Below are 57,671 nucleotides of genomic sequence, written 5' to 3'. Positions count from 1 at the left end.
CTCGGCCGTGGGCGGCGCGGGCAACCTCGTCCAGCTTGTCAACGCCGAGAAGGGCCGCGGCTACGGCTTCGAGCTGGACACCGCCTTCCAGCCCTTCGACGCGCTGACCCTCACCGCAGGGCTCAGCTACAACAACACGCGTATCCAGGATCCGAACCTGCTCGTCGGGGTGTGCGCGCAGTGCAGCGTCACCGATCCGCTCGTTACCGTGGCCGGAACTCCGCGCGCCCGGGTCGACGGCAACCCGTTTCCCAATGCGCCCGAATGGATTGCAGACTTCACTGCCCGCTATGCGGTGCCGATGGGACCGGACGGCGAACTGTTTGCCTACACCGACTGGACCTATCAGGGGGCGACCAACTTCTTCCTCTACGAAAGCCGCGAATTCAACGCGAACAACCAGTGGGAAGGCGGCTTGCGGATCGGGTACGCGCGGACCGACGGCCAGTGGGAAGTGGCGGCGTTCGTGCGCAACATCACCGACGCCGACAACGTCAAGGGCGGCATCGACTTCAACAACAACACCGCGTTCGTCAACGATCCGCGCGTGTTCGGCGTGTCGGCACGGTTCAGCTACTGAGCTGAAGCGATGTCCGGGGCGGCGGTCGGAAGAACCAGCACTTCCACCGCCGCATCCGGCGCCAGATAGGTGGCCGCGACCCGCTGGATATCCGCGGGCGTGATAGCGGTCAGCAGGTCCTTGAAGCGCTGGAAGCGGTCGATGCGGTATGATTCGCCCTGCGCCCGGGCGACCAGCTGCATCCAGCCGCCATTGGTCTTGAGCTGGTTGTCGTATGCCTCCAGCATCGGACGCCGGGCGCGGTCGATCAGGTCGGCCGATACCGGTTCGGCCGCCAGGCGTTCGATTACTGCGCGGATCGCGCCGCGGGTCGCCTCCACATCGCCTACATCGACCGAAGCGGCGAGTGCAAAGGTGCCATAGCCGCGCCAGGTGCTCGAGGCATCGCTCGAGGCACCGGGGGAATAGGCCTTGCCCAGCCGCTCGCGGATTTCCTCGGTCAGTTCGAGGCGGACCACCCGCTCGAGCAATTCGAGCTGCAGCACGAGCGCCTGGTCGCGGTCGTCGGCGGTTGGCCAGGTCATGCGGATGACGGCCTGGTCCGCCTCGCCCGTATGGTTGACCGTGCGCTGCGATCGATCGGTGGTGAACGGGCGGATGCGGGCCGCTTCGCGCGGCAGGAATTCCGCTTCACGTTGCGGAAGTGCGCCCAGCGTCCTGCCGACCAGCGCGATCGCGTCCGCTTCGTCGATATCGCCGACCAGAGCCAGTTCGATGGCCCCGTTGGCAAGCCGATCGGAGATCGCGTCGCGAAGGACGGCGAACGAGAGCTTCTGGTAATCGCCTTCGGGTTGCAGGCTGAAGCGCGGGTCGTCGTCCGACAGGATCGCGCCGATCCTTGACGAATAGGCCCCGCCGGGGGTGGCGTCCTTCTGCTTGAAGAAGTTCGCGATGCCGCGCTTGTAGGCCGCCTCGCCGTCGCGGCGGAAGCCCGGATCGGTCAGCGCGGCGGCGAGCAGCTGAAGCTGGAGTTCGAGGTCTCGCGGGGTGGTCGTCCCCGCGCTCACGAACTCGTCGCCCCTCGCGGAGATCGTGAGGCCGACCGACCGGCCGGCAAGGATCGAGGTCAGTTCGTCCGCCGAATGCTTGCCGAGCCCGCCTGCAGGCATGGAGCCGAGCATCGCAAGCGCGAGTGGATTGTCCTTCGTGGTGACGAGGTCGCCGCCGTCGAGCGCCATCTGGAAGCGAATCCGGTCGTCTTCGAGTTCGGTCTTCCTGAGGTTCAGCTTGACGCCGTTGGCGAAGACGACTTCGCGAACCTCGAGGCGCGGATCCACCGTGTCGCTGACGACCCTGCCAGGCGCGCCGAAATCGGTGTAGGCGAACTCGACTGACTGCGCTTTGTCGGGAGCGGAAATCGCTTCGGCCACGACTGCACCCCAGGCACTCCGCAGGGCGTTTTGTCCGCCCTCGGGCGCAGTGCGGCCCTGGAACCGGATGAGCGGTTCGTCGAGAGGGGCGGCGTCCGCGCGGAGCGCCGCGAGTACCGCTTCGGGGGTGATCGAGGGCGCGAAGGCATTGAACCGTTCGAGCACGTTGGCAGGGGTGGCGGCCACCGCTTCCTCGTCGATCATCTCCTCGATCGCGCGAACGAGTGCTGCATTGCTGCGCGTCGCCGCGGCGGCGGCCGCGTTTTCCGCCGACTGGCGGTTGCGTGCGACCTGTTCGGCGATCTCGCCGGGCGAGAATCCGTAGGCGAGCGCGCGGCGCCACTCGCGCGTTGCGGCCTCCAATCCGCGCTTCCAGCCGCCGTCGACGACGTCGACCACGAGATTTGTCGCGCGGCCGGATTCGAAGATGTCGCCGGTTCCGAACCCTGCCCCGCGGAACGGTGCGTCCTCGGCGCGTGCGAGGGTTTCGAGGCGGCGGTTGACCGCGCGATAGCCGATCGATCGCAGGAGGTCGCGCTGGCGCTTCGCAACGCTGTCTGCTTCGTCGACCCACGGAGCCAGGCGCGTGACGGTGACCCGTTCGGACAACGCCGGGTCGAGGTAGATGTCGGTCTCGCCTTTTCGCTCCAGGTCGACCGGACCGGTCTCGGGTTTCGGCGGAGCGGCAGCGGGCTCCCAGTCGCCGAAGCGTGCCCGGATGTCCTTCTCGATCGCTGGGACGTCGATCGCGCCGACCACGATGAGGACCGCGTTGGCGGGCACGTAGGCGCGCTCGTAGAACCCGCGCAGGCGAGCGGCGTCGGCGGCGCGGAGCGTCTCGTCGGTGCCGATCGGAAAGCGTTCGGGATAGCGTGCGCCGGGGGTGGTAAAGGCCCACTCGTCGAGCGTTTCCTTGACCGAATAGTTCATCCGGTCGCGCTTTTCCGCGAGGATCACCCCGCGCTCGCGCTCGACCGCTTCCTGCGAGATCGTCAGTTCGCTCGCAGTCTCGCGCATCAGCATCAGCGCGGTATCGATCAGCTTCGCGTCGTTGCGCGGAAGGTCGAGCTTGTACGAGGTCACCTCGAAACCGGTCGAGGCGTTGGTGTCGGCGCCGAACGCCAGTCCCTCGCGCTCGAGCAGCTTGATCATCTCGCCCTCGGGCACCTTCCTCGACCCGTTGAAGGCCATATGCTCGAGGTAGTGCGCAAGGCCGCGTTCCTCGTCACGCTCCTCGAGCGAGCCCGAGCCGATCCGCAACCGGATCATCACCGTGCCTTCGGGCTGGTGGTTCTCGCGCAAGACGTAGCGCATGCCGTTCGGCAGGACGCCGAAATGGAACGCTGGGTCGACCGGCACGTCGGACCTGCCGAAATCCCAGCTCGCGACGGCCGGCTCGGCAGGAGTGCCGGCAAGGACCGGGGCGGCGGTGGCGAGGAGAAACGGCAGCAGGATCAGATGCTTCATGCGCGCCTCCTTGCCCGCGGAAGCTGAACGGGGCAACAACGCCGCGCGATGAACCTCGATCTCGTCTACAACCCCGTGGCGGGATCCTTCCGCCAGGCGCGGCTCGATGCGCTGGTGGCGGCGTTCGAGCGGCATGGATGCACGGTCCGCCCGGTGGCTTCGGCCCGGGCCTGGCGGCCTGCGGAGGACCCACCGGACCTCGCCTGCATCCACGGGGGCGACGGCACCCTGCGCGATGCCGTGCAGGCGCTGGGGGCGCTGGCGGACTGCGTGCCGCTGTGCATCGCGCCGTCCGGCACCATCAACCTCGTCGCGCGCGAGATCGGCTATGTCCGCGAGCCCGAGGCGCTGGCGGCGCAGGTCATGGCGGCATGGCGGCAGGGACCCGAACGCTGGGTGCGCGCACCGCTCTACCGGCTGGGCGAGCTGCCGGTGGTCTCATGCCTGTCGATCGGGCCCGACAGTCACGCGGTCGCGCACGTTTCGGGCGCGCTCAAGAAGCGGATCGGGCGGCTCGCCTACGTCGTCGCGATGCTTCGGCTCCTGCGCCGCTGGCCGCGCCAGACGATGCACGTCTCGGGCGAACTGGCCGACGGCACGCCTTTCGCCTGCGAGGCGGGGGCGGTGATCGTGAGCCACGGGGCGCTGTTCGCGGGGCCGTTCCGCCTGTCGCCAAACGCCGCGCTCGCCGCCGATTCGGTCGAACTGATCGTGCTCGAACGGACCTCGCGTGCCGGGATCGCGGCGTTCACCGCTGCTGCCTTGGCCGGCATCCCGCTCGACCGGCTCGGCCTTGCCACCTTCCGCAGCGCGCGCCGCGTCGTGTTCGATCGCTGCGCGAGCCCGGTGCAGGTAGACGGGGACCATGTGCCCGATTTCGGCCCGGACCGCGCGTTCGCGATCGAGCCGACGGGCATTACGCTGCGCTACGTGATCTAGCGCCTTCGCGCGGACTTACTTCTTCGGCTTCGTCGGCGTGCGCAGGCGCCCGCGGTGGGCCGAGAGGTCGAACACTTCGCCCGGGCCGTTGTCGTCCTGCAGCAGGCCGAGGCGGCGGGCGACTTCCTGGTAGGCTTCGCTCTCGCCGCCGAGGTCGCGGCGGAAGCGGTCCTTGTCGAGTTTTTCGCCGGTCGCCATGTCCCAAAGGCGGCAGCCGTCCGGGCTGATCTCGTCGGCGAGGATCGTGCGGCTGAAATCCTGGTCCCAGATGCGTCCGAATTCCAGCTTGAAGTCGATCAACCGGATGCCGATGGCGGCGAACATGCCGCACATGAAATCGTTGATGCGGATCGCCATGCTGGCGATGTCCTGCATCTCCTCGTGGCTCGCCCAGTTGAAGCAGGCGATCTCTTCCTCCGAAACGAAGGGATCGCCGAGCGCGTCGTCCTTATAGCAGTACTCGATCAGCGTGTGCGGGAGCGGCTCGCCTTCCTCGATGCCCAGGCGCTTGGTGAGCGATCCGGCGGCCACGTTGCGGACGATCACCTCGATCGGGATGATCTCGACCTGCCGCACCAGCTGTTCGCGCATGTTCAGGCGGCGGATGAAGTGCGTCGGGATGCCGATGTGGGCGAGGCGGGTGAAGACGTACTCGCTGATGCGATTGTTGATCACGCCCTTGCCGTTGATCGTGCCCTTCTTCTGGGCGTTGAAGGCGGTGGCGTCGTCCTTGAAATACTGGATCAGCGTGCCCGGCTCGGGACCTTCGTAGAGGATCTTGGCCTTGCCTTCGTAGACCTGGCGGCGGCGGGACATGGGCGGTGGTCCTTCATTGGAAACGATGCGCCCCGGCGGGCGGGTCGGCGGTGACTCGCGCGGCCGGGGCGATTTCCGCGCGCCATAGGTGAAAGGCGCCCCGAGTGCAATCTAGTGCACGGTCGGGCCCGAGGGCTGGGGCTCGACTTCGGGGAGGTTCTTCGCCTGCAGGCTCTCGATCAGCTTGCCAAGCGTCGCACGCTGGACGAGCACCGAGAACAGAACCGCGGCGAAGGTCCCTGCAAGCAAGAGGTCGCGCGTGGTGCCGGGCGGCAGCGACAGGGCCAGAGCGATCGAGATGCCGCCGCGCAGGCCACCCCACCACAGGACGCGCGTGGCGCCGGGGGAATCGAGGCGGGCCGCAGGAATGACCCTGGTCATGGTGCCGACCGAGATCGCCCGCGCGACGAGCGTGATGGGAATTGCGGCGAGACCCAGCAGCAGGTGTCCGGTGCCTCCCGCAAGCACGATCATCTCGAGCCCGATGAGCAGGAACAGCACCGAGTTGAGGACTTCGTCGACGAGCTCCCAGAACTTGTGGACGTAGTCGCGGGTCGTATCGCTCATTGCCAGGGCGACGCCCTGATTGCCGATCAGCAGCCCTGCCACCGCCATGGCCAGGGGCCCGGAGAGGTGCAGCGCCGAGCACAGCGCATAACCCCCCATGACCACCGCCAGCGTGATCAGCACTTCGAGCGTGTATTCGTCCATGCTTGCAAGCGCGCGAAAGCCGAGCCAGCCGATGAACAGCCCGACGAGCACCCCGCCGCCGGCCTCGACCGCGAAGAGCCGCGCGCCTTCCGACAGGCTGAAGTCCGCGCCCGTTACCGCCGCGCCGAGGAGGATCGTGAAGACGACGATGCCCACACCGTCGTTGAACAGGCTTTCCCCCGCAACCGCCGCCTGGAGCGAAGCGGGCACGTTCTCTTCCTTGAGGACGCCGAGCACGGAGACGGGGTCGGTCGGGCTGATCAGGGCCCCGAAGACGAAGTACCAGATCGGCGCGATCGGGAGCGCCAGCAGCGCACCGACGCCCCACGCGCCGAGACCGACGATGACGGTGGATATGATCACTCCGACGGTCGAAAGCAGGAGGACCGGCAGCCAGTCCTTCTTGAGCCGCTCGAGATCGACGTGCAGGGCGCCGGCGAACAGCAGGAAGCTGAGCATCCCGTCGAGCAGCGTGTCGGTGAAGTTCATCCGCTCGAGCAATTGCGCGACCGAGTCGTCGAGCGTGACGCCCGGGATGAGTGCGTTCGCCAGCATGAGCGCGAGGCTCGCCACCGCGCCCATCACCGTCAGCCCGATCACATGGGGCAGGCGGAGGAAGTGGTGGTTGAGGTAGCCGAGCACTGCCGATGCCACGACCAGCATGGCGGCGATGTCGAAGGCGTTGATGACAAGGCCAGCGTGTTCCATGCCGCAGGCCATAGCCCGGCTGACGGGGGTGTCAAAACCGAAGGAACGAAGGGCCGGGAAGTGGTGCCTCGGGGCGGATTCGAACCACCGACACTGCGATTTTCAGTCGCATGCTCTACCAACTGAGCTACCGAGGCAGGCACTGCTCGCCGGGCTCGCGGAGCGGGCCGGGCGGTTGGCGAGGCGGCGCTATGGCGGCGCGTGGCCCGCTTGGCAAGGGGTCAATCGGACTCTTGTCGCGCGATTTCGTCCGGGTCGACTGCCGGACCCGGAACGGCGTATCCATCCGAAAACCACTGGACGAGGTCGCGGTCCTTGCAGCGGGTGGAGCAGAACGGCGCATGCGTTTCGCTTCGGGGCTTGCGGCAGATCGGGCACGGGCGGGGATTCGCGGTCATCGCGGCACGATCTGGGCATGCGATGCCTCGAACGCAAGCGCGTGGTCGGCCTGGAGCCGCACCTCGCGCCCGGTCCGATGGGCCAGATCCGCCAGCCAGCCGGGCTCCAGCGCGCCGAGCACCGCCGAGTGAGCGGTGAGCTCGATCGCGCCCGCGCCCTCGAGGCCTTCCGCACGGCGCAGCAGCATCCGCGCGGCGGCGGCGGTTCGGTGATGAGTCAACCGATGAAGCAGCGACGGGCCGGTGCTACGCGCGACGATCTGGACGAAGCCGAAGCCGTTCATCGCGGTGCGCTCGTGCGGCCAGTCCATCAGCGTGGCGGCCAGCGCGGCGTCGACGGCCGCGCGATCGGCCTTGGCCTGCAACGTGGGGAAATCGATCCCGATCGAGCCGCCAAGCTCGAACAGGCGCAGCGACGAAGTGACCGCCGGCACCGCGGCGAGTGCGAGCTCGCGCGGGGGGAGGTCGCCGTCGATGTCGATCACCGTCATGCCGGGCGTCACGGCGAACAGCAGCGCTCCGCCCGCGAAGGCGACCTCGCGGTCCCACGCGGCGCTCCAGATGTCTTCCCACAGTCCCGCGGGAAAGCGCCTGACCGGTGAGGCTGTATCGAAGGTGTCGGGGGCGGGGGCCTCGCCCGGACCGTCGCTCCAGCGACCCTGCGCGCGCTTGAGCCGGCCGCGCTCGGCCATCGCTGCGCGCGTGACGGCAACGTGGACCTCGGCGCCTTCGCTGGCTCCCTTCGGAATCCGGTCGACGAGGATTGCCTGTCCCGCTGCGGTCATTGCCATGCCGCGAGAGGCACCCGCGCTGCGCTGGACCAGGGTGGCCGCGACCGTCTGCCCGGGCCGCAGTTCGCCGGGCCATCGCACCCTCGCGGCGAGCGCGCGTCCGTTTTCCACCAGTAGTGCGCGGTCCTCGCCGATCCCGCGTTCGACGAGCCAGGTCATTCCGGCCCCTCAGCCAATGGCAAATCCCGCCGCCCTGAGCAGTGCGCGCGTCTCGAACAGCGGCAGTCCGACGACGCCCGAATGGCTGCCCGCGATCCATGCGATCAGCCCTTCCGCGCTGCCCTGGATGGCGTAGCCTCCTGCCTTGCCATGCCATTCCCCGCCCGCGAGGTACGCGGCGATCTCGTCGTCGGACAGTCGCTTAAAACGCACCTGCGTCTCGCTCAGCCGCTCGCGGAGGCTCCCGTCGGGAGACCGCAGGGCGATGGCGGACAGGACACGGTGGCGGCGCCCGGACAGCAGCTCGAGGCACTGGCGCGCCGTGGCTTCGTCGTCGGCCTTGGGCAGGATCCGCCGCCCTGCGGCCACAACGGTGTCGCCCGCGAGGACGAAAGCAGAATTGTCTGCGGCGGCGACCGCCTTCTCCCGTGCCATACGCATGGCATAGTCACGCGGAAGTTCGGCCTTTGCAGGCGTCTCGTCGATGTCGGAGGGTGCCACGCGCGCAGGCTTAATGCCGAGCCGTGCTAGCAGTTCGCGGCGCCGTGGACTGGCCGAAGCGAGGATCAGGTCGGGCACGTCAGCCCCCCATTGCCGCGACGTGCAGCGTTACTGCGGCCCCGGGCCGCCGCGTCCCGGCATGAAGCGATAGGTGATGCGCCCCTTGGTCAGGTCGTAGGGGGTCAGCTCGACGAGGACTTCGTCGCCTGTCAGCACGCGAATGCGGTTTTTGCGCATCTTGCCGGCGGTGTGCCCGAGGATCTCGTGGCCGTTCTCGAGCTCCACCCGGAACATCGCGTTCGGCAGCAGCTCCACCACCCGCCCGCGCATTTCGAGGAGTTCTTCCTTGGCCATGTAGCTCGTCGGTTCCTTAGCGTTGGTTGGTTGAATTGGCCGCCGCCCTTAGACGGCGCCGCGGGAAAAGGGAAGCGCAGCGTCGATTCACGGGAAACGATTGCGCGACAAAAAGTTACTTTGCGAAGGCTTGCTCTCGGTCCGGGACCTGCGCATTGCGCCCGCAGGAGGGGTGGAACTGGAAATTATCGAGGACCGTTAGCACCTTGCGCTCATTCACTTCCGTATCGCTGCTGGCGTTGGCGCTGGCCGGAACCGCTTCCGCCCAGGATGCCCTCCCGTCGTCTCAAAGCGCGCAAGCGCCCGAATCCGATGCCCGCCCGCAGCCGGGCGATCAGATCGTCGTCACCGCCGAACGGCTGCCGGGGCAGGTCCAGACCGACGTTCCGCCGGTGCTCGAGCTCGACGCGCGCGACGTCGCCGCCTACGGCGCGAGCTCGATCGCCGACCTCGTCGCCCAGTTGGCACCGCAGGTCGGCTCGGGCAGCGGACGCGGCGGTCGGCCGGTTTTTCTCGTCAACGGCCAGCGCATCTCCAACTTCCGCGAGATGGGGCGCTACCCGCCCGAAGCGATTCGCAAGGTCGAGGTCCTGCCCGAGGAAGTCGCGCTCAAGTTCGGCTTCCCGCCCGATGCGCGGGTGATCAACTTCATCCTGCAGCCCAACTTCGCCAGCCGCGATGTCGAGGTCGAGTACGGCCAGCCCGCCGACGGCGGCTATAGCGCCCAGGAGGTCGAGGCCGGAATCCTTACGATCAACGGATCGCGACGGGTCAATGCCAGCGTCGATTACAACCGGCGCAGCCCGCTGACCGAGGCCGAGCGCGGCGTGATCCAGACCGTGCCCACCGAACCCGCGGTCGCGGCGGCGGGTCTCGACCCTGCCGACTTCCGCACGCTCGTCTCGCGCGAAGAGAACATAGAGGCGAATGCGACGCTGACTCAGGGGCTCGGCGAAATGGGCGCGGGCGGGCAACTGACCCTCAATGGACAGGTGAGTCGCGCCGTCCGGACTTCGCTCTCGGGCATCGACGCGATCACGCTCGACGCCATCGAGCGGCGGACCGAGACCGACAGCTACTCGCTCGGCAGCGCCTACAACCGCGATCTCGGCGCCTGGCGGTTCTCGACGACGCTCGATGCCAACCGCTCCGATACCGACAGCCGCATCGACCGGCGCGGCGGCGGCGGGACCGACCGCGCGCTGAGCCGCACCTATACCGCCGACCTCAAGAGCACGCTTGCCGGATCGCCCTTCACGCTCCCTGGTGGCGAAGCCAGCCTGACGCTCGACGCGGGCTACAGGTGGAACCGCATCGCTTCGAGCGACACCCGCAGCATGGCGGGCGAGTTCGCGCTCGAGCGCAGCCGCACGCGGGGTGGCGCGAGCCTGAGCGTACCGATCACGAGCACGCGCGAGGGCTTCTTGGACGCGATCGGCGACCTGTCGATCAATCTCGGCGGCGGTGTCGACCGGCTGTCCGACTTCGGCACTCTGACCGACTGGAACACCGGTGCGACCTGGCGGCCGACCGAGCGTCTGACCTTGCAGGGCAGCCTCGTCAACAGGAAGGTCGCGCCCAGCCTGACCCAGCTCGGCGCCCCGCAGATCGTCGACGTCAACGTGCCGGTCTACGACTTCTCGACCGGGTCCACGGTCTTCGCGACGGTAACCACCGGCGGCAATCCCGCGCTCCGGGCGGAAACCCAGCGCGACCTCAAGCTGTCGGCGGCCTACGACTTCGACCTGTTCGACCGCGCGAACCTGCTGGTCGAGTACTTCCGCAACAATTCGTCGGACACGACCGAAAGCTTCCCGCTCCTCACTCCGGCGATCGAGGCGGCGTTCCCCGGCCGGGTCACCCGCGCGACCGACGGAACGCTGCTCGCGGTCGATCGGAGGCCGGTGACCTTCAGCGAGCGCAAGTCTTCGCGCATCCGCTACGGGTTCAACCTGTTCGGGCGGGTCGGCAAGGCGCCGCCGCAAGGCGAGCGCGGTGGACGCGGCGGACCCCCGAGCGCCCCCGCTGCTGCCGCTGAAGCGCCTGCTCAGCCCGCTCAGCAGCGGGGTCCCGGTGGCCCCGGCGGCCAGTTCGATCCGGCGCGTTTTGCCGAGATGCGCGCGAGATTCTGCGCGACCCCCGACGGGCAGTTACCCGACCTGACCGGCATACCCGAACGCATGCTCGAGCGGCTGAAGGGCGAGGACGGACAGATCGATCCTGCCAAGGTTGCCGCGCTCAAGACCCGCTTCTGCGCCGAAGGTGCCGGTCCGGGAGGTCCTCAGGGCGAGGGCGGCGGGATGCGCCGTTTCGATCCCGAGCGGTTCGCCGCGCTGCGCACGGCGCTCGCCTGCGGCGTCGAAGGCAAGGAGCCCGACATTGCCGCGCTTCCCCCCGAGATCGTCGAGCGGCTCAAGGGCCCCGATGGCGCGATCGATCCCACGCGCCTCGCCGAACTCAGGACGCGGATCTGCGCGATCGAAGCGCCCCCTCAGGGCGGTCGCGGGCCGGGTGCAGGCGGCGAGGCGTCCGGTGACGCGCGGCCCGGGGGTCCGGGCGGGGGCGGCGGTGGCGGTTCGCGCGGCGGAGCGCCCTCGGCTGGGGCGATGTTCGGTGGACGGGGCGAAGGGCAAGGCCGCTGGAACCTGTCGCTCTATCATTCGATCGAACTCGACAGCACAGCGCTGGTCGCCCCCGGCGGACCTTCGCTCGACCTGCTGCGGGGCGACGCGCTCGGGGAAGGCGGCGTTTCGCGCCACCGGATCGAGCTCGAGGGCGGCGTGTTCAAGAACGGCATCGGCACTCGAATTTCCGGCCGCTATGCGAGCCCCTCGACCGTGCGGGGCAGCGGGCTTCCCGGGTCGAGCGACCTGCGCTTCGGCGCGCTCACGACCTTCGACTTGCGCATGTTCGTCAACCTCGAGCAGCAGAAGTGGCTCGTCGGGGAAGGCGATCCGGGGTTCTGGAAGGGGACGCGCTTCGGCCTGCGGGTGCAGAACGTCTTCGACACGCGCCAGCGGGTGACCGACGACACCGGTACGGTGCCGCTACGCTACCAGCCGGGCCTGATCGACCCGGTCGGCCGCTTCATCGAGGTGGAGTTCCGCAAGCTGTTCTGAGCGCCGGACTCAGCGGCCGACCCCGGCCTGCTCCTCGGCCCAGGCCTTCTGTTCGGCGAGCCACGCGTCGCGCGCGGCATACCAGTCGGCGCGGCGCTTGGCCCAGTCGGCGGCGGCCATCGGCGCCTTCTCCGCCAACCACTGGACGCGTTGGTCGGCTATGGTCGCCTTGTCGAAACCGAATGCGGACGCCCAGCCGGCCAGGTCCTTTTCGAGCGCCGCCCGGATGCTCGCGCCATCGCCGGGCAGCGGGCTTCCCGCTTTCGCGGTCTCGGCCATCGATATCGCATCGAGGCGCCGCGAATCCGATTTGCCGACATAGCGGTCGATCGCTGCACGGTAGGCCAGCGCCTGCCGCACTTCCTTGCTCTGCCCTTTGGAGGCGATGTCGGTCCGAACCGTCCCGCCTCGCGCGAGGGCGTTCTCGGCCGCGGTGCGCGGGTCGGAGCTTTGCTGCTGGATGTCGTTGATGCTTCCATGCCGCGATTGTCGGTGGGCAATTGCGACGGCACCCCGCTGCCGCCGCCCCCTTGCGGAGGTGCGCCGGGCTGGGTCTGAGCTTGCAGGGGCGCGGCCAAAAGGGCGGCGCCGCAAATGAGCCAGCGTTTCGAAAGGGGCATCACAGGGTTCCTCGCGTTGTCGCGAGAACGTTATCATCCCTTGTCTTCCGGGAAAACCCGGTGTGGCGCCCTAGTGCAGTCGGCCCCTAGGAAACGCCAGCGAAGCGATCCCGCGCGCCGCGAACGGTGACCATTCGCCTTCGGGCTGGGCGAGCCGGTCGGCGATCGCGAGCATGACCGCGGGGTTCACGCCAAGGCCGATGTGGCTGGCGAACACCTCGATGTTTTCGGTTTGCGGATTGGTGTCGGGATGCTGGATCGAGCCGCGCCAGTGGACCACGCCGTCGGCCTTGGTCAGGATCGAGGTCGTCGGCACGGGCGGCGCTTCGGCCAGCTTGCGGAAATTGCCCTGGCGCATCGGTTCGGGCTCGCGGCCGTTGAGCATCTCGAACAGCCGGCGCGCGTTCGAATGGTCGCGGTTGTCGCTGATCGGGCTGCCCAGCGTGATGACTTGCCGCACCCGGTCGGGATCGAGCTTGGCGAGCTCGCGGGCGAAGACTCCGCCCAGGCTCCAACCGACGATCGAGATCTTGCGCCCGGTCCGGTCGTTGAGCTCGACCACGCAGCGCGCCATTTCCTGCACGCGGACGTTGTCGACGCGCACGTTCCTTCCGAGCTTCCATCCGGCCACGTCGTAGCCGAGTTGTCCCAACAGCCGCCGCATCGGGCCGGTCGAGCTGTCGCTGGCCAGGAAGCCGGGAAGGACGAGCACCCCGTGCCCGTCGCCGCGCGGCAGGAAGGACATCGCCGGTCGCAGGAACGCGAACGCGGCGATCTCGGCCATGGCCCGGGTCGGCTCGGTGAGAGCCAGCAGGCGGCTCGGCGGGTGAGCCCGGAAGCCGGGGTCGGCGGCGGTGGTTGCGGTCACTTGGTTTTCCCCCTGGGAGCCTTTGCGGCTGGTTTCTTTGCTGGCGGAGTCGAACGCTTCGCCTTGGGTTTTGTGCCGGCCGGGCCGGCCTTGGCCGGCGTCCTCGTCGCCGCCTTGGCCGCTACCTTGCGCGGTGCGGAGGTCTTCTGCGCGGCCTTCGCCGCGGGCTTGGCGGCCTTTGCGGGCTTGGCGGCGGGTGGATTCTTCGCCGCGTCGCGCAGCTCGTGGAACGATTCCTCGATGCATTGCGCGTAGAAGTCGGGATCGGGCAGCAGCTCGCGGCAGGCGGTGAAGCTGATCGTGGCTTCCGTGGTATAGGACTGGACGACGTGGCCGAGGCCGAGGCCGTCGGTCAGGCAGAGGAGGCCCATCATGCTCTCGAGCCGCGCGCCGGTCGAATAGATAGGCACCGGCGGGCCGGGCACGTTGGTGACCACGGTCGTGAACATCGGGCCGACCCCGCGATTGGCGAGGCCGAGCCGGGTGTAGAGCTGCGCACCGAGGCTCATCCACAATGCGGGCGAAACCTTGCTCGCCTCGGTCATGTTGCGCGCGCCGACCGCCTCGGTCATCGCCTTCGAGTTCGTCGTCTTGGACTGCACGTACTGCAGCCGCTCGACCGGGTCCTCGATATGCGTGCCGAGCGGGGCGACCATCGCGGCAACCTGGTTGCCCATGTCGCCCTTTTCCTGCTTCGAGCGGACCGAGATCGGCGCCATCGCCGTCAATGTCTTGTCGGGCAGGTCGTCCTTCGCCTTGAGGTACTTGCGCATCGCCCCGCCGACGATGGCGAGGAACACGTCGTTGACCTTGGCGTCGGGCACCAGCGCGCGGATCGCCTTGATGTCGGCAAGCGGAACGCTGCGTCCTTCGACGACGCGGTGGGGCGAGATGACCTTGTTGAACCGCGTTTTCGGCGCGATCATCTCGCGGCTGACGCTGAAGTCCTTGGCGACGAGGCCCTTGATCGCCTTGGCGATTCCAGGCGCGGCCTTGGCGGCAACCTCGATCTGCTTGAGCGGGTTGGTCACTGCGTTGAAATAGCTCTTGCCGAGAAGCTCCGCGGGATTGGGCACCCTCTCGGGCTTCCACTCGTCGGGTCCGGGCGGAGGCGGCTCGTTGGGGTCGAGCGTGTGCATAGCCTCCATCAGGTCGATGCCGCTCATCCCGTCGATCGCCGCATGGTGGACCTTGGTCACCATCGCGAAGCAGCCCTTGGGAATGCCCTCGATCCCATCGAGCCCTTCGACCACGGTGAATTCCCACGGCGGGCGGTTGAGGTCGAGCGGCCGGGCAAAGATGCGTGCGGCCTGGATGCAGAGCTGGCGCCAGTCGCCCGGCGCAGGGAGCGCGACGTGGCGCACGTGGTACTCGAGGTCGAAGTCCGGGTCCTCGATCCAATAGGGGTAGTCGAGGTCGAACGGCACCCGCACGAGCCGCTGGCGGATCGTACGCGAGAGCTGCATGCGGCTCTCGAAGAACTTGAGGATGTCCTTGAAGCGGACGAACCCGCCCGGCGCGGTCGCAGGGTTGTAGATCAGGATCGAGCCGATGTGCATCGGCGAGTTGCGCGTTTCGAGCGCGACGAAGCTCGCATCCATGCCCTGCAGTTGCCGCAAACGCGTTCCCCTCCGGATATGCCCGCCGTTACGGGTCGAGGGCGGGGAGACTATCACGCCGGTGGCACTTGGCAACCGATTGCTAGAGCGCGTCCCCCGCCGCCACTCCGCTCGCCCAGGCCCACTGGAAATTATACCCGCCCAGCCAACCGGTTACGTCGACCGCCTCACCGATCGCATAGAGGCCGGGGACGGTTTTCGCTTCCATGGTTTTCGATGAGAGTTCGCTCGTGGCGATGCCGCCGACGGTGACTTCGGCCTTGGCGAACCCCTCGCTGCCGTTGGGACGGAAGGTCCAGCGGGCGAGCCGCGCCTCGGCTGCGCGAAGGGCGGCATCGGGCTGGTTGCCGAGCTCGCGGTGCAGCGCCAGGCGCTCTGCCAGCGTGTCCGCGAGCCGCTCGGGCAGGGCGTCGCGCAGCAGGGTGCGCAGGGTCGTGCGCGGTGCGGTGCGCTTGGCCTCCGGCAGCCAGCCGGGCGCGCGGTCCGGCAGGAAATTCACCGCGACCTCCTCGCCTGGCCGCCAGTAGCTCGACGCCTGCAGGATCGCCGGTCCGGAGAGGCCGCGATGGGTGAACAGCGCCGCCTCGCGGAACGCGGGCCCGCTCGCCTGTGCGGTCACGTCTGCCGAGACGCCCGAGAGCTCGCGGAACAGGACGTCCTCGCCGCCCAGCGTCAGCGGCACGAGCGCGGGGCGCGGCTCGACCACCTTGAGCCCGAACCGGCGTGCAAGGTCGTATGCGAAACCCGTCGCGCCCATCTTGGGGATGCTCGGCCCGCCCGTGGCGATCACCAGCGCGGGCGCGGTGTCTTCGCCGACGCGGAACAGACCGTCCGAATGATCGACCGCGCCGACCTCGACCCCGCAACGCACCTCGACGTCGCCTTTCGCGCACTCCGCCAGCAGCATCTCCACGATCTGCCTTGCCGAGCCGTCGCAGAACAGCTGCCCCAGCGTCTTTTCGTGCCAGGCGATACCGTAGCTTTCGACGAGGTCTAGGAAATCGCGCGGGGTGTACCGCGCCAGCGCGCTCTTGGCGAAGTGCGGGTTGGCGCTGAGGTAGTTTGCGGGACCCGCGCCGATGTTGGTGAAATTGCACCGCCCGCCGCCGGAGATGAGGATCTTCTTCCCCACCTTCTCCGCGCGCTCGAGGACCAGCACCCGCCGCCCGCGTTGCCCGGCGCGCGCGGCGCACATCAGGCCCGACGCCCCGCCGCCCAGGATGATCGCATCGTATTGCACCGGAGGCCCCCTATCCCTAGCTGCAGGGAATGTCGCGCACCGAAGCAGGAAGTCCCCACGATCCGCGCGGCAAGGAGCGCTTCAACGAGGAGCGCGCGACCTACACCGTCAAGGGCGAGGGCGGCGCCAAGCCCGACATCGAGGCCGGCGTCGCCGCGATCCGCGAGACCGTCCGCACGCTCAAGCCGCGCCCCGGGGTCTACCGCATGCTCGATGCGCGCGGCGACGTGCTCTACGTCGGCAAGGCGCGCAGCCTCAAGGCGCGGGTGGCGAACTACACGCAGGTCAAGGCGCTTTCGAACCGCCTCAAGCGCATGGTCAGCCAGACGCGGCGGATGGAGATCGTCGTCACGAACTCCGAGGCCGAGGCGCTGCTGCTCGAGGCGCAGCTCATCAAGCGCTTCCGCCCGCCGTACAACGTGCTGCTGCGCGACGACAAAAGCTTCCCCTTCATCCTCCTGCGAGCCGAGCACGATTTTCCGCGGATCAGCAAGCACCGCGGCGCGCGGCGCGCGAAGGGCAACTATTACGGCCCGTTCGCCAGCGCGGGCGCGGTCAACGTCACCATCAATGCGCTGCAGAAGCTGTTCCTGCTGCGGTCCTGCACCGACAGCTTCTTCGCCCGCCGCGACCGGCCGTGTCTGCTCTACCAGATCAAGCGCTGCTCGGCCCCGTGCGTCGGGCGGATCGACAAGGCCGGTTATGCCGAGCTCGTCGCCGAGACCAAGGAGTTCCTCAGCGGCAAATCGGGCGCGGTGCAGAAGAAGATCGAGGTGCAGATGGCCGAAGCGGCCGAGGCGCTCGACTTCGAGCGCGCCGCGATGCTGCGCGACCGCTTGCGCGCGGCGACCGCGATCCAGGGCAGCCAGGCGATCAACGCCAGCGGGGTGGGCGATGCAGACGTCTTCGCGCTCGCGGCCAAGGGCGGGCAGATCGGGGTCCAGGCCTTTTTCATCCGCGGCGGCCAGAACTGGGGCCACCGCGCGTTCTTCCCCAGCCACACCGCCGAGATCGCCGAGGACGAGGTGCTCGCCGACGTCCTCCTGCAGTTCTACGAGGAAGTGCCGCCGCCGCGCACGATCCTGGTCGACCGGACCTTGCCCGAGGAGGAACTGATCGCCGAGGCGCTGGCCGAGAAGGCCGGCCACCTGGTCGAAATCTCGATCCCCCAACGCGGCACCCGGCGCAAGCTCATGGCGCAGGCCCAGCGCAACGCGGTCGAGGCGCTCGAGCGGCGGCAGGCCGAGACCGGCACCAAGGCGAAGATCATGCGCGAACTCGCCGAGTTCCTCGAACTGCCCGAGCCGCCGACCCGCATCGAGGTCTACGACAATAGCCACATCCAGGGCGACAAGGCGCTGGGCGCGATGGTCGTCGCCGCGCCGGACGGCTTCGTGAAGGGCCAGTACCGCAAGTTCAACATCAGGACCGCGCAGACCAACGACGACTTCGGGATGATGCGCGAGGTCATGCAGCGCCGCTTTCGCAACCTGGCCGAGAACCCCGATGGCGGGGAAGCGCGCAAGAACAGCCACGAGACGACCTGGCCCGACCTCGTCCTGATCGACGGCGGCAAGGGCCAGATGAGCGCGGTGCGCGACACGCTGGAGGAGATGGGCATCGAGGACGTGCCGCTGATCGCCATCGCCAAGGGCCCGCACCACGGCAGAGAAGGCCGCGAAGTGTTCCACTTCCCCGACGGGCGGGAAAAGACCCTGCCGGTGAACAGCCCGCTGCTGTTCTACCTCCAGACCCTGCGCGACGAGGTCCACCGCTACGCCATCGGCGCCCACCGCGCCAAGCGCAGCCGCGCGATCACCGCCTCACCGCTCGACGAGATCCCCGGCATCGGCCCCGGCCGCAAACGCGCGCTGCTGCTGCACTTCGGCACCGCCGGCAAGGTCCGCGCCGCCGCCCTCGACGACCTCAAGCGCACCCCCGGCATCAGCGAAGGCGTGGCGCAGAAGATATGGGATTTCTACCACCCGGAGGGGTGAGGGGGGGTGAGGGAGTCTTGCCTCGAAGCGAGCCTAATCAATGTGTCCTGCAGCCCGAAGCATTGCCGCTTCGGCATCGTCTCTGGGCCTGTACGAGAGAAACTCCCGCGAACCGAATCGCAGCCCTAGCCGCGCCATCAGATCCCTGTCGACTTCCGAATAAAGGATTGCGATCCCCTTCGGCGCAAGAATGTCGCGCGCGCCACCGTTCCTCCGGATGCGCTTCATGAAATCGTCCTGTGCCGCGATACTGGCTATGAGCACCCGCGACACTGGGATCTCGAGGCAGTTTTCAAACAGCGTCGCAAGTCGCGCGGTGCCGCCGCGCGGCGCCATTATCGCCTCGCGCAATTCTGCATCGATCAGCGTCCAGAAGTTCGGCGTGTAGGGAAAATCGAGCGCAAGCCACCAAATGTTGCGACGGCCATCTGCGGAAATGCTCGTCTTTGCGTCACGGTTCACCCCGGACCGGAGATACTCGGTTCGCGCCCGGATGAGCCCGACCGCGCACGTCGCATCGACTTCGTTCACGCGCAGCAGAACACAGAGCTGGTTGATCGCTTCGGGCGGTATCATCCAGCCAGATTTTCCGCCGGTAGTAGATTTCACGTCGACCTCCTTCCCGCCGATCAGGAGGTCGAGCAGCACACCGCGCGGGACTTGCAGCCAGTCGCGCAGGAGGATTTCGAACTTCGTACCGAGGTAGGTTTTCTCGGTCTTTTCGAGGTCGGACAGGAAATAGCGGCCCGTCCGCGCTGTATCGATCACTTCGTCTATCGCTGAGCGGAAGAACGACCTAAGCTTCTCCGCGAAAATCTCCATGCCGCCTGCCGCCTCAAGCAGATCGGTTTCGAGTTTTGCGAGTTCAGCGAAATCGACGTGATGGGCGGGCAGCGCCTCGCGGCCCGACCGGGTCAGCAAGTTCACGCAGTCGCCCGCATCGGAAAATGGCGCTGTACCGAAAGCGCCACCCGCAGGTTCTGCGCGACCGCCCGGGCGACCGGCGGCGGAAAGGCATTGCCGACCTGCCGGTAAGCAGTCGTCTTCCTGCCATAGAATTGCCAGTTGTCGGGAAATCCCTGCAACCGTGCCACCATCCGAATGGTCAGGCGTGGCATTCCGACAAAGTCGCTGGCTGGGGCCTCGTCAGCGAGGCTGCGCCCTTCCACGCCGAGTGCGGCCCATGCTTTGCGCGCGCGGGTCGGGCCGAGATCGGGGCCGCCGTGCTTCTTCGAGCCGCCGACGATGGTCGGCGCGATATCGTTGGCACTTCGCGCCCAACGCTCGGTTCCTATCCATCCGCCCTGCGCCATCAAATCCCTCAGCACTTCTCCCACCATCGGCGGGTTGTGCGGATTGACGTCTGGCCAGTCGAAGGCCTCGACCAAATCGGTGCGCAGCGCGACGATGACGACGCGGGGGCGAAGCTGCGGCACGCCGAAATCGGACGAATTCAGCAGCCGCCAGTCGAGACGATAGCCGAGCTTCCGGAACTCGGTGCGAAGCTTCAAGCGGTAATCCTCGAACATTGGGGAAAGGAAGCCCTTCACGTTCTCGATCATAACCGCGCGGGGTCGGATTTCGTCGACCAGCCGTATTGCCGCGGGAAACAGGTTGCGCTCATCCCGGTCACCAAGCTGCTTGCCGGCCACTGAGAATGGTGGGCATGGTAAGCCACCGGCCATCAACTCGAGGCCTTCGAAGGGTTTTCCGTCAAAAGCGTTCATATCTTCGGTTCGAACGTCCCAATGGGGACGGTTGAGGCGCAGAGTTTTGCAGCAATCCTGATCTATTTCTACCAGCGCAGAGTGACGGAAGCCTGCCTGTTCAAGGCCGAGCGCTTGTCCGCCCGCACCGGCGCAGAATTCGATAGAAAACATCGTCACTCTCCCACGAAAGCGAATAAGCTGTTCCTCTTATGTTCAGAAGTCATGGTGTCAATAGAACGGAGCGAGAAGTCCCCCGCATTCGCGAGATGGTCAAGAAATCGCGCCGGAATCGGCTCGCAAGAAACCATTTTCCTACAAGGGTCTCGGCGCGCTAGCCTCGCGTCGGCTCTTTCATACCGTCGATCCCCCGCGCACCGGGCTGCCCGGTTCGGCCAGCCGGTTCAGGTGTCGCTTTCGTGTCGCCTTTCGGCTGCGGCGTGCCCTCCGCATGGGCGATATTCGCGACACTCCGCGCGCCTCGGAGACGCAAGAAGGGCGCCGGATCGCTCCGGCGCCCTCCCTGGTGATCTCTGGCGTGATCCTGCGATCGAGCCGCTTCAGCCCTGGCGGGTGCCCGACATCGGCATGCTGCCGAACGCGCCGGCGTTGACCGACCCGGTCAGCGTGTCGCCGTCGACCGTGGCGCTGCCTTCGAGCTTCATCGGCATCGGCACGGTCATGTTCATAGTCCAGGTGAGCTGTTTGCCGTCGATCTTGCCGTTCTCGACGTCCATGCTGCCCATCGCGCCGGCGTTCTTGCCGGTGAAGGTGCCGTCGCCGTTGTCCTCGACGGTGAACACGCTCTTCTGGTCCCCCATCGGGGTCTTGGTGATGCAATCGTAGCTTCCGGCAACGCCCATCGTAGTCTCTCCTGTTCGTCTGTGCGGCGACTTCAATCGCCGCTGCTTACACCTCTGTCAATTCCCTCGCGATGCGCGTCCGCTTACTGCGGGTCGCGATACTCGATCGGCAGGCCCAGCCCGGTGAGCTGGCCCTCGATCGCCTTGCGGTCGCCGACGACGATGACGACCATGTCGTCGGGCTGCAGGTACTGCGCTGCCGCCGCGTTGATCGCCGCGGCATCGACCCCGCGCCAGATGTCGGCCAGGCGCGACTGGTAGTCGTCGGGCCGGCCGAAGCGGCGGTTGGTCAGCATCGCGGAGAGCACCGAGGCGTTGGTCTGGTAGCGCGTCGGCAGGTTGGCGATGTTGCCCTCGGTCACCCGCTGGAGCTCGACCGCGTCGACCCCCTTGGCCTTCGGGAAGGCGCGCATCTGCTCGAAGATCGCCTTGATCGAATCGCCGGTGCGGTCGGCCTGGACGAGCGTCTGCACCACCGCGGCGCGGGGCCCTACGACCCCGGTCAGGCCGGTGCCGATGCCGTAGGTCCAGCCCTTCGTCTCGCGCAGGTCCATGTTGAGCCGCGACAGGAAGCCGCTGCCGATGACCTCGTTGGCCAGGTCGAGCGCTTCGGTGTCCTGTGTCGTTCCGGTGAGCGGAAGGACACGGCCGAACAGCAGCATCGAGCTCGGCGAACTGGGCCGGTCGATCAGGACGATCCGCGGCTGCGGAGCGGGCACTGCTACCGTCAGGTCCTTCATCGGAAGGTAGGCGCTGTCTCCCTTCCAGTTGCCGAACGCGGCCTCGAGCTTGGGCAGGAGGTCGCCCATCGTCACGTCGCCGACGACGGTGATCGCCGCGCCTTCGGGCCGGATCCAGTTCGCGTGCTCCGAGCGCAGGGCGGCCGGCGTGATTGCCTGGACCACCTGCTCCGAACCCAGCGCGCCGACCGACCCATAGGGGTGGGCCGAGCCGTAGATGATCGGGTCGAGCGCCCGCGTGGCGATGCCCTGCGGCGAGGCCATGGCCTGCTTGATGCTCGCGAGCCGCTGGTTGCGCACGCGCACCACGTCCTCGTCGGCGAAGGCCGGGTTGCGGACGATGTCGGCCATCAGCGCCAGCGAGGGCGCCAGGTTGGCCGTGAGCGCGGTCATCTGCACCGCGCTCACGTCGCGGCCCGTCACCGCGTTGACGTTGGCGCCCAGGCGCTCTTCTTCCTCGGCGATCTGCTGCGCCGTGCGGGTGGTGGTCGCCTCCTTCAGGAGGTCCATCATCATCGCCTGCCTGCCCGCCTTCGCCGCGCCGTCGGCGGCCGAACCGGCGTCGAACTCGAGCGCCATGGTCACCTTGGGGATCGCCGTGCGCCGCGCGAGCGCGACGGTGATGCCATTCGACAGCTTGGCGCGTTCGACCGCCGGGAAGACCAGCGGCTTGACGAGGCCGACAGGAGGCATCGGGCGCGGCGGGCCGGTGACCAGCGGAGGCGCGGGCAGCTTGGCGTCGGGCTTGGGCGGAGGGACGGTGCCCTCGTCGCCCCAGCCGCCCATGTCGGCGCCTTTCTCGGTGCGGGGGCCCGGCGTGATGGCAAGCTTGTAGACCGGGCGCGTCAGCCAGCGCTGCATCGCCCCGCGGACGCTGTCCGGAGTCACCGCCGCAATCGCGCTGAGCTGCCGCTTGTAGAAGCCCGCGTCGCCTGCGTAGAGCAGGCCTTCGGCCAGCGTCACGCCCTTGCCGCCAAAGTCGCCGACCTGTTCGAGCCCATCGATCTGGCCGCTCACGATCTGGGTCGCCGCGCGCTTGAGCTCGTCGGCGGTCGGGCCGTTGGCCACGTAGTCCGCGATCAGTGCATCGAGCCGCGCCTCGGCGACGGCGCGATCGACGCCCGGCTTCACGTCCATCGTGACGTAGGCCGTGCCAAGCTGCTCGTCCTGATCGTAGAACGAGGAGACGCGCACCGCGAGCTGTTCCTCGCGGACGAGGACTTTGTCGAGGCGCGACGAGGCGAGGCCGCCGAAGACCGACAGGCCCGCGGTCAGCGGGGCGCTGTCAGGGCTCTGGAGACCGGGCCCGCTCCACAGCCGGTAGAGCCGGACAAGCGGGACCTGGTCCACGTGCTCGCGGCTGACCGGCGACGCCAGGGTCACCGGTTCTGCCCGGGGTTGCACGACCTCGGGGCCGCGCGGAATGTGGCCGAACCAGCGCTGCACCTTCTCGCGGGCCGTCGACACGTCGATGTCGCCGGTCAGCGCCAGCACCACGTTGTTGGGCCCGTAGTTGTCGATGAACCACTTGCGAACGTCCGTGACCGATGCAGCGTCGAGGTCCGCCATCGAACCGATGGTCGAATGGCGATACGGGTGGCCGATCGGCAGCAGGCCTTCGCTGATCAGGTAACGCGTCAGCCCGTACGGTTGGCTATCGCCCTGGTTCTTCTCGTTCTTGACGACGCCACGCTGCTTGTCGAGCTTGTCCTGGTTCACCGCGCCGAGCAGGTGGCCCATGCGGTCGCTTTCCATCATCAGCGCCAGGTCGACCGCGCCGGTCGGGACGGTTTCGACGTAGTTGGTGCGATCGGGGTTGGTCGAACCGTTGGTGCCCGTGGAACCCGCTGCTTCGAGCGGGATGTCGAAGTTTTCGACGTTCTCGCTACCGGTGAACATGATGTGTTCGAACAGGTGCGCAAAACCGGTGCGGCCGCGCGGCTCGTGCTTCGATCCGACCCGGTAGTAGGTCGTGACGCCGACGACCGGCGCCTTGCGATCGGTGTGGACGATGACCTTCAGACCATTGTCGAGCTCGAACGTCTCGAACGGGATCGAAACCGCGTCGACCAACTGCGATACCGGAGCGGCCTCGAAGGTCTCGGCGGAGGGCGCCGCGGTGCGGGCGGTTTCGCCGGGCATCGTAGCGCAGGCGGTCAGCGACAGCGCCAGCAGACCGGCGGTTGCGAAGCGGAATTCCATGTAAGCCCTCGGGATTCTTCGATGAATGGATGGACGTTATCCTAGCCAGGACGCAGGCGATGCGTCACGACTTTTCGACTGACGGCATTCTTCAGCACATCGGCGCGCATGAAGTGCACCGGTTTCAGCTTGTGCTGGACGAACAGTGCAGCCTGGTCGCTGTAGTGAACGCTGCGGGGGCGTGTCGTGGCGGCACCGAAGGGCTGGATCGACTGGCTGACGACCCGCTTGCCCGGCGCCCATTCGACGAACTGGATGAAGCTGTCGCCGTGCTTCACCTTGAGCCGCCCGTCGGGCTCCACGTCCCATAATGTCGAGGCGCGCAGGGTATCGCTGCCGCCGTCGAGCGGCAGGTCGATGGCGTGGGGCCCTGGGCCCTGGCGCAGCCGGAGCACGGTCTGCAGCGGGGGATCGAGCCTGCCGAAATGGGTCTCGAGATGGGTGGCCGCGTCCCTCAGCAGCTTGCGCGCGGGCGTGAGTGGTTTTCCGGAATAATCCTCGCCCATTGCCGGGCGCATCACGAGCAAGGCGAGCGCGTCCGCCCTCCCGGCGCCGTCGCTGGTCATGTCCCAGCCCGCCAGAAGGCGCTGGCCCTCGGCCAGCAGCGGATCGCCGCGCGTGTCCAGCGCCGCGATCCCGTCGAGCACGCGCTTGACGTAGCCCTGTCGCTCCCACCCGGTATCGTACTTGATCGCCTCGAGCCGGGCGCGATCGATCGGGCCAGGCTCGTCTAGCAGCTTCGCCGCACGGTAGGCGCGATTGGTCATCCTGAGCTCGACGCCCATTTCGGGAGGCACGCTGTCGGGCGACAGGTCGCTGGCCTTGCCCGCGGCTACGAACGGCGTGTTGTTCGCGTTGAACACGAAGCCGCTTGCCGGGTTCACGTGGTTCGGCAGGCTCTCGAACGGCACAAGCGCGTTCCAGATCAGGTCGCTGCGGTCGCCCGGCAGGATTCCGCGCCAGTCGATGCCCTTCTGCCTTTGCGGGATCGACGCGTTGTACCAGTAGGCGATGGTCCCCGTCTTGTCGGCATAGATGAAATTGGTCGAAGGAATGGCCTGCCGCGCCAGGATCGCCTGCCACTCCTCGTAGGTCCTGGCCTTGTTGATGTCGTAGTACGCGTCGAGCGTCGCGAGGCTGCCCATCCCGCCGTAGCGGAAGGCGAAGGTGCCGTGCCCGTTCTGGACGACCGGGCCGTGGGCGCTGCGCAGGACCTCGCGACCGACCGGCAGGACCAGAGGGCCAAGACGCACCGGCAGCCGCACGGTGCTCCGCTCGAGCGGCAGCCATTTGCCGTCGAGCCGGTAATTCTCGCCGCTGTCGTCAAGCACGAGCTTGTAGACGTCGATCATGTCCGGCTGGTTGACCGTGTTGGTCCAGCCGAGGTCGCGGTTATGGCCGAGGAACGGGAAGGGGCTGCCGGGGAATGTCGCGCCGGCAAAGTGCCATCCTTCGTCGCTCTCGACCACGAGTTCGTACCACGCGACACCGCCCCAGAACGGCTGGTGACTGTTGGAAACCAGGCGAGTGACCCCGTCGCCCGAACGGCCGGGGGCAATAGCGAACGCGTTCGAGCCGAGATTCTCCGCCCCCTCGCGGTCGGGCAGCGGCCCGCGGAGCTTGGGTCCGGGATCGGGCAGCAGGGTATCGCCCTTGGCAAGCGGGCCGATCGTGCCGTTGAGGCCGAAAAAGAACGGCTGGCGCAGCGCAAAACCGGTCGCGATGTCTTCGCCGTTGACCGGGAACAGGTTGCCGAGCTTCACTTCGCCCGGATGCGCGGCGGCGTGATCGTTGAGGCCGGTGGCATATGCTTCGAGTACCGCGCGGGTCCTCGGCGCGAGCTTCGCGTATTCGCGCTGCGCCGTTCCCCGCGCATCGAGCAGCGCGAGGACGTAGTCGAACATCGCGCCTTCTTCGCCCTTGATCGCGCCGTAGCGCCCACGTGTCATCGCGACGACGTCCTGCAAGGTGAAGAAGTCGTCCTCGGCGTGGGCCCGCGCGACCCCGTATGCGACGTCGGCGTCTGTCTTGCCGTAGACGTGCGGTACGCCCCATTCGTCGCGGACGATCTCGGCCCGATAGGCGCGAGCGGGTGGCGGCGCTCCGGGAGATGCCGCGAAAGGCTCCCACACCAGAAGGCCGGCAAGCACCGCGATCAAAGCCACGCCGAAGATCGCGGCAAGTATGCCAAGCCACTTCGACCGCGTCTTGCGTCTTGCGTCCATCCGACCCCATCCCACTTTCGTCGACCAGCGACTTGCTTTGCACTGGAGCCCCGGTCAAGCGCCGCGCGCACGCAAGCGCCCGCCAAGTCGCGGGCTGAAGGGGAGAATTTCATGCGCGCCGCTCCGCTTTCGCTTCTTTTTGCCGCTACGGCCCTGTCGGCTCCGGCAATCGGCCAGGACGCACCCGGCCACCAGGTTGCACCGGCCATCGCCGCCAACAGCGCCGAGCGGCCGATCGCCTTTTCCACCACCATTCCTGCCGATGCCGCGCTGGTCGTGCTGATGTCCGGTCCGGATGTTCCCGCGACCATCAGTCTGACCGCTGCAGAGCGCGAAGGAATCGCCGCTGCCGTCGCTTCGGGCGGTTTTGCCGCCGGGGCCGGGGAAGTCCTGTCCCTCCGGGGGGTCGGCGGCCGGCCTCGCTTGCTGGTCGTTGGAACCGGAGCCGAACCGAGCGTGACGGCGATCCGGGATGCCGCCGGCAAGGCGGCGCAGGAAATGAAGGGCGAGAAGGCTCCCGTCGCGCTCGTGGGCGCTGGAAGCGGGGCAACCCTTGCCGAGGCTGCGCTCGGCTACGCGCTCGGGCAATACCGTTTTGATCGCTACAAGACCGGTGCGGGGGCGCCGCCGCCCTCGGCCCCGGTTACGGTGGTAGGCGAGGGCGCCGACGCGGCGCGAGCGGCATGGCATGCGCGTCACCGGGGCATCGCCGAGGGCACGCGGTTGACCCGCGACCTCGCTACCGAACCCGCCGGAGTGATCTGGCCGCAGAGCTTCGTCGATCGCACCCGCGCGGCCTTCGCCGGCGTGCCGGGCGTCACCATCGAAGCGCTCGACGAAGCGGCGATGCAGCGTGAGAACATGGGCGCGATCCTAGGGGTGGGACAGGGCTCTCGCCGTCCGCCGCGGATGCTGCTGGTCCATTATCGTGGTGCGACCGGCCAGCCCGTGGCGCTGGCGGGCAAGGGCATCACGTTCGATTCAGGCGGCATTTCGCTCAAGGACGGCAGCGGGATGTCGCGGATGAAGGGCGACATGTCCGGTGCGGCAGCCGTGGTCGGCACCGTGCTGGCGCTGGCGACCTCGCGCGCGCCGGTCAACGTGGTGGCCGTCGCTGCGCTCGCCGAGAACATGCCGGGCGGAAACGCCCAGCGCCCCGGCGACGTCGTGCGGACGATGAGCGGCAAGACGATCGAGGTGCTCAATACCGACGCGGAAGGACGCCTCGTGCTCGCGGACGCCGTCGAATACGTCGCCGCGCGGCACAAGCCTGCGGCCATCGTCGATATCGCCACGCTCACGGGATCGGTCATCGGGGCGTTGGGCGACGAATACGCCGGGCTGTTCTCGCGCGACGATGCGCTTGCCGCGACGCTGACGAAGGCTGGCGAGGCCAGCGGCGAAGCGGTCTGGCGCCTTCCGCTCCACCCCAATCATTTCAAGGATTTGAAGTCGGACATCGCCGATTTTCAGAACGTCGTCGAAGGCGGCGGGCCGGGTGCTAGCCACGGGGCGGCGTTCATCGGCAGCTTCGTGCCAGAAGCGCTGCCGTGGGCGCACGTCGACATGGCGGGCACCATGTGGGCGTCAACTCCGCAGCCGACCGTTCCCAAGGGAGCGACCGGCTTTGGCGTGCGCCTTCTCGAGGAATTCGTACGGAGTTTTGCCGCCAGCCGCTGACACCCCTTGTGTTGCGGAGAAGCAACAATATCTGTGGGTGTAACAGGAGGCTGATACACCCATGAACCTCGAGAAGTTCACCGACCGCGCCAAGGGTTTCATCCAGAGCGCGCAGACCGTCGCCATCCGCATGAACCACCAGCGGATCACCCCCGAGCACCTGGCGAAAGCCCTGCTCGAGGACAGCGAGGGCATGGCCGCGGGGCTGATCACGCGGGCCGGAGGCAATCCGGCGGTGGCGGTGCAGGCCGTCGATGCCGCGCTCGGCAAGATCGCGGCCGTTTCGGGCGGCGGCGCGCAGGCGACTCCGGGGCTCGACAACGACGCGGTGCGCGTGCTCGACCAGGCCGAGCAGCTCGCGACCAAGAGCGGCGACAGCTACGTCACCGTGGAGCGGATGCTTCTCGCGCTAGTGCTCGCGACGACCACTGCTGCGGGGCAGGGGCTCAAGGCCGCAGGGCTGACCGCCAAGGGCCTCGAGGAAGCGATTACAGAGCTGCGCGGCGGGCGGCAGGCGCACTCGTCGAGCGCCGAGGAAAGCTACGACGCGCTGAGCAAGTATGCGCGCAACCTCACCGAGGTGGCAAAGTCGGGCAAGCTCGACCCCGTGATCGGCCGCGACGAGGAAATCCGCCGCACGGTGCAGATCCTCGCCCGGCGGACCAAGAACAACCCCGTCCTCATCGGCGAGCCCGGCGTCGGCAAGACTGCGATAGCCGAAGGCTTGGCGCTGCGCATCGCCAACGGCGACGTGCCCGACAGCCTCAAGGACCGCAAGCTCATGGCGCTCGACATGGGCGCTCTCATCGCGGGCGCGAAGTATCGCGGCGAGTTCGAGGAGCGGCTGAAGGCCGTTCTCGACGAAGTGAAGGGCGCCGAGGGCGACATCATCCTCTTCATCGACGAGATGCACACGCTGATCGGTGCCGGAAAGTCCGAGGGCGCGATGGACGCGGGCAACCTGCTGAAGCCGGCGCTCGCCCGCGGCGAGTTGCACTGCATCGGCGCGACCACGCTCGACGAATACCAGAAGTACGTCGAGAAGGACGCTGCGCTCCAGCGGCGCTTCCAGCCCGTGTTCGTGGGCGAGCCGACGGTCGAGGACACGATCTCGATCCTGCGCGGCCTCAAGGACCGCTATGAACTCCACCACGGCGTGCGGATCACCGATGGCGCGATCGTCGCCGCGGCGACGCTCAGCAACCGCTATATTTCCGACCGCTTCCTGCCCGACAAGGCGATCGACCTGATGGACGAGGCGGCGAGCCGGATCCGCATGGAGGTGGAATCCAAGCCCGAGGAGATCGAGACGCTCGACCGGCGGATCATCCAGCTCAAGATCGAGGAACTGGCGCTGGCCAAGGAGAGCGACCAGGCGTCGAAGGATCGCCTCGCGGCGCTGCGCGACGAGCTCGCCAACCTCGAGCAGCAATCGAGCGAACTGACGACCCGTTGGCAGAACGAGCGCGACAAGATCGCGGCCGAAGGCAAGATCAAGGAGCAGCTCGACGCCGCGCGTATCGAGCTCGAACAGGCGCAGCGCGAGGGCGATCTCGCGAAGGCCGGCGAGCTATCGTATGGCCGTATTCCCGAACTCGAGAAGCAGCTCGCTGCGGCGGGTGAGCATTCGGAGAATGCCTTGCTGCGCGAGGAAGTCACGGCCGACGACATCGCCGGGGTCGTCAGCAAGTGGACCGGTGTGCCGGTCGACAAGATGATGGAAGGCGAGCGCGAAAAGCTGCTGGCCATGGAAAGCGTGATCGGCAAGCGCGTGATCGGCCAGGAGCAAGCCGTCCAGGCAGTCTCCAAGGCGGTGCGGCGTGCGCGGGCGGGTCTGCAGGATCCCAACCGGCCGCTCGGCAGCTTCCTGTTCCTCGGCCCCACCGGCGTCGGCAAGACCGAGCTCACCAAGGCGCTCGCAGGATTCCTGTTCGACGACGACAGCGCGATGGTCCGCATCGACATGTCGGAGTTCATGGAAAAGCATGCGGTTGCGCGCTTGATCGGTGCGCCTCCGGGCTATGTTGGTTATGAGGAGGGCGGTGTACTAACCGAAGCGGTTCGTCGTCGTCCCTACCAGGTGGTGCTGTTCGACGAGGTCGAGAAGGCGCACCAGGACGTGTTCAACGTGCTGCTCCAGGTGCTCGACGACGGTCGCCTGACCGACGGGCAGGGCCGGGTGGTCGACTTCTCGAACACGCTGATCATCCTGACGTCCAACCTCGGCAGCCAGTTCCTCGCCGGACTAGAGGAAGGGCAGGCGGTCGAGAGCGTGGAGCCGCAGGTGATGGACGTCGTGCGGGCGCACTTCCGTCCCGAATTCCTCAACCGTCTCGACGAAATCATCCTGTTCCACCGGTTGGCGCAGGAGCACATGGCCCCGATCGTCGATATCCAGGTCGGCCGGGTGCAGAAGCTGCTGAAGGACCGCAAGATCGAACTGGACCTGACCGACGCGGCACGTCGCTGGCTCGGCCGGGTTGGCTACGACCCGGTCTACGGCGCGCGTCCCCTCAAGCGCGCGGTGCAACGCTATCTGCAGGATCCGCTCGCTGAGAAAATCCTCGGCGGGGAAATTCCCGACGGTTCGAAGGTCAAGATCGACGAGGGCGATGGCGCACTGTCGATCTCGGTGGGTTAAAGCGGACGGCCAGGCGGACCGCTGAGGTCGAGCGGTCTAGCCCGCACCCATTTCGAAAGCATGATCTTGTGCCCGGACGTAACGGGGGTTCCCGCGTGCCAGGCCAATGGTTCAGGCTGCAGGGTCCTGTCGACGTTCAGGAAGTGGAGCGCGTCTCCCGTCGCCCCGCGCCACGCCAGGCCCAACCGGGGGAAGACAGTCTCCCCTCCTTCGAAGTCATCCTTCAGGCAGACCAGCACCGTCGCTATGCGCTGGTTTGCTTCATTGGCGATGGCGTCACTGTGAAGTCGGTACTCTTGGCCCGGTCGATACGAGAGAATCTGGGTCGGTTCACCTTGCTCGTAACTCGTGCCGGTGACTGCAGCGATGCGCCGGTTGATTGCATGGAGTACGGGTCGTTCACGGACGAAAGGGTACCCCGCGCTTTCGGCGGTTCGGATTGGATGCCGCCGCGCCTGCCCCGTTCGGGGATCGATGACGATGGCTTTCTGCAGGTCGGCTTCAGCCACGCGGGCCAAAAAGCGACATTCGGCCGGGGTGAGCAATCCCTTTACCGTGCGGATGGCAGGCGTGGAGTTCAGCAAATGCGTTTGCGGCAGGACTGCCGGGTTACCGTCGGGATCGAGATCCATCGCCTCGATCAAGTCGCGTTCGGCCCGCACCAGTGGATCGTGTCGCGCTTGCTGACGGACGCGGTTCAGCGCCGATTCCCAGTCGCGCGGATTGCCGCCCGCGCCATTGGCGAGAAGGGCGGTGTAGATTGCATCGGCCTCTGCGATGCCCAGTTCGGCTGCACGACCGTAGAAGCGGCGCGCCTCCCCGAGGTCGCGGCGGATCGCTGTTCCCGCCAGCCGCCATTCGGCGAGAACGAAGGCGGCTTCACCATCCCCCCCTGCTGCGCCGATTTCGAGCATCCGCGCAGCACCGACGATGTCCCCACGTTGCGCCGCGGACAGGGCGTTGCTGACGATAGCGCTCGGCATGTTCGCGAAGCTAGACCAAAAAAAGGGGCCGGAACAGCGTCCCGGCCCCCGATTTCGTTAGTCGATATGGCGATCAGAACTTCATCTTGACGCCGGCGTAGAACTGACGGCCACGCACGTCGTAGATCGCGCCGGTCGTGTTCGCCGAGCCCGGACGGTCGGCGCCACCGCCGCCGCCACCCGCGCCCGAACCCGACGCACCAAGCGGCGGGACTTTGTTGAACGCGTTGTCGACACCGACATAGAAGTTGAGGTCGCGGCCGAGGTTGCCATCGCCCTCCTCGCCGTTCACGTCCCACTCCAGGCGGAAGTTGTGGTAAAACACTTCCGGATAGTAGCGGATCGGCGACGCGTCGAGATTCTGCGGCGCACGGTTGTCGAGCGGGAAATAATTCTCCCACGCGCCGACCGTCATCTTGCCAATGTAGCGCAGCGAGTGGCCGAAGGTAAACGCACCCACCGACAGGTCGGTGTCGATGCGGAATTCATCTTCGGGGTCGCCAAGCTCACCAAGGATGCGATTCGTGAACGTCGGGTCGGCCGGGTTCTCGTAGTTGTTGATCTCGAGGTTATGTGTCCAGATGGCGAACAGCCTGAGATTGACATCATCCGTCAGGCTCGTGCGATAGTCGAGCTGGGTGTCGATACCGCGGCGGGTACGCGACGCGTAGTTGAGCGGGGACTGCAGCAACGAATTGCTGAGAATCTCGCCCGGGACTTCGCTGTCAGGTCCCACGCCCGGGCCGCGGAAGCGACTGAAGGTACGGCAGAACACGTTGTCGAGCGTCGGCTGGTCGTAGCACGAGTTCGCGATCTGCTGCGCCGAGGGAGACGCGATGATCCCGTTCACCGTGATATCGTAATAGTCGACTGTGAGAGACAGGTTCGGGATCCAGCGCGGCTGGAGAACCGCACCGAAGGTCCACGAATCCGAGTTTTCTGCCTGCAGGTTCGGGTTCGGCCCGCTCACAACCTTGAGCGAATAAGCCCCGTTGCGCGCCGGCAAGCCGCCAAGGTCGGCGGTACAATTCGCATTGCGGAACTGAGTGCCGGTGCCAATCTGCGACGGCTGGCAGGGATCCTGGAAGTTCGGCGAGAAGTTGTTGACCAGCGCTCCCGACGTTTCCGAAAGGAACGGCGCCCGCACCGCGCGGCTATAGTTCGCGCGGAAGCGAATGTCCCGGACGGGAGCGTAGTCGACACCGGCGTTGTAGGCCCATACCGTTCCCACGCCACCTTGGTATTTGGCAACGCGGCCCGCACCTGAAAGGGTCAACTCTTCGAAGAACGGCCTATCCGCCAGGATCGGGATGCGAATTTCACCGAATGCCTCTTTCACGGTGAACTTCGGCGGGTCGGTAAAGACACCCGAGGGGCCAAGCACCACGTTGTTGGTGTTGCCCGCGGTGCCCGCGAAGTCGTCCTGCTTGAGGTAAATGTCTTCCTCGCGATACTCGGCACCCAGCGCGAAGCTGACCGGGCCACCCCACAGGTTCAGGAACTCGCTGGAATCCCCGCTGACGAAGCCAGACACCACCTTCTGGGTAATCCAGCCCTCGTTGAACGAGGGTCGCACGAAATAGGCTTGTGCTGCCTTGTTGTCTGCGTCACCAAACGGGTTGAAGGGGACGCACGCCGCGATGTCGGCCGCAAGGCGGGCGAGCTGATCGGCATTGCCTCGCGACGTTCCACCGGCTTGGAAAACACCGCGGTCATAGGCGACCGCTGCGGCAGGATCGTACTGCGACCGACACTGGATACGATTGGTTGCGGGGTTGAAGCCGGCGTCGAGCGACAGTGCCAGACGCTGGGCGTCGATGAAGCCCCGGGTGACCGTGCTTTCTTCCATTCGGCCGTAGTTGCCCGAGATTTCATAGGTCCAATCGTCCATGAACGTGCCGCGCAGACCGGCCACTACCCTGAACGTGTCGCGCTGAAATCTCTCGTCACGAGGCGTCCCCGCCACATTGAGCCGGGCGAGCGAGAACCGGTAAGTGCCTGCATTGATCGCAGCGATCTGACCGGCGTCAAGGAAGCCGTTATATCCCGCCGCCGAAGTCGTGGTGGAACAGGCTTGAGTGAGCGAAGATCGGCAGCCTGAAGCCAAAAGCGCGTTTGCGATTGTCGTCCGCTGCGCCGTTGTCAGATAAGGGTTGTCGAGGCGGATACGCTCACGCTGGTCGAAACCTGTCCCGAACGAACCGCTGATACCGGCATAACCGGTTCCCGAGCCGAAGGAATTGACGCGAACGAACTTCGCTTCGACAAATGCGTCAAGCGCTTCGCTGAATTCGTAGTGCGCGAGCAGGTTGGCGTTGTACCGGCTCTGGCGCGGCAGGATCGAATAGATGTCCCCTTCACGCGACGTATCGAGGTTGGTCGCATTGGCGGCACCGCCGATCGGACCGGTACCGAAGCGGACGGTCTCGTTCGAAGGAGCGAGGTTGCCAAAGGCGTCGAACGCGAGCAGGCAGTTGAATGCCGTGCCGTTAGTCGCGGTCGTGCCCGCGCCCAGGCCGCAGGCCGGGTTGGCATTCGGCTGAGAGATAATCACGAGGCCATAACGGCTCGAGTTGCGCTGTCGGATATTGGTGAAGTACTGCGAGTCGGGATTACCGTCGCTGCCATTCAGCGCGGTGCCGGGATCGGCATCGACGATGTTCAGACCTTCGACCGTGCGAAGGTTTGGAATCTGTGACGCGAGAATGCGATCCTGACGCGAATACTCGCCATGCAGCGTTATGTTGCCGCGCCCGTCCGCGAAGTTTTTGCCGACAACCGCCGAAACGAACTGATTGCCGCCATAGCCACCGGGCATGCTGACGCCCGCCCCACCGCGGAGCTGGACGCCATCGAAGTCACGCTTGAGAACGAAATTGACCACGCCCGCGATCGCGTCCGAACCGTAGATCGCTGAGTTGCCGCCGGTAACGATATCGACTCGCTCGACAAGATCGAGCGGGAGAGTGTTGATGTCGGGTGAAGAGGCGTTGCTCGTGAGGTCCGCCGCAACGTGACGGCGGCCATTAACGAGGACGAGCGTGCGGTTGGTACCGAGGCCACGAAGGTCGAGCAGATTGAGGCCCGCGATCCCGATACCGGTCGCTGAGTTGTTCGACTGCCGTGTGCTCCGCAGTTGCGGCAGTTCGTTCAATGTATCGCCGATATTGTTGGTGCCCTGCTCGATGAAAGACTCGCCGGCGACCGAAAGGATCGGCACGGTCGATTCGAGGGTCGGCTTCGCGATACGCGAACCGGTCACGATGATCGACGCGCCCGAATCGGCTGTTTCGACCGCATCGCAGGCACCATCGGAATCGGCGTCCACGCAATCGGGTGCCGCGTCCTGCGCCAACGCGACTTGGGGAGCGGCAACGGTTATCAGAGCGACCGAGCATAGATAGGATGAGCCGCGAAGTGCGGCCTTCAGAATGGTCTTTGTCACAGTATGTCCCCCTAGTGCCTCGGCCTCCTCGGAGGCCGAAATCAATTTGCTTTCAGGGGCGTGTAGGGCACGCACCCGTCAGACCGTAACGCCTGCGCAAGTACGCAGGTAAATACAACAATTTTAGTGGAACTTGCGTGTGATGGTCGGGATATGTGTCGATTATGCAACATCGAACCAGCTATAGATTTGCCATATTGAGCTACAGTGTCCAGCAATACATTGTCTACTTGCCTCTGTTACAACAGGGAAATCCGATGAGTGTGGGTTGCTAATGAGATCACAAAAAGAATAGTTGGAACTACTTGAAGATTAATCGACGCCCGCGCGCCTTGGTACGATAGGGATAGGTTGAGAGTGCCGTACACGTTTTGAGACGTCGCGCATTTCGGGGGGAGGCCGGAAAGAAAGGCGCGGACAGGTAGTGCTCATTCGATATGGACGACTGCCCCCGATCGACAATTTCCCGGACGTTCCGGTATGCGACAGAGCGCTCGGGGCTGGCTACGCCATTCGATACCGATTCATTGCAGCGGTGTGACAGGTGCGTGATTTCTCAATTCCGACTTTTGGCGAACCTGTCATCTCCCCCCGCGCTTTGGGATCACGGTGGGTCAGGCACCTCGGGCGAGCCGTGAGAGCAGATCCCTGTGACCTGGCAGTGCCGCCAAACCACTGGCGGCGACCTGCTCGATCGCATTGGCAATCCTCGCCGCGCGGTCGACCTCGCGATAGCGCGCCTTGAGCATCACCAGTTCAGGATGATGTCCCAGCGACAAAAGCAGCTGAACGTAGTTGGAGTAGCCAAAGACGGCGGGCAGCTGCCCGAACTCGTATTCGCTCGGCATGCGGTAAGCCCACATCTCCAGCTTTTCGCGTAACGAAGCGGGTACCGTTTCCGCAGCCCGATTATCGACCCAGAATGCAGTGTCGTCGCGGTCGCTCAGGACATAATGCAGCTTGATGAAGTCGAGGACGTCGGCATAGCAGGCTTGCATCCGCTCGTTGAATGCCTTGGCCGCGGTGGGGAATTGCCTCCGGTCGAGACAGAAATCGGTGAGCCAGCGGATCGCAATGTCCGAAAAATAGATGCCGGTCGATTCGAGCGGCTCGATGAACCCCGCCGAAAGGCCGATCGCGACGCAATTTCCGCGCCAGGGCCGGTCGCGATGTCCGACGCGGAAGCGAAGAAGGCGGGGCTCTGCGCCAGCGCCGTCATCGCCGAGGTAAGATATCAGGTGATCACGCGCGTCCTCGTCGGAAATGTGGGCGCTCGAATAAACGAACCCCGTCCCCCTCCGATGCATCAGAGGCACGTCCCAGATCCACCCGTTCGGTCGGGCGGATGAACGCGTGAAGGGCGGGATCGGGCATTCCGGGTCCCGGTACGGTACCTGGCAGGCGACAGCGCGGTCGCAGAACAGAGTGTCGGACGCCGAAACGAAGGGCTCGCCAAGGGCTTGCTCGATGAGCCTTGCCGAGAACCCAGTGCAATCGACGAACAGGTCAGCCGTCAGCCGTCGGCCGTCCGCTGTCACGACGGCCGTGATCTCCTCCCCGGATACCTCGGCCTTGTCGATCGTGGCGACGATGTGTTCCACGTCCAGGCTAGTCGCCCTCTTTTTCAGCAATTCGGCGAGCAAACCTGCATCGAAGTGATAGGCATAGTCGAGCGGGCCCTTGAACGGTTGGTCCGACATTCGCTTCGGCGCCTTGCCGGCTGCGATGGCGGGCCCGTTGTTCATGGAATAATCGACGAAGCTCGTTCGCTTGTACGCTCCGGACACGAGCCAGTAGGGCGCAAGTGGCTCGCTACCGATGCGCCCGTGCGGACCGAAAGCGTGGAAGAAGCCATGCTCGCATCCGGCGACGGGCTTGCGCCATCCGTCGAAGCGTATTGCCATCTTGAACGTCGCATTCGTCTCACGCAGGAAATCGACCTCATCGATGCCAGTGCCCGCAATCACGCTACGGATCGGTGGAATCGTCGATTCGCCGACGCCGATCGTCGGGATGTCCGACGCTTCCATGAGGCGAATGCGCGGTCCTCCTTGCCGGACAGTGCCGAGCGTGTTCGCCATGTATGCGGCACACAGCCAGCCCGAGGTTCCCCCTCCGACGATCAGAATGTCGCGGGTCAGTCCGTCAATCATATAGAGCGGCCCTAGCGCGCGAAGTCCGTCCGGCGCAAGGACGCCCCGCGACGGACCGCAGTGGGCTTCGTGGTGACATAGTTCTGCAGCGCATTCGAGAATATTGACGCGGCAGGGCAACTCGGCGGAAAAGGAGGCGTTCGCGCATTTCCGCCGCGTGCCTCACGATTGGGACTCTAGATGACGATTTCCGAGATTTCTCGCGCCGCGCTTGCGGCATCGCTGGCCATTCTGGCTACATCCTCGGCCGCGAAAGACCGCGAGCCGAGCCCCTACGAGCCGTGCAGCCGAATCGAGGACAACGCTGCGCGCCTGCAATGCTTCGATGCCACATATGCCCGGGAAGAAGCGTTGGTGGCCGCGAAGGAAAGCAAGAAACGCGAGGACGCGGTCGAGAACTTCGGATTCAGCGAAGCGGACATCGAAAAGCGCGAGCGTGCCGCGCGGCCGGACAGCGCCGAACGGCAAGCGTCCGCTGCGGTGTCGACCGAGACCCCGATGGACGGCAAGGCGATCCAGGCCACGATTACGGAAGTCCTTACCGACCAGCGGGGCAATCACGTGCTCCTGCTGGACAACGGTCAGATCTGGCGGTCGACCGCCGCGAAGAACTACCGCGGCAGCGTTCGCGCGGGCTGGAAGGTCGAAATCAAGGAGGGCAAGTTCGCTGGATATCGCCTCACCTTCGAAGGCAAGACGGGTTTCCTCGGCGTCGAACGCGTGCGCTGAAGACGTTCCAGTTCGGGCCGGACCAACGGGCCGTGTAACCGCCAGACAAAAAAAGGGCGCCCCGCGGGGCGCCCTTCTCTTTGAAGCGACGGGCCTACCTCAGAAGGTCAGCTTCGCGCCGATCCGGTAGCTGCGACCGAACAGGTCGTAAGCGAACGGACCGTTGGCGGTCGCGCCAGCCACATCGGACGGAGCTTTGTCGAACACGTTGTTCACGGTCAGACGGAACTCCATCAGGTCGCTCGGGCGGAACGAAAGGCCCGCGTTGAACAGCCAGTAGTCCGGAACGCGCAGGAAATCGCGCGCTTCGGCCGAGTCCTGGTTGTTCACGTCGGCCGCATCCACGAAACGGGTCTGCCAGAAGGCACCCCAATTGTCGCGATCGTAGCTGATGTTGAGCTGGCCCACCCAGTTCGACGAGCCGACGTTGTCGACGTTGTCGGTCAGGTCGAAGCCGGTGAACGAGGCGTCGTCCTGGATCAGGTGGAACAGCGAACCATCGAGCGACAGGCGCCCCATGTCACCCGAACCGCCGAACAGGTCGACCAGGTCCGACGACCAGTTCATTTGCGCGGTAACCGCCTGGAACTTGCGGGTACCCGCGTTCAGGAAGCCCGTCGAGTATCCGGGGGCAATCTGGAACGCGCCGTTGGGATCGCCGAGCGGGGCACGGCTGAAGCGGCTGCAGAACTGGTTCGGGAAGTTCGCCGGGTCCGCGTCGTAGCAGGCCTGGAGCACGTTCGTCAGCGTCAACTGCGAGATCGCGTTGGCGATCTGGATGTTGACGTAGTCGACCGCCAGGTTGAGCCGCCCCGGAACGAAGTTGGGCGCGAGCAGCACACCGAGGGTGTAGCTCTTGCTTTCTTCGTTCGTCAGGCCCGGGTTACCACCGGTGGTGCCCACCTGCGTGCCGTTGATGACACGCGCCTGATAGGTTGCGAGACCAGTGAACCCGAGTGCCTGGGCCGCTGCAGCGCAGTTCGCCTGACGGTTGGCCGGGTTGGGGCCGCCCGCGATAAGCGACGAGTCGCACGGGTCATTGCCACGCGAGTTCGTACCCGAAATCGGCAGGAACAGTTCGACCAGCGCTGGCGCGCGGATCGAACGGGCGTAGGTGCCGCGCAGGGTCACTTGATCGGCGAAGAGGCCGATCTTGCCGCCCGCCGACCACGTGCTGGCCGAGCCGGCGCGCGAGTTGTCGACATAGCGGTAGGCGCCTTCGGCCTCGACCCGGGTCAACGGACCCCAGCCCATGTCGGGCCCGACGATCGGGAGCAGGAGCTCGCCGAAGAATTCGTCGGTCTTGTAGCCGCCCGCCGTCGCGGTGACCGCCACGTTGCCGAGCTGCTGGCCGCCCTGGAGGCCCGAACCCGGGATGAACGACGCGCCTTCCTCGCGGTGTTCGTAACCGGCCACGATGTTGACGTCGCCGCCCGGCAGGGTGAACAGGTCACCTTGGACGAAACCGGTGAACACCTTCTGCGAGATGTTCGTGGCTGACGGGAAGGGCACCGAGACATAATCCGCCGCCTGGGGAGTAGTGCCCGCTTCGCCGAAGTAGTTCAGTGGAACGCACGCCTTGATGTCGGTGAACGCGCCGTTTTCCGGGATGCTGATGCCCCCGCCGGCAGGGTCGGGAACGTTGATCAGGGCATTACACGCGATGTCGCCTGCCTGCAGGTTGTTGATCGACACGTTCTGCACCTGACCGTTGCGCACGACGTTCACGAAATCGAGCGGCGTGCCTGACGGAAACAGGCTGGCATTGGAACGGATCGTGGCGATGTTGGCGGCGTTGAGGCGAACGGCATCAAGTGCAAACGCGAAGCGGCGGCCCTGGACGCCCTCGATGAACGTCGTGTTCTCGGTCTTGCCGTAGTTGTACGCGAGTTCCCAGTTGAACGCGCGGCCGCCGAGTTCGAAGTCCCCGCGCACACCGGTCACGATGCGGTACAGGTTCTGCGACGTCTCGTTCACACCCGGCGTCAGAGTGCGACCGAAGCGCGCCATGAGGAACGTGCAGTCGTCCGACGGATCGGTCGCGTCGGCGTTGTCGAGGCCGTTGGCGATGCAGTTGGCCTGGATCGTCTGCCGCGCCTGCGGAGTCAGGAACGGGTTGTCGACCGAGAACTGGATCGCGCCGCCATCGTCGGGGAAGAAGTCGGTGTTCCACACGGCCTGGCTGCCCAGGTCGCGTCCCTTGGTGCTGGCGAACAACGTTTCGGCGAACACCTCAATGTTCGGCGTCACTTCATAGCGGCCGGTGGTGGCGAACACGGTGCGCTTCACGCCCGACTGCAGCGTGTTGATGTCGGAGATGGCGATGCCGTCGCCGCCGTCCGAAAACACGATGCCGTACTGCGTGCCGGGATCGAACGGAACGAGGTTGCCGTCACGATCGAACTGCAGGATGTCGCCCGCCGCGTTCTCGATCGGGGCGCCGATGAACGGGTTGCCGAAGAACAGGGCAGGAAGTCCGTTGAACGTCGCAAACGACACGCGCGCGTCGCGGATCAGCACGCGATCGGGCACCCCGTCGGCCGGACCGCGGTTGGCCGGGTTGGTCTGGAACGAGCAGCCCGAGCAGATGAAGTCGAAGCGATCGCGTTCGAGCAGGCCCTTCGCCCGTGTATGCTCGACAGCGATGGTCACGTTGCCGCGACCTTCCGCGAAGTTCGAGCCCATGAGGCCGCTCAGGCGGTATTCCTCGGCGTCGCCGCGCTCGGTGATGCCATAGTTGCCGTCGATCTCGAGGCCTTCGAAGTCGTTCTTGAGGATCACGTTGACCGTGCCCGAGATCGCGTCCGAACCGTAGATCGGCGCACCGCGAATGGTCACGTTCTCGATGCGGTCGACCATCGCGACCGGGATGATGTTGAGGTCGACCTGAAGGCCGGGCGCGGCGTTGTTGAACACCGTCGGAGCGTTCGCGGCGACGACGCGGCGGCCGTTGACGACGGTCAGGGTGCGCTGCGAGCCGAGGCCGAAGAAGTTGACGAAGTTCTGGCCGACGTCGGCGTTGCCGATCGTGCCCGTGGCCGACTGCCCCGGAACACCGAAAAGCGGGTTCTGGTTGAGGGCTTCAGCGACGTTGTTGAACTGGCGGTCTTCCAGCAGCGATTCACCGACCGTGAAAGTCGGCGAGACCGACTGGAAATCCTCGCGCCGGATGCGCGAGCCGGTGACGACGATCGGCGATCCGGCGGTCGTTTCCGGAAGGGTGCCGTCGGCATTGACGTCGGCCGCTTCCTCTTCCTGGACTTGGGCGACTGCCGGAGCGGCCGCGAGCACCATCGCGATGGCACAAGATGCCGCCGATAGCTTTGCGATTTGTGTGACGTTCACTGTTCTGTCCCTTCGAACGTTGAAAGATGTCGACTTGAGTTTCGGTGATGACGGTCGAAAACCAGCCATCCTTCCCCTGAGGATTTGGTTGAAACTGCCGCGTGATGGGCAAAGCTCTCCGGCGGTTCAAACCAAAATCGCCGATCTGGGGGGCATTCGCATGAACGTGTTGCATAACGGTCACAGGCTTGCGAAGCTCACACGAAGCGGGGCATTCCCGCGTCGATATTTGCGTGCCGACCCCCGGCGACGGACCTCGGAGACATTATGCCCACAGCCTACATCATCGACGCCGTTCGCACCGCAGGAGGGCGCCGTGGCGGGCGGTTGTCGGGAGTGCATCCGGTCGACCTGGCGGCGACCACGCTCGATGCGCTGGTTGCCCGCACCGGCATCGATCCGGCCAAGGTCGACGATGTCGTCATGGGCTGCGTCACCCAGGCGGGCGAGCAGGCCATGCAGGTCGGGCGCATGGCGGTGCTGGCCAGCAAGCTGCTGCCGCAATCGTGTCCGGCAGTCACGATCGATCGCCAGTGCGGCTCGTCGCAGCAGGCGATCCAGTTCGCCGCGCAGGCGGTCATGAGTTGGACCCAGGACGCGGTCATCGCGGCGGGCGTCGAGAGCATGACGCGTGTGCCGATGGGCACCAACCTGACCCTGCACATGAAGGAGGGCATGGGCCACTACAAGTCGCCCGGCCTCGAGGCGCGGTTTCCCGGTGTGATGTTCTCTCAGTTCGCCGGTGCCGAGATGATCGCCGACAAGTGGGGGATGACGAAGGACGAGATCGACCGCTTCGCCTACGACAGTCACCGAAAGGCGATCGCGGCGACCGAAGCGGGCGCGTTCGCGCGCGAAATCGTCCCCGTGACCGTCGAGACCCCCGAGGGGAACGTCGAGCACGTGGTCGACGAAGGTATCCGGTTCGACGCGACGCTCGAAGGTATCGCGGCGGTCAAGCTCCTCAAGGAGGGGGGCAAGATCACCGCGGCAAGTTCCAGCCAGATTTGCGACGGCGCAAGCGCGGCGCTCATCGTGTCGGAACAGGCGCTCAAGGATTACGGTCTCACCCCGCGGGCGCGCATCCACACGCTGACGGTCACCGCGGGCGATCCGGTCATCATGCTCGAGGAACCGCTGTTCGCGACCGACAAGGCGCTGGCCCGTGCAGGCCTGACGATCGGCGACATCGATCTCTACGAAGTCAACGAGGCATTCGCGCCGGTGCCGATGGCCTGGCTGAAGCACACCGGCGCCGATCCCGACAAGCTCAACGTCAATGGAGGCGCGATCGCCCTCGGCCACCCGCTCGGGGCGAGCGGGACCAAGTTGATGGCCACCTTGCTGAATGTGCTTCACTCGCGCGGGGGCAAATACGGCCTTCAGACGATGTGCGAAGGTGGCGGTGTCGCCAACGTCACGATCATCGAGGCGGTCTAGTCGCCGCGGCGAGCGTCGCACGGTGAACTCCTAGGTCCCGCAAACCCGTTGCAATCGGGAACCTGTCCCGCCATGCCGTTGGGCCAAGACAGGCGGATTCGTACGCCCCGAACGAACGAGAGGACCAGAATGAAAGTCGACAGCAGCATTGCCGCGGTGGTGACCGGCGGCGCATCCGGTCTTGGCGCGGCAACCGCCCGCGCGCTCGCGGCCAAAGGCGCGAAGGTCGCTATCTTCGACCTGCAGGAAGAAAAGGGCAAGGCAGTCGCCGACGAGATCGGCGGCGTGTTCTGCGAAGTCAACGTGACCAGCGACGAAAGCGTCGATGCCGGTTTCGCCAAGGCGCGCGAAGCGCATGGGCAGGAGCGGATCCTGGTCAATTGCGCGGGCATCGGAAACGCGATCAAGACCGCGAGCCGTTCGAAGGAAGACGGTTCGATCAAGCACTTCCCGCTGGATGCCTTCAACTGGGTGATCCAGATCAACCTCGTCGGCACGTTCCGCTGCATCGCCAAGTCGGCGGCCGGGATGCTGACGCTCGACCCGATGGATGACGGGGAGCGCGGCGCCATCGTCAACACCGCCTCGGTCGCGGGCGAGGACGGCCAGATCGGCCAAGCGGCCTATTCGGCATCGAAGGGCGGCGTCATCGGCATGACCCTGCCGATCGCGCGCGACCTGATGAACGAGGGCATTCGCGTCAACACGATCCTGCCGGGCATCTTCAACACGCCGCTGATGAATGCGGCGCCGCAAGCGGTGAAGGACGCCCTGGCGGCTTCGGTCCCGTTCCCCAAGCGGCTGGGCAATCCAGAGGAATACGCCATGCTCGCGATGACCATGATCGAGTGCGGCTATTTCAACGGCGAGGACGTCCGTCTCGACGGCGCCATCCGCATGGCGCCGCGCTGACGCGCTTTCCTACAGGTGACCAGGTGTATTAGTTTTCTCCGATGATCGGCCTTTTTGCGCATTCGTTCGGGAAAATCAGCAGCGTGCCGAGGATCTTTGCACTTTGGTGTCTGGACAGTGTGACAAGTGTGACATGCCCTCGGCGAACGGAGAGGATGCGCGATGAGCGGATACACCCAGATCAGGTACGATCTCGATGGCCCGGTGGCACTCGTCACGCTTCACCGGCCAGAGAAAATGAACGCCTTCACCCGCACGATGATGGCGGAAATCATAGACGCGATGGACCAGGCGGATGGGGATGACCGGGTCCGCGCGGTGGTCTTCACGGGGACCGGCGATCGTGCGTTTTGTGCTGGAGCGGACCTGACGCCGGAGGGCGGGGGGCATGTATTTTCCGACCCCAACCCGGTCGAGGATTTGTCCGACGAGCGGGTGCGCGACGGTGGCGGGCGGCTGACGCTGCGGCTGTTCCAGTCGAAGAAGCCGCTGATCTCGGCCTGCAACGGGGTCGCGGTCGGGGTCGGCGCGACGATGCAGCTGCCGATGGACATGCGCCTTGCCGCGGACAGCGCGCGCTTCGGGTTCGTCTTCGCCCGCCGCGGGATCGTGCCGGAGGCCGCCTCCAGCTGGTTCCTGCCGCGGCTCGTGGGCCTGCCCACGGCGCTCGAATGGTGCATGACGGGGCGCCTGATCGACGCGCAGGAAGCGCTGGCGAAGGGTCTGGTGCGTTCGCTTCACGCGCAGGACGCCTTGCTCGACTCGGCATTCGCTTTGGCGCGGGAGATTGCCGACAACACGTCGGCCGTCTCGGTCGCGATGACCCGTGCGATGCTCTGGCGGCTGTCCTCGCTCGAGCACCCGATGCTGGCGCACCGTATCGACAGCCGCGCAATCTATCGCCTGAGCCGGAGCGCCGACGCGCGCGAAGGGATCGCGAGTTTCCTCGAGAAGCGACCGCCCGCCTATCCCGACACGGTGAGCGGCCAGATGCCCGACTTCTATCCCTGGTGGGATGAGCCCGATTACCAATAGGTTTTACGCATGAGCGACTGGCACATCGGGGTCATCGGCGGATCGGGGTTGCACGAAGGCCTTGCGCTCGACGAGGCGCAGGAAATCGCGATCCGTTCGCCTTTCGGCGAACCGTCGGGTCCGGTCGTAACCGGGTTGCTGCGCGGAGTGCGCTTCAGCTTCATCGCGCGGCACGGTGCTGGGCATGCCATCCCGCCAAGCGAAGTGAACTACCGCGCGAACGTCGACGCGCTCAAGCGCGCCGGGGCGACCGACCTGGTGGCATTGTCCGCGATTGGCTCGCTGCGCGAGGACCTGGCGCCAGGGACGTTCGTCGCCGTCGATCAGTTCATCGACCGGACGATCTCGCGCGAGCGAAGCTTCTTCGGCTCGGGGATCGTCGCCCATGTCAGCATGGCCGATCCGGTCTGCCCGCGACTTTCCGCGCTGGTCGCGGATGCAGCGGAAGCCGCGGGAACAGTGGTTCACCGGGGAGGGACCTACGTCGCCATTGAGGGACCGCAGTTTTCCACCCGTGCGGAGAGTGCTCTCTACCGGGCGTGGGGCGGCGACGTCATCGGGATGACCGCCATGCCCGAAGCGCGCCTCGCGCGGGAGGCGGAGCTGCCGTACGCCTTGCTCGGCATGGTGACCGACTACGATTGCTGGCGCGACGGCGAAGCCGTCGCCGCGGCGGAGGTGTTCGGGGTCATGCGCGAGAACGCCGCGCGAGCGCGCGATGCGATGGCCGCACTGGCGGGGCTCTTGCCCGCAACACGCGAACCGGTGCCGATCGATACCGCGCTCGGCGACGCGCTGGCCACGGCACCGTTCGCCCGCGACGTCGAACTTGCAACTCGGCTGCAGGCCGTAGCGGGCCGTGCCTTGCGACTTGCCAAGTGAAGCGGTTTCCCTAGAAACTTGTCCGCGATGACCGAAATCGCGTCCAGCACCCGTCTCGCCGACTTCCTCCCCTACCTGCTTTCGGTAACTTCGAACGCGGTTTCGAGCCGGGTGGCCGAGGCGTATCGTGCGCGTTTCGGTCTGCGCATCGCCGAGTGGCGGGTGATGGCGGTCCTCGGCGATGCCGGGGCGCTCACCCAGCGCGAACTCACCGCGGCGACCCTGATGGACAAGGTCGCGGTCAATCGTGCGTGCAAGGAACTGGAGGACCGCGGTCTCGCGGCGCGGACCGCCAACGAGAAGGATGGGCGTTCGCACCATCTGGAACTGACGGCCGAGGGTCGCGAGATGCACGCCCGGATCATGCCGCTCGCGGTCGAGATCGAGGCGCGGCTGTTCGAAGACTTGTCGACCGAGGAACGCGATACCTTCCGCAGCCTGCTCGCAAGAGTTCGCGGGGCGGCCGGCGATTTCGATTCCGAAGGGCTGGAGGGCGGGGTCGGCTAGGCCGCCCCGCCGCTTCCACGATTACGAACGGCCGGGCTTGGCGGCGAACGCGTCGCTGATGGAGCAGGCCGCCGGTCCCAGGATGACGATGAACAGCGTCGGCAGGATGAAGAGGATCAGCGGCACCGTCATGATCGCCGGCAGGCGCGCGGCCTTTTCCTCGGCGCGCATCATGCGCTCGTTGCGGAATTCGGCCGACAGCACGCGAAGCGCGCTGGCGAGCGGAGTGCCGTAGCGTTCGGTCTGCACCATCGTCGTCACGACGCCTTTGACGCTGTCGAGGTTGACGCGATAGGCAAGGTTGTCGAACGCCATCTTGCGCTCGGTGAGGAACGAGAGCTCGATCGCGGTCAGCGCGAACTCGTCGCCGAGTTCGGGATAGGCGCGGCCCAGTTCCTTCGCCACGCGATTGAACGCGGCGTCGACCGTCAGACCGGCTTCGGCGCAGATGACGAGCAGGTCGAGCGCGTCGGGCAGGCCCTTGCGAACGAGATCGGTGCGCTTCGTCGCCTTGTTCTTCAGGTAGATCTCCGGTGCCTTGTAACCGAAGCCGACCGCAGCGGTGAGGCCGAACAGCTTCTTCATGCTGCCCCACTCGGGCATCACGTTGAGAACGTAGAGCGCAACGAACGCGACGATACCGAACACGACCGGCAGCACCAGGCGCGCGCCGATTACGTAAACCGCCAGTTCCTTGTTGCGATACCCAGCCCACGCCAGCTTCTGCTGGATCACTTCGATCTGGCTCTGCTGGAGAACCTTCATGCTCGCCAGCGTGTCCTTGACCTTGTCGGTCTTGTCGTTGCGGCGAACCAGGCTCGTGCGTTTGCGCGCATTCGCCTTGACGATGCCCGCCTTCAGCTCGTCGCGCCGGGCCGTAAGCGCCTTGACGCGCTTCGCCATCGGGTCCTTCACGGTGACGGCGGCGTAGATGGCGAGCATGACCGCGAGCGCCGCGACGGCAGCCAGAAGCGTGCCTACGACGATGACGTCGAAGCCGAGGAGCGTTGGTCCGGGGGCGTTGCTGATCATGGCTGTCGTGCTGTCCCGTTAGATTTCGAAGTTGACCATCTTGGCCATGATGAACACGCCGATGCCCATCCACACCATCCCGCCGAGACCAGCCACGATCAGGCGATCGTCGCTGAAGAACCCTGCGAGGTAACTGGGGTTGATCCACCAGACCATCGTGAAGACGATGAACGGCAGCGAACCGACGATGTAGGCCGAGGCCTTCGATTCCGAGCTCATCGCGCGGATCTTGAGCTTCATCTGGCCGCGCTTGCGCAGCACATCGGCAAGATTGGACAGCGTTTCGGCCAGGTTGCCGCCGGTCTCCCGCTGGATCGCCAGCGTGATGCAGAAGAAGTTGAATTCGGGGATGCCGAGCCGGTCGCCGGTGACCTGAAGGGCATCCTCCATTGTCCGACCGACCTTGATGCGGTCCACGATGGCCTTGAACTCGACACCGACGGGGCCCTCGATCTCGGTCGCGACGACGGCGAGCGTTTCGGTAACCGGCAGACCCGAGCGAAGACCGCGCACGAGCAGTTCGATGGCGTCGGGAAACTTGGAGTTGAACTGGTTGGTGCGCTTCTTGATGAAGAAATTGACCACCAGGTGGGGAATGCCTGCGCCGGCGAAGAGGCCGAACATCAGGCTCAGCAGCGGCGCACCTGTGCGCAGGAACACGATGACCATGAACACGACCGCCAGGCCGAGCGAAGCGTAGAGGTAATGGGTCAGGGTCCACGGCTTGCCGGTACGATCGAGCCGGATGGCCAGCGCGTCGAGGCGCGAGCCCGAGCCGGCGACCTTGAAGGTCTTCGGCTTGCGCGCGGCGATGGCCTTCTTGAGCTGGGATTCGACCTTCGTGTCGGTGCTTTCCGAGTGGCGGTAACGCACCGCCTGCAACCGGCGGTTGCCTTCCTTGACGGTCGAGGGCCCCGACATCGCCGAGTAGCCGAGGACCAAGACGGCCATCAGCCCACCGGCGAACAGCAGTAGCTGGAGAATGCTCATCGGACCGGTCCGTCCCTTCTACACGTGTCGAGCGACGACCGGCGGCGCGCAGTGCGCCGCCGGCGGCGCATCAGGCGTCCACCTTCGCGGACGGCTTTTCCTTCTTGGCGAGCAGCGACTTGAAGTCGAAGCCGCCGAGCAGCGATTTCTTCTCGGTCTTGCCGTCGGCGGTCGATTCCTCGTCGGACGTACCGATGATGCGCTCGGCAAGCTGGCGAATCGCTCCGCTGGCCTTGCTGCCACGGTTGGCGTCGGCAAAGGTCTGGCCCAGCTTGGCCGCGTTGGCGGCAGCCTTGAGGTCGTAGGGGACCGTGAAGTCGATCTTGCGCTCGATCGAGGCTTCGAAGTCCGCCTTGCTGATCTCGGCCACGCCTGTTTGGACCTTGTTCGCGACGATGATCGGCTGGGCATGGCTCGCGTTGGTCTTCAGCCAGCTCAGGATGCGGATCGTGTCGCGTGCGCTTGCGAGCGTCATCTCGGTGGCAAGGACCACCACGTTGACGTCGGCCAGCAGGTGCGGGAAGTTGATCAGCATGTTCCGCGGCAGGTCGATCACCGTCATCTCGAAGGCGTGACGGAACTCTTCCTCGAGCTGCACGAAGGCACTGCCATCGGTCATCAGCGGAGAGTTGATCGGTGCTTCGGCCGACAGGATCGCCAGGTTGTCGTTCGCGCGGATCATGGCCCGCTCGATGAACAGACCGTCGATCCGGCTGGGGTTGTCGATTGCATCGGTCAGGCCGCGGCCGGGCTCGAGGTCGAGGGCCAGCGCGCCGGTGCCGAAGTGCACGTCGAGGTCGAGGAGCGCGGTCGGCAGCTTCTTGTCGGCCGAGAACATCCACGCCAGCGAAGTCGCCAGCGTCGAGGCGCCGACTCCACCGCGAGTCCCGACGATCGCGGTCGAGATGTGGCGCTTGACCGCATCGGGATCGCTGTTCTTCGGGGCCGAGAACACGGCCTGGGCGTTGGTCAGGGCATCGCGCAGCTGGCTGGCCGAGAGCGGCTTGAGCAGGTAGTCGTGGATGCCGCTCGCGATCAGGTCGCGGTAGAGGCGCACGTCGTTCACCTGGCCGATCGCGACCACAACGGTGCCGGGCTCACAGACCTCGGCCAGCGCGTTGATGTCGTTGAGCGGATCGCCGCTTTCGGACAGGTCGACCATCAGGATGTTCGGGCTCGCCGAGACCGAAAGCGACTGCACGGCATTGCGCAGTCCACCCTTGGCGCACTTCTCGGGCTGCCAGCCCATCTCGATGACGACCGGGCGCAGCGTGTCGAGCGCAGTCTCGTCGCAGATGAATGCGGCGAACGGATCGCGACCGCCGGGGCCGGGTTTCCAGGGGGCGTTCATGATCTTACTTCCCTCCGCCTGTAGCGCTGGCCTTGAGTTCGCCGGCGCCGGTGTTGGCCTTCTCGCGATAGGTCTCGATCGCTTTCGTCGAGCTCATGATGACCGTTTCGCCCGTGCCCTTCTGGCCGGCGATGAGGTCTTCCGGATTGGCGATCATCGCCGCCATGTTGCCGTTGATCGAACAACCGTAACCGGGCGAAGTCGCGTTCGCGTAATTCGAGTCGGTCTTGCGCTCCCAGTTCGGGCAATTGGGAACCGACGCACTCGAGCGGGTAATCACCACCCGGGCGGTGCCCGGCTGGACATAGCCCTCGGTGACCGGAGCCCCGTCCGCCAGCAGGATGCCGTGGCGCGCGGCGAGAGACGCCACCGCAGCCTTGGTGGCACCGTTGGCGACCGGATCCTCGATCGAGACACGGTCCCCGTAACGCAGGTCCATCGCCTCGAACCAGCCGGCGAGCCGCTGCTGTTCGGGAACCGAAAGGCCTTCGTACCCGCTGGCCAGGTCGAGCGTGTAGGTCGTCCGCGCGACCACCGGCTGGCGGACGCTGTACAGACTGGCGTTGTCCCAGGCGGGACCGCTGCAAGCGGCGGTCGAGAGGCCTAGGGAGAGGGCGAGAGCGCCCGCGATATGGCGTTTGATGGTCATCACTCTCACCTTCTCACTGGAGGTTGAAGCCGGGCGCAGGCGTACCGGCGTCGTTCTTCGCGGTCCGCCGCTTCTTGCGCTTGCTCTCTCCCGCTGGCTGCGAGGGAAGCAGGGCATCCGGATTGATCTGCGAGATGCCCGGTGCGGCCGGAACCGGACCCTGGGTCGTCGTCGGGCCCGGACGGCTTCCACCGGTAACGCCGGCGTTGTCGCGCATGCCGAACAGGCGGGTCGCCTCGTCCGGTGCATTGAAACCGTCGGTCGGCAGCTTGATGTCGCGATCGTTGACCGGATTCACCAGGTACGGCGTGACGACGATCACCAGCTCGGTCTCGCCCTTGCGGTAGCTGGTCGAGCGGAACAGGTTGCCGAGGATCGGCATGTCGCCGAGACCGGGGGTCTTGTCGATCGTGTTCTGCGAGTTGTTGCTCATCAGGCCGGCGATCATGAAGCTCTGGCCGGAGCCGAGCTCGATGGTCGTTTCGGCGCGGCGGATGGTCAGCGCGGGAATCTGGAAGCCGTTGAGCGTGACCGCTCCCTGGCTCGACAGTTCCGACACTTCCGGCCGCACGCGGAGGCTGATCCGTCCGTTCGCCAGCACCGTCGGGGTGTAGGCCAGGCTGACGCCGTACTTGCGATATTCGATCGAGGTCGAGCCGAGGCCCTGGCTGATCGGGATCGGGAACTCGCCACCGGCCAGGAAGTCGGCGGTTTCGCCCGAAAGCGCGGTCAGGTTGGGCTGCGACAGCGTGGTGACCAGCCCGACCCGCTCTGCGAGGTCGAGCCCGCCGAGGATGTCGAGGCCGAACAGCCGGCCGATGCCGCTCAAGGTGGAACCGCTGCCGGTCGTCTTTACGCCGGGCCCGTTGATCGCAACCACGTTGCCGGTGAGCGGGTCGATCCCGAAGCCGCTCGGATTGAGGACGTTCGCACCGACGGCGAGAGGGCCGTCGGTGCGATAGGCGCCCGTCACCAACTGTCGACCGGTGCCGACGCCGAAGCGGAAACCCCCGCTGCCGTCGATCGTGCTGAGATTGGCGCCGATCTCGCGAACGAGCGAGCGGCTGACCTCGGCGAACTTGACCTGCAGATTGACCTGCAGCGGCGTCGCGGTCTTCAGCCGGGTAATGACATTGGCGCCTTCGCCGACGAAGGCCTGAACGAGGCGCTCGGCCTCGGCGGCATCTTCGGGTGCGGCGACGGTCCCGGTGAGGAGGAAGGTGTTGGTGCCCATGGTGGCCACGTTCACCTTGGCCTCGGGCATCGCCAGCGCCAGCATCTGGTCGACGCTGTCGATGTTGGAGCCCACGCGGACGTTGGCCGACCAGATGATCGCGCCTGCCTTGTTGCTCGCATAGACCGTGGTCAGTCCGCCCGCCTTGCCGAACAGGTAGAGCTGGCTTTCCGACTTGATCTGCACGTCGGCGATCTGGTCGTTGGCGATGAACACGTCGGCCATGTTGCCGGGAATGTTGATCAGTTCGCCGCGCCCGATCGAAAGGTTGATGTCGCGGGTCGGGGCGACGACGCCCTGGGCGGCGGCTGGCAGGACGGGAAGCCCGGTCAGCGGGCCGGCGGCGAGGCCGGCGAGCAGCAGCGTTGCAGTCAGGCGGCGTTTCATGGTCGTGCCCCTCGAATGGCTCGGTTTGTTGCCGGTTGTGCGGTTGTTGCGCGTTGCGATGCCCATCACGGCACCATCAGCATGGCGGGCGTAGTGGCGCCGATCGTGCGACCGGCGGCATCGATGCCCATGGCGGTGCTGTCGAGCACCTGGCCGGACTTGGAGATGACCACCGTGCTCGACGCCTTGCCGCGGGTGACCGTGACGGTCGAACGCGGCGCGACGTAGACCCGCGGCGGGGCACCCGGGCCGCCTGCCGCGGCAGCGGGTGCGGAGGTGGTGCCGACGGTCCGGCGCTGGAAGCGCGAGACGTCGCCGCCGGTCTGGTAGGTGGTGGCACCGTCGTTCGGGCGATTCATCGCCTCGCGCAGCAGCTTCTCTTCTTCCTGCGGCGATGCGCCGTCGGGGATCTTGACGTCGCCCTGCGCGATGGCGCGCTCGAGCTCGGTCTGGCTGTCGGCAATCGAGCGCAGCGAAAGGCTGAGCGTGCCGATGGTCTGGGCGACGGCGACCTTTTCCGCGATCTTCGGGGTCACCTCGAGGGTGACCGTCTTGAAGCTGCGGACGACGGTCTTGCCATTGATGGTTTCCTGCGTGGTCGACTGGTCCGTTGCCAGCACGCGAAGGTTACGCAGGATGGTTTCCGATGCTTTCAGGCCGTCGCCTTCCTGTGCCTTGACGGTCTGCGTCAGGACCAGGTCGACCCGGTCGCCCGGGAACACAAAGCCGCCGACGCCGGTCTTGGCCGACACCGGAACGGTCACGGCGCGCATGCCGGGGCCAAGCGCCGCGGCCAGGAAGCCGCGATCGCCGGGCTTAACCAGCGAACCCTGGGTCACCGGCTCACCCGCGGTCACCGGGAAGCGGACGACGGTGCCGAGCAGTTTCGACACATCCGATTCGCCATCGATGAAGTAGGCGTCCTTGACGAGTTCCTTCGGCCACGGCTGGAAGCCGATCGCATCCGCGGTGATAATCGTGCCGGTCGGCAACACGCGCTGGGCCACGAGGACCTTGGGTCCCTGTGGAACCGGCGCCGCTTCGGCCTGTGGGGCGGATGCCCCGGCGAACATGCTCCGCGCCATCATGGCGGTTACGACGGCGATCACCAGAGCGCCCACCAGCAGCAGCAGCTTCTTCCTGTCCATGGCTATCAAAGCCCCCTCAAATCACTCGCCCGATCCCACGGGCGGGAATGGTTTCCGTGGTTAAGCGGCGAACGGTTAAAATCAGGTATCACGCGGCAATCGTCCCTTGTGCCGCCGGCAGATAATGCGTGCCCAACACCCACAGACCGGCTGCCGCGATGGCGACGCCGTAGGGAATGGCGAGCTTGTCGCGCTGGCGACGGGCAATGTGCCAGGCACCCATGACCAGCGTCAGCAGCCCGCCGACCAGGGCCATCATGATGAGCAGCTTGAGGAACCAGGTCGGTTCGATCCACAGCGCGAGCGCGGTAAGCAGCTTCACGTCGCCGCCGCCCATCCACTTCAGCGCGAACATCGCCGCGAAGACTGCAAATGCAGCAAGGCCGACGCCGAACTGCAGTGCCACACCGGGCCACAGGTCGAGGCCGCTGGCCCACCAGTAAAGCGGAGCGGCAAGGGCGATTCCGGCATTCAGCCAGTTGTCTATCTGCCGCCGGCGCCAGTCGGTGACCGCGGCCACGACCAGTGCGATTGCAAGGGCAACAAGCAGCCCGTAGTGCAGGTAATCGACCAGCATTGGATAAGCCCCCACAGTCCCCTTGACCGTGGTGCTAGCGCCCAGTGCTTACCAAATAGTAACCAAAGCCGGAGCCTCGTTATTAGCCACGCAGGGAAAGCCGCCGGAAGTCCTGACCGTCGGCGAGCCATTCCGGCTGATGCGGTGGAAGGCCGATGGGTCGCGCCTGCGGGCCATGCGGTGCGCCGGATCGACTATCCGGCGCCGTCCCCGGAGGTGCGCGGTTCGATCCTGTTCCTCGGTGGCCGCGGCGACTTTTACGAAAAGTACCTCGAGACCTTCTCCCACTGGCAGAGCCGAGGCTGGCAGGTCAGCGCGATCGATTGGCGCGGCCAGGCCGGGTCGGGTCGACTCGGAGCCGATGCGGTTACCGGCCATGTGCGGGATTTTGCGGACTGGGTCGACGACCTCACCGCCTTCTGGGCCGAGTGGCAGGCCGGCAGGGAGCCTCCGCACATCCTCGCAGGCCATTCGATGGGCGCTCACCTTGCCTTGCGTGCGGTAGCAGAGGGTAAAGTCGACCCGGACGCGCTGGTCCTTGTTGCTCCTATGCTGGGAATCGGCCGTCTCCCTCCGGCCCTGATGCATGCGGTCGCCCGTATGATGACCCGTATCGGCGACCCGCGCCGTCCGGCCTGGAAGTGGAGCGAGAAGCCCGGTGAACCGCCCGCTTCGCGCGCTGCGCTTCTCACCCATGACATCGGTCGATACGAGGACGAGCTGTGGTGGCGGAGCGAGCGCCCCGAACTCGTGATGGGGCCGGGAAGCTGGGGCTGGGTCGAGCGGGCCTACGCATCCATGCGCGGTCTGGCGGCAAACGGCGTACTTGAGAACGTGCGCATCCCGGTTCTGGTCATGGGTGCCAAGGCGGACAAGCTCGTTGCCTGGCCAGCCATCGCTGCCGCCGCGGCGCGCTTGCCGAATGCCGACCTCGTCGCTTTCGGCGATGAAGCGAGCCACGAAATCCTGCGCGAGGCGGATCCGGTGCGCGAAAAGGCGCTAGACGCGATCGACCGCTTCCTCGACCGGGTCGCGCCTCGGCGATGACCGAGACCTTCGACATCGCGGTGATCGGAGCAGGGATCGCCGGAGCAAGCCTTGCTGCAGAACTGGCCGCGATCGGCGGGGTGCGGATCGTCGTGCTCGAAGCTGAAGATCGCCCCGGCTATCACACCACCGGGCGTTCCGCTGCGTTCTGGGAGGAGTGCTACGGCGGGCCGAAGGTGGTTCCGCTGACGCTCGCATCGGGACCCTGGTTGCAGGAGCACGGCTTTCTCAGCCCGCGCGGCGCACTCTACGTCGGGCAAACCGCCGACGAGGGCGCCCTCGATGAATTCATGAACACCTTTGCCGGAAGCGGGGTCAGTATCGAGCGTCTGGGTCGCACGCGACTCGAGCAACGCCTCCCCGGAGTCCGTGGGGACTACACCGGCGCAGTCTGGGAACCTGCCTGTGCGGACATCGACGTCGCCGCCCTGCACCAGCATTACCTTGCGGGCGCAAGGCGGAAGGGGGTCGAGCTGCGCACCCGATGGCGGGTCGCCGCTGCCGAGCGTGACGGGGCCGGATGGCGCCTGGCAAGCGAGCATGGCGGCGCCTTGCGTGCCGGCGTGATTGCCAATGGAGCGGGTGCGTGGGCCGACAGTGTCGCAGCGCTGGCGGGCGCGCGGGCGCTGGGCATACAGCCGCTGCGCCGCACCGTCGCCCAACTCCGCACCGATCCCCCGCCGCCCGCTGACCTACCGCTGGTGCTGGACATCGCCGGGCGGTTCTACTTCAAGCCCGAAAGCGGTCGGTTATGGCTGTCCCCGCACGACGAGGAACCCTCGCCCCCGTGCGATGCGGCGCCCGAGGAACTGGCGGTTGCCGAGGCGATCGACCGCTTCGAGCGCGTTGTCGACTGGCGCGTGCGCGCGGTCGAGCGGAAGTGGGCGGGGCTCCGAAGCTTCGCCCCCGACCGCTTGCCGGTTTATGGGTTCGATCCCGCGGTTCCCGGTTTCTTCTGGTTCGCCGGGCAGGGCGGTTTCGGCATCCAGACGGCACCGGCGGCCGCCCGGCTCGGCGCGCAGCTCCTGCATGACGCGGCGCGCGATAAGATGACCGAACGGCTCGACGCAGGTCTCTACGATCCTGCTCGGTTTCGCTCGACACACACCTGATAAAGGTTAGTCTGGCTCCTAGATTTCAGAACGGGAGCAGGCCGATGGCGCACCATTTCAAGATCAAGAAGAACAAGGGCGGCGAGTATGTCGCCTATTTCATGTACAACTCGGAAGCGATCTTCTGGACCGAGGGCTACAGCTCGAAGGCCAGCGCCAAGAACGCGATCGAATCGATCAAGAAGAACGGCCCCGGGGCCGAGACCGTCGACGAAAGCTAGGCGGCCGCCGCCGCTTCGGCCGCCAGGACCGCCAGCGCATCGACGCGCTCGTTTTCCGGGTGGCCGTTGTGGCCCCTTACCCAGACCCATTCGATCTTGTGCGGCTTGGCCGCAGCGATCAGTTCATGCCACAGGTCGGCGTTGCGGACCGGCTGCTTGCTGGCGTTCTTCCAGCCGTTGCGCTGCCAGCCGTGGACCCACTTGGTAATCCCGTCGAGCACGTACTTGCTGTCGGAATGAAGGACGATCTGGCACGGTTCGATCAGCGCCTCGAGCGCACGGATCGCGGCCGTCATTTCCATCCGGTTGTTGGTGGTGGCCGGGTCGCTGCCCGACAGTTCCTTCTCGTGGCGCCCCATGCGCAGCAGTGCTCCCCAGCCGCCGGGGCCGGGGTTGCCCTTGCAGGCCCCGTCGGTGAAAATCTCGACCTTCTTCATGATGCGAAGGGCCTCTGCCCTGCCGCGGCGTAGAATTGCAAGCGGCGCACGAAGGCCATCGGGTCCTTGCGTGTCACCAGCGCGTCCGGCGGAGTATGGAGCCAGTCGTAGGCGCGGCTCGAGATGAAACGCATGCAGGCACCGCGCGCGAGGGTGGGCAGCTCGGCAAGCTCGGAGACGCTCAGGCTGCGGCGCGAACGGTACCCCTCGATCAGCGCGCTGCCGATTTCGGGCCGATAATTGCTGCCGTCGGTGGTGAAGGACCAGGCCGCATGCGTGACGGCAAGGTCATAGGCGAAGAAGTCCTCCGCCGCGAAGTAGAAGTCGATCAGGCCTGAAACCTCGTCTCCGAGCATCAGGACATTGTCCGGGAACAGGTCGCAGTGCACCACCCCCTGGGGCAGGCCTGCGGGCCACTCGGCAGCGAGGTGCGACAATTCGCCGAACGCGATCTCGGGCAACCCGGGATCGATTTGCGCCAGACCATCGTGTCCGCAGGAATTGATCAGCCGGTCCCATTCGGCGAGGCCCATCGTCTGCACGCCCGTCATGGGAAAGTCGGAAACCGCGAGATGCAGCTGCGCTAGCGCTGCGCCGACTGCGCGTGCTTGCCCGGGGGTGGGGCGATCGACCGACACGCCTGGCAGGAATTCGATGAGCGCGACCGACTTGCCGTCGATCTCGCGCGAGAGACTTCCATCGCGGTCGTGGATGGTCGCCGGAACCGGACAGCCGCGCGCGGAAAGGTGATCGAGCAGCCCAAGGTAGAAGGGCAGGTACGCGGTATCGATGCGCCGCTCGTACATCGTCAGGATGAAACGCGCGCCGTGGCCGTCCTTGCCGCTCGTTTCGATCAGCCAGTTCGAGTTTGAAACGCCCTCGGCGATGCCTTTGGCCGAAACGAGTTCGCCGACATCGTAGGCCGCGATCAGCGCGGCGAGATCCTCGGCGGCGAGGTGAGTGTAGACCGCCACTAGTCGACGAGCTGGCGGGGCAGCTTGAAGACCATCTTCTCCTCGGCGGAAACGAGCGTGTGCTCTTCGAGTTCGCGCCATTCGGCGAGCCGGGCAACGACCTCGCGTACGAGGCTTTCCGGAGCCGAAGCGCCTGCGGTGAGCCCGAGCGTGCCGACGCCGTCGAGCCACGCCGGGTCGATTTCGCTGGCGCGCTGGATGAGCCGGGCGGCGGTGCCCATTCGCTCGGAAACTTCGACGAGCCGCAGGGAATTCGACGAATTCGGCGCGCCGATCACCAGCACGAGGTCGCTGCCCGGCGCGATCGCCTTGACCGCTGCCTGACGATTCGACGTAGCGTAGCAGATGTCCTCGGCCTTGGGCCCGACGATGTGCGGGTACCTGGCCTGCAGCGCAGCGACGATTTCGCGCGTGTCGTCGACCGACAACGTCGTCTGCGTGAGAAAGGATAGCGGCAGGTCGTCCGGAAACGACAGGGCGGCCACGTCCTCGACGGTTTCGACCAGCGTGATGGCGCCTTCCGGCACCTGCCCCATTGTGCCGATCACCTCGGGATGGCCTTCGTGTCCGACGAAGACGATGTGCCGTCCCGCTTCGATCTGTCGTTCGGCCTGGCGGTGCACCTTGCTTACGAGCGGGCAGGTCGCATCGACCCAGACCATTTCGCGTCGCGTAGCCTCGACAGGAACCGACTTGGGCACGCCGTGCGCGGAAAAGACCACCGGTGCGCCGTCGGGCACCTCGTCGAGCTCCTCCACGAAGATCGC

At 66.2% G+C, this 57,671-nt stretch carries 45 protein-coding genes and 1 tRNA gene (2 of these 46 running past the window's edge); 15 read left to right on the top strand and 31 right to left on the bottom strand.

Annotation, left to right across the window (positions count from 1 at the left end; genetic code table 11):
* Positions 1–580, top strand: partial view of a TonB-dependent receptor gene (locus tag A6F68_RS14140; RefSeq protein WP_067681536.1) — the 3' portion only. 1,640 nt of this gene lie to the left of the window's left edge; only the last 580 of its 2,220 coding nucleotides appear in the window; its start codon lies off the left edge, out of view; the stop codon is at positions 578–580.
* Here A6F68_RS14140 and A6F68_RS14135 read toward each other — a convergent pair.
* Positions 574–3,417, bottom strand: coding sequence for a M16 family metallopeptidase (locus A6F68_RS14135; protein ID WP_067681533.1), 2,844 nt, complete (start codon positions 3,415–3,417; stop codon positions 574–576). The two genes, A6F68_RS14140 and A6F68_RS14135, sit on opposite strands and share 7 nt — an antisense overlap.
* A 48-nt stretch (positions 3,418–3,465) precedes the next feature.
* Here A6F68_RS14135 and A6F68_RS14130 point away from each other — a divergent pair, with 48 nt between their 5' ends.
* Positions 3,466–4,356 (top strand): diacylglycerol/lipid kinase family protein, encoded by an 891-nt coding sequence (locus tag A6F68_RS14130; protein ID WP_067681530.1) that lies wholly within the window; start codon positions 3,466–3,468, stop codon positions 4,354–4,356.
* Between the two features lie 15 nt (positions 4,357–4,371).
* On the opposite strand, the gene purC is transcribed toward A6F68_RS14130, so the two are convergent.
* The 7 genes from purC to infA form a co-directional block, all read right to left on the bottom strand.
* Positions 4,372–5,172, bottom strand: coding sequence for a phosphoribosylaminoimidazolesuccinocarboxamide synthase (gene purC, locus A6F68_RS14125; protein ID WP_067681527.1), 801 nt, complete (start codon positions 5,170–5,172; stop codon positions 4,372–4,374).
* Positions 5,173–5,283: 111 nt separating this feature from the next.
* Positions 5,284–6,591 carry a cation:proton antiporter gene (locus A6F68_RS14120; RefSeq protein ID WP_067681524.1) on the bottom strand — a complete coding sequence of 436 codons (1,308 nt, stop codon included), beginning with the start codon at positions 6,589–6,591 and terminating at the stop codon, positions 5,284–5,286.
* 61 nt (positions 6,592–6,652) lie between these two features.
* A tRNA-Phe gene (locus A6F68_RS14115) sits at positions 6,653–6,728 on the bottom strand.
* Positions 6,729–6,812: 84 nt separating this feature from the next.
* On the bottom strand, positions 6,813–6,989 hold the full coding sequence (locus tag A6F68_RS14110) for a DNA gyrase inhibitor YacG (protein WP_067681521.1): 177 nt from the start codon (positions 6,987–6,989) through the stop codon (positions 6,813–6,815).
* Complete coding sequence (locus A6F68_RS14105; protein WP_067681518.1) at positions 6,986–7,939, bottom strand: ribonuclease; 954 nt, start codon at positions 7,937–7,939, stop codon at positions 6,986–6,988. The genes A6F68_RS14110 and A6F68_RS14105 overlap by 4 nt, the downstream gene beginning before the upstream one ends.
* A gap of 9 nt (positions 7,940–7,948) precedes the next feature.
* Positions 7,949–8,518: a Maf family protein gene (locus A6F68_RS14100; protein WP_067681515.1), complete on the bottom strand. Its 570-nt coding sequence runs from the start codon at positions 8,516–8,518 to the stop codon at positions 7,949–7,951.
* Between the two features lie 30 nt (positions 8,519–8,548).
* Entirely contained in the window at positions 8,549–8,794 is a 246-nt protein-coding gene (infA, locus tag A6F68_RS14095) for a translation initiation factor IF-1 (protein ID WP_067681512.1), read from the bottom strand.
* A 206-nt stretch (positions 8,795–9,000) separates the two neighbouring features.
* Here infA and A6F68_RS14090 point away from each other — a divergent pair, with 206 nt between their 5' ends.
* Positions 9,001–11,913 (top strand): TonB-dependent receptor plug domain-containing protein, encoded by a 2,913-nt coding sequence (locus A6F68_RS14090; protein WP_067681509.1) that lies wholly within the window; start codon positions 9,001–9,003, stop codon positions 11,911–11,913.
* Positions 11,914–11,922: 9 nt separating this feature from the next.
* On the opposite strand, the gene A6F68_RS14085 is transcribed toward A6F68_RS14090, so the two are convergent.
* From A6F68_RS14085 to A6F68_RS14070, 4 genes are all read right to left on the bottom strand, one after another.
* The gene (locus A6F68_RS14085; RefSeq protein WP_067681506.1) at positions 11,923–12,273 is read right to left on the bottom strand and encodes a hypothetical protein; all 351 of its coding nucleotides are present in this window, start codon (positions 12,271–12,273) and stop codon (positions 11,923–11,925) included.
* A 330-nt stretch (positions 12,274–12,603) separates the two neighbouring features.
* Positions 12,604–13,401: an esterase/lipase family protein gene (locus A6F68_RS14080; protein ID WP_067681503.1), complete on the bottom strand. Its 798-nt coding sequence runs from the start codon at positions 13,399–13,401 to the stop codon at positions 12,604–12,606.
* Complete coding sequence (locus A6F68_RS14075) at positions 13,398–15,002, bottom strand: WS/DGAT/MGAT family O-acyltransferase (protein ID WP_067681499.1); 1,605 nt, start codon at positions 15,000–15,002, stop codon at positions 13,398–13,400. The genes A6F68_RS14080 and A6F68_RS14075 overlap by 4 nt, the downstream gene beginning before the upstream one ends.
* Before the next feature lie 100 nt (positions 15,003–15,102).
* Entirely contained in the window at positions 15,103–16,260 is a 1,158-nt protein-coding gene (locus A6F68_RS14070; protein WP_067681496.1) for a BaiN/RdsA family NAD(P)/FAD-dependent oxidoreductase, read from the bottom strand.
* Between the two features lie 29 nt (positions 16,261–16,289).
* Here A6F68_RS14070 and uvrC point away from each other — a divergent pair, with 29 nt between their 5' ends.
* On the top strand, positions 16,290–18,257 hold the full coding sequence (uvrC, locus tag A6F68_RS14065; protein WP_067681493.1) for an excinuclease ABC subunit UvrC: 1,968 nt from the start codon (positions 16,290–16,292) through the stop codon (positions 18,255–18,257).
* Between the two features lie 33 nt (positions 18,258–18,290).
* Here the strand turns inward: uvrC and A6F68_RS14060 are convergent, their stop codons facing one another.
* From A6F68_RS14060 to A6F68_RS14040, 5 genes are all read right to left on the bottom strand, one after another.
* Positions 18,291–19,184 carry a NaeI family type II restriction endonuclease gene (locus A6F68_RS14060; RefSeq protein ID WP_084001852.1) on the bottom strand — a complete coding sequence of 298 codons (894 nt, stop codon included), beginning with the start codon at positions 19,182–19,184 and terminating at the stop codon, positions 18,291–18,293.
* Positions 19,181–20,137, bottom strand: coding sequence for a DNA cytosine methyltransferase (locus A6F68_RS14055; RefSeq protein WP_067681490.1), 957 nt, complete (start codon positions 20,135–20,137; stop codon positions 19,181–19,183). The genes A6F68_RS14060 and A6F68_RS14055 overlap by 4 nt, the downstream gene beginning before the upstream one ends.
* A gap of 386 nt (positions 20,138–20,523) precedes the next feature.
* A complete protein-coding gene (locus tag A6F68_RS14050; protein WP_067681487.1) occupies positions 20,524–20,826 on the bottom strand; it encodes a hypothetical protein in 303 nt (100 codons plus the stop codon).
* A gap of 83 nt (positions 20,827–20,909) precedes the next feature.
* Positions 20,910–23,768: a M16 family metallopeptidase gene (locus A6F68_RS14045; protein WP_067681484.1), complete on the bottom strand. Its 2,859-nt coding sequence runs from the start codon at positions 23,766–23,768 to the stop codon at positions 20,910–20,912.
* Positions 23,769–23,809: 41 nt separating this feature from the next.
* A complete protein-coding gene (locus A6F68_RS14040; RefSeq protein ID WP_067681481.1) occupies positions 23,810–25,993 on the bottom strand; it encodes an acylase in 2,184 nt (727 codons plus the stop codon).
* Between the two features lie 111 nt (positions 25,994–26,104).
* Here A6F68_RS14040 and A6F68_RS14035 point away from each other — a divergent pair, with 111 nt between their 5' ends.
* Both A6F68_RS14035 and clpB read left to right on the top strand, forming a co-directional pair.
* Positions 26,105–27,673: a leucyl aminopeptidase gene (locus A6F68_RS14035; protein WP_067681478.1), complete on the top strand. Its 1,569-nt coding sequence runs from the start codon at positions 26,105–26,107 to the stop codon at positions 27,671–27,673.
* A 61-nt stretch (positions 27,674–27,734) separates the two neighbouring features.
* Entirely contained in the window at positions 27,735–30,314 is a 2,580-nt protein-coding gene (gene clpB / locus A6F68_RS14030; RefSeq protein WP_067681475.1) for an ATP-dependent chaperone ClpB, read from the top strand.
* Here clpB and A6F68_RS14025 read toward each other — a convergent pair.
* The 3 genes from A6F68_RS14025 to A6F68_RS14015 form a co-directional block, all read right to left on the bottom strand.
* Positions 30,311–31,228: a prolyl hydroxylase family protein gene (locus A6F68_RS14025; RefSeq protein WP_198152626.1), complete on the bottom strand. Its 918-nt coding sequence runs from the start codon at positions 31,226–31,228 to the stop codon at positions 30,311–30,313. The genes clpB and A6F68_RS14025 overlap by 4 nt on opposite strands.
* A 142-nt stretch (positions 31,229–31,370) precedes the next feature.
* Positions 31,371–34,742 (bottom strand): TonB-dependent receptor domain-containing protein, encoded by a 3,372-nt coding sequence (locus A6F68_RS14020; protein ID WP_198152625.1) that lies wholly within the window; start codon positions 34,740–34,742, stop codon positions 31,371–31,373.
* 614 nt (positions 34,743–35,356) lie between these two features.
* Positions 35,357–36,895: a tryptophan halogenase family protein gene (locus tag A6F68_RS14015; RefSeq protein ID WP_067681466.1), complete on the bottom strand. Its 1,539-nt coding sequence runs from the start codon at positions 36,893–36,895 to the stop codon at positions 35,357–35,359.
* 180 nt (positions 36,896–37,075) lie between these two features.
* Between A6F68_RS14015 and A6F68_RS14010 the strand changes: the two genes are divergently transcribed.
* Complete coding sequence (locus A6F68_RS14010) at positions 37,076–37,624, top strand: hypothetical protein (protein ID WP_067681463.1); 549 nt, start codon at positions 37,076–37,078, stop codon at positions 37,622–37,624.
* Between the two features lie 99 nt (positions 37,625–37,723).
* On the opposite strand, the gene A6F68_RS14005 is transcribed toward A6F68_RS14010, so the two are convergent.
* Complete coding sequence (locus A6F68_RS14005) at positions 37,724–40,969, bottom strand: TonB-dependent receptor domain-containing protein (RefSeq protein WP_198152624.1); 3,246 nt, start codon at positions 40,967–40,969, stop codon at positions 37,724–37,726.
* Between the two features lie 267 nt (positions 40,970–41,236).
* Between A6F68_RS14005 and A6F68_RS14000 the strand changes: the two genes are divergently transcribed.
* The 5 genes from A6F68_RS14000 to A6F68_RS13980 all read left to right on the top strand — a co-directional run bounded on the left by A6F68_RS14000 (position 41,237) and on the right by A6F68_RS13980 (position 45,745).
* The gene (locus A6F68_RS14000; protein WP_067681457.1) at positions 41,237–42,409 is read left to right on the top strand and encodes an acetyl-CoA C-acetyltransferase; all 1,173 of its coding nucleotides are present in this window, start codon (positions 41,237–41,239) and stop codon (positions 42,407–42,409) included.
* 129 nt (positions 42,410–42,538) lie between these two features.
* Complete coding sequence (locus A6F68_RS13995; protein ID WP_067681454.1) at positions 42,539–43,321, top strand: SDR family NAD(P)-dependent oxidoreductase; 783 nt, start codon at positions 42,539–42,541, stop codon at positions 43,319–43,321.
* Between the two features lie 162 nt (positions 43,322–43,483).
* A complete protein-coding gene (locus tag A6F68_RS13990; protein WP_067681451.1) occupies positions 43,484–44,356 on the top strand; it encodes a crotonase/enoyl-CoA hydratase family protein in 873 nt (290 codons plus the stop codon).
* Positions 44,357–44,365: 9 nt separating this feature from the next.
* Positions 44,366–45,238 carry an S-methyl-5'-thioadenosine phosphorylase gene (gene mtnP, locus A6F68_RS13985; protein ID WP_067681448.1) on the top strand — a complete coding sequence of 291 codons (873 nt, stop codon included), beginning with the start codon at positions 44,366–44,368 and terminating at the stop codon, positions 45,236–45,238.
* Between the two features lie 27 nt (positions 45,239–45,265).
* Positions 45,266–45,745 carry a MarR family winged helix-turn-helix transcriptional regulator gene (locus tag A6F68_RS13980; RefSeq protein ID WP_067681446.1) on the top strand — a complete coding sequence of 160 codons (480 nt, stop codon included), beginning with the start codon at positions 45,266–45,268 and terminating at the stop codon, positions 45,743–45,745.
* A gap of 21 nt (positions 45,746–45,766) precedes the next feature.
* Here A6F68_RS13980 and A6F68_RS13975 read toward each other — a convergent pair whose 3' ends face one another.
* The 7 genes from A6F68_RS13975 to A6F68_RS13945 form a co-directional block, all read right to left on the bottom strand.
* Positions 45,767–46,777, bottom strand: coding sequence for a type II secretion system F family protein (locus A6F68_RS13975; protein WP_067681444.1), 1,011 nt, complete (start codon positions 46,775–46,777; stop codon positions 45,767–45,769).
* 18 nt (positions 46,778–46,795) lie between these two features.
* Positions 46,796–47,767, bottom strand: coding sequence for a type II secretion system F family protein (locus A6F68_RS13970; protein WP_067681442.1), 972 nt, complete (start codon positions 47,765–47,767; stop codon positions 46,796–46,798).
* 70 nt (positions 47,768–47,837) lie between these two features.
* A complete protein-coding gene (locus A6F68_RS13965; protein ID WP_067681439.1) occupies positions 47,838–49,118 on the bottom strand; it encodes a pilus assembly protein CpaE in 1,281 nt (426 codons plus the stop codon).
* 4 nt (positions 49,119–49,122) lie between these two features.
* Positions 49,123–49,767 (bottom strand): CpaD family pilus assembly protein, encoded by a 645-nt coding sequence (locus A6F68_RS13960; RefSeq protein ID WP_067681436.1) that lies wholly within the window; start codon positions 49,765–49,767, stop codon positions 49,123–49,125.
* 13 nt (positions 49,768–49,780) lie between these two features.
* The gene (locus A6F68_RS13955; RefSeq protein ID WP_084001936.1) at positions 49,781–51,388 is read right to left on the bottom strand and encodes a type II and III secretion system protein family protein; all 1,608 of its coding nucleotides are present in this window, start codon (positions 51,386–51,388) and stop codon (positions 49,781–49,783) included.
* Positions 51,389–51,453: 65 nt separating this feature from the next.
* Positions 51,454–52,536 carry a Flp pilus assembly protein CpaB gene (gene cpaB / locus A6F68_RS13950; RefSeq protein ID WP_067681430.1) on the bottom strand — a complete coding sequence of 361 codons (1,083 nt, stop codon included), beginning with the start codon at positions 52,534–52,536 and terminating at the stop codon, positions 51,454–51,456.
* 88 nt (positions 52,537–52,624) lie between these two features.
* On the bottom strand, positions 52,625–53,113 hold the full coding sequence (locus A6F68_RS13945; protein WP_067681427.1) for an A24 family peptidase: 489 nt from the start codon (positions 53,111–53,113) through the stop codon (positions 52,625–52,627).
* Between the two features lie 144 nt (positions 53,114–53,257).
* On the opposite strand from A6F68_RS13945, the gene A6F68_RS13940 reads away from it, so the two are divergent.
* Genes A6F68_RS13940 through A6F68_RS13930 form a run of 3 tightly spaced genes read left to right on the top strand, consistent with a single transcriptional unit; the run spans position 53,258 to position 55,493 of the window.
* A complete protein-coding gene (locus A6F68_RS13940; RefSeq protein ID WP_232308159.1) occupies positions 53,258–54,160 on the top strand; it encodes an alpha/beta fold hydrolase in 903 nt (300 codons plus the stop codon).
* Positions 54,157–55,272, top strand: a complete 1,116-nt coding sequence (locus tag A6F68_RS13935; protein WP_067681424.1) for an NAD(P)/FAD-dependent oxidoreductase — start codon at positions 54,157–54,159, stop codon at positions 55,270–55,272. The genes A6F68_RS13940 and A6F68_RS13935 overlap by 4 nt, the downstream gene beginning before the upstream one ends.
* 44 nt (positions 55,273–55,316) lie before the next feature.
* A complete protein-coding gene (locus tag A6F68_RS13930) occupies positions 55,317–55,493 on the top strand; it encodes a YegP family protein (protein WP_067681421.1) in 177 nt (58 codons plus the stop codon).
* Here A6F68_RS13930 and rnhA read toward each other — a convergent pair.
* The 3 genes in view from rnhA to ispH are tightly spaced (each overlapping or abutting the next) and all read right to left on the bottom strand, a layout consistent with a single transcriptional unit that may run on beyond the window.
* Positions 55,490–55,930, bottom strand: a complete 441-nt coding sequence (gene rnhA, locus A6F68_RS13925) for a ribonuclease HI (RefSeq protein ID WP_067681418.1) — start codon at positions 55,928–55,930, stop codon at positions 55,490–55,492. The genes A6F68_RS13930 and rnhA overlap by 4 nt on opposite strands.
* Positions 55,927–56,904 carry a homoserine kinase gene (locus tag A6F68_RS13920; RefSeq protein ID WP_067681416.1) on the bottom strand — a complete coding sequence of 326 codons (978 nt, stop codon included), beginning with the start codon at positions 56,902–56,904 and terminating at the stop codon, positions 55,927–55,929. Before A6F68_RS13920 ends, rnhA begins: the two co-directional genes overlap by 4 nt.
* On the bottom strand, positions 56,904–57,671 hold the 3' portion of the coding sequence (gene ispH, locus A6F68_RS13915) for a 4-hydroxy-3-methylbut-2-enyl diphosphate reductase (protein WP_067681415.1). 201 nt of this gene lie beyond the right edge of the window; the window shows 768 of its 969 coding nt (coding positions 202–969); the start codon falls outside the window, past its right edge; it ends in the stop codon at positions 56,904–56,906. Before ispH ends, A6F68_RS13920 begins: the two co-directional genes overlap by 1 nt.

The sequence above is a fragment of the Tsuneonella dongtanensis genome, from assembly GCF_001698205.1.
Taxonomy (GTDB): Bacteria; Pseudomonadota; Alphaproteobacteria; order Sphingomonadales; family Sphingomonadaceae; genus Tsuneonella; species Tsuneonella dongtanensis.
This window is presented reverse-complemented; position numbering and strand designations above follow the sequence as displayed.

What these genes read in the sequence shown, in the direction of transcription:
- A6F68_RS13970 (WP_067681442.1), bottom strand. Translation starts at nt 47,767, where the DNA reads ATGAGCATTCTCCAGCTACTGCTGTTCGCCGGTGGGCTGATGGCCGTC.
- A6F68_RS13980 (WP_067681446.1), top strand. Translation starts at nt 45,266, where the DNA reads ATGACCGAAATCGCGTCCAGCACCCGTCTCGCCGACTTCCTCCCCTAC.
- A6F68_RS14040 (WP_067681481.1), bottom strand. Translation starts at nt 25,993, where the DNA reads ATGGACGCAAGACGCAAGACGCGGTCGAAGTGGCTTGGCATACTTGCC.
- A6F68_RS14120 (WP_067681524.1), bottom strand. Translation starts at nt 6,591, where the DNA reads ATGGAACACGCTGGCCTTGTCATCAACGCCTTCGACATCGCCGCCATG.
- A6F68_RS13930 (WP_067681421.1), top strand. Translation starts at nt 55,317, where the DNA reads ATGGCGCACCATTTCAAGATCAAGAAGAACAAGGGCGGCGAGTATGTC.
- A6F68_RS14045 (WP_067681484.1), bottom strand. Translation starts at nt 23,768, where the DNA reads ATGGAATTCCGCTTCGCAACCGCCGGTCTGCTGGCGCTGTCGCTGACC.
- A6F68_RS14055 (WP_067681490.1), bottom strand. Translation starts at nt 20,137, where the DNA reads ATGTTTTCTATCGAATTCTGCGCCGGTGCGGGCGGACAAGCGCTCGGC.
- A6F68_RS14035 (WP_067681478.1), top strand. Translation starts at nt 26,105, where the DNA reads ATGCGCGCCGCTCCGCTTTCGCTTCTTTTTGCCGCTACGGCCCTGTCG.
- clpB (WP_067681475.1), top strand. Translation starts at nt 27,735, where the DNA reads ATGAACCTCGAGAAGTTCACCGACCGCGCCAAGGGTTTCATCCAGAGC.
- infA (WP_067681512.1), bottom strand. Translation starts at nt 8,794, where the DNA reads ATGGCCAAGGAAGAACTCCTCGAAATGCGCGGGCGGGTGGTGGAGCTG.
- cpaB (WP_067681430.1), bottom strand. Translation starts at nt 52,536, where the DNA reads ATGGACAGGAAGAAGCTGCTGCTGCTGGTGGGCGCTCTGGTGATCGCC.
- purC (WP_067681527.1), bottom strand. Translation starts at nt 5,172, where the DNA reads ATGTCCCGCCGCCGCCAGGTCTACGAAGGCAAGGCCAAGATCCTCTAC.
- A6F68_RS14050 (WP_067681487.1), bottom strand. Translation starts at nt 20,826, where the DNA reads ATGGGCGTTGCCGGAAGCTACGATTGCATCACCAAGACCCCGATGGGG.
- A6F68_RS13990 (WP_067681451.1), top strand. Translation starts at nt 43,484, where the DNA reads ATGAGCGGATACACCCAGATCAGGTACGATCTCGATGGCCCGGTGGCA.
- A6F68_RS14000 (WP_067681457.1), top strand. Translation starts at nt 41,237, where the DNA reads ATGCCCACAGCCTACATCATCGACGCCGTTCGCACCGCAGGAGGGCGC.
- A6F68_RS13960 (WP_067681436.1), bottom strand. Translation starts at nt 49,767, where the DNA reads ATGACCATCAAACGCCATATCGCGGGCGCTCTCGCCCTCTCCCTAGGC.
- A6F68_RS13945 (WP_067681427.1), bottom strand. Translation starts at nt 53,113, where the DNA reads ATGCTGGTCGATTACCTGCACTACGGGCTGCTTGTTGCCCTTGCAATC.
- A6F68_RS14130 (WP_067681530.1), top strand. Translation starts at nt 3,466, where the DNA reads ATGAACCTCGATCTCGTCTACAACCCCGTGGCGGGATCCTTCCGCCAG.
- rnhA (WP_067681418.1), bottom strand. Translation starts at nt 55,930, where the DNA reads ATGAAGAAGGTCGAGATTTTCACCGACGGGGCCTGCAAGGGCAACCCC.
- A6F68_RS13975 (WP_067681444.1), bottom strand. Translation starts at nt 46,777, where the DNA reads ATGATCAGCAACGCCCCCGGACCAACGCTCCTCGGCTTCGACGTCATC.
- A6F68_RS14015 (WP_067681466.1), bottom strand. Translation starts at nt 36,895, where the DNA reads ATGATTGACGGACTGACCCGCGACATTCTGATCGTCGGAGGGGGAACC.
- A6F68_RS13955 (WP_084001936.1), bottom strand. Translation starts at nt 51,388, where the DNA reads ATGAAACGCCGCCTGACTGCAACGCTGCTGCTCGCCGGCCTCGCCGCC.
- A6F68_RS14010 (WP_067681463.1), top strand. Translation starts at nt 37,076, where the DNA reads ATGACGATTTCCGAGATTTCTCGCGCCGCGCTTGCGGCATCGCTGGCC.
- A6F68_RS13965 (WP_067681439.1), bottom strand. Translation starts at nt 49,118, where the DNA reads ATGAACGCCCCCTGGAAACCCGGCCCCGGCGGTCGCGATCCGTTCGCC.
- A6F68_RS13935 (WP_067681424.1), top strand. Translation starts at nt 54,157, where the DNA reads ATGACCGAGACCTTCGACATCGCGGTGATCGGAGCAGGGATCGCCGGA.
- A6F68_RS14135 (WP_067681533.1), bottom strand. Translation starts at nt 3,417, where the DNA reads ATGAAGCATCTGATCCTGCTGCCGTTTCTCCTCGCCACCGCCGCCCCG.
- mtnP (WP_067681448.1), top strand. Translation starts at nt 44,366, where the DNA reads ATGAGCGACTGGCACATCGGGGTCATCGGCGGATCGGGGTTGCACGAA.
- A6F68_RS14075 (WP_067681499.1), bottom strand. Translation starts at nt 15,002, where the DNA reads ATGGATGCGAGCTTCGTCGCGCTCGAAACGCGCAACTCGCCGATGCAC.
- A6F68_RS14025 (WP_198152626.1), bottom strand. Translation starts at nt 31,228, where the DNA reads ATGCTCGAAATCGGCGCAGCAGGGGGGGATGGTGAAGCCGCCTTCGTT.
- A6F68_RS14105 (WP_067681518.1), bottom strand. Translation starts at nt 7,939, where the DNA reads ATGACCTGGCTCGTCGAACGCGGGATCGGCGAGGACCGCGCACTACTG.
- A6F68_RS14110 (WP_067681521.1), bottom strand. Translation starts at nt 6,989, where the DNA reads ATGACCGCGAATCCCCGCCCGTGCCCGATCTGCCGCAAGCCCCGAAGC.
- uvrC (WP_067681493.1), top strand. Translation starts at nt 16,290, where the DNA reads ATGTCGCGCACCGAAGCAGGAAGTCCCCACGATCCGCGCGGCAAGGAG.
- A6F68_RS13995 (WP_067681454.1), top strand. Translation starts at nt 42,539, where the DNA reads ATGAAAGTCGACAGCAGCATTGCCGCGGTGGTGACCGGCGGCGCATCC.